Genomic DNA, 56,801 nt, shown 5'->3' with positions numbered 1-56,801 from the left:
CGGCGACAACGATGTGACGCTCGCGACCGGCACGGCACTCGACATATCCCAGACCACATCGCCGATCGTGATCGCAGGTCTCGACGGTGCAGCGGGGACTCGCGTGTCGCTGGGCGGACAATCGCTCACCGTGGGCGGTACGGCGAACAGCACGTTCGACGGGGTGATCGACGGCACGGGCGGCATCACCAAACAGGGCGCAGCGACCGTCACATTGGGCGCACAGAATACGTTCACCGGCTCGACGACCGTGACAGGCGGCACGCTGGCGCTCGGCCCGTCCGGTCAAATCCAACCAGGCGCGGGGCTGACCCTGCGCAATACGGGCACGACGTTCGATGCGTCGGCATCGTCGGGGCCGCTCGTTTTCGCTTCGCTCGACGCCGACGACGGCACCCAACTGGCGCTGGGCAGCGGCGGACTCACAACCGGCGACAGCGGCAATCATGCGATCGGCGCGACGGTGTCCGGTAGCGGGGCACTGATCAAGAACGGTAGCGGCGCAATCGCGTTGAACGGCGTCAACACATTCTCCGGCGGAACGACATTGAACGCGGGCACGTTGGCCGTCGGCAGCAATACCGCCCTCGGCACGGGAGGGCTGAGCGTCGGGGGCGACGGCACGCTCTCGGCGGCGTCGCCGCTCGGTGCGCCGCTGACCGTCGGTAACGGCATCGCCGTCGGCGACGGCACGACGCTCACCGTCACCGGCACGGCGCCGCTCACACTGAGCGGCCCCATCACCGGCGGCGGCTCGCTCGCGCTGAGCAGCCCGAACGGCCTGACCCTCAGCGGCAACAACACCTTTACGGGCGGCACAACGGTGAAGGGTGGCGCTGTGACCGTCACGTCGCCCACTGGCCTCGGCAGTCCTTCCGGGGCAGGACTCACGATCTCGCAAGGTCGGGTGACGACGCAGGGCGTCGAGATCGTGCTGCCCGCTTTGCACGGCACACAACAAGGTAGCCTCGCCATCGACGGCGGCTCGGTGTCGGTCGGGACGGGCGACTTCCCCGGCAGCGTTTCCGGAACGGGCTCGCTGATCAAGACGGGCGGCGGCACGCTGACGTTAGGCACACAGAACTCGCTCACCGGAGCGACGACCGTCATCGGCGGCACGCTCAACCTCGGCGGTCTGCCCAATTCCCCCGTGACCGTTCAGACCGGTGCAACGCTCGCGACACCGGCCCCCGTCAGTTCCGGCGGCAGCGGTGCAGGCGCGCAGACCGGTCCACTGACCGCAGAGAGCGGAAGCCAGATCGTCGTCAGTTCGCCGGGCACGACGTTGGAGGTCGGTGGCGATCTCGCGCTGCAACCCGGTTCGACACTGCAAGTGAACGCCGCGCCCGGCACCCCACCGAGTCAGGTCCATGCCACGGGCAGCGCTTCGCTCGGCAGCAGTCATCTCGTCGTCAATGCCGCCCCGGGCACGCAGCCGGCAGACGCCGTCGATGCCGTCATCGTGTCGGCGGCGGGCGGGATCGCCGGGCAGTTCGCGTCGGCCTCGACCAACCTGCTCTATCTCACGCCTCAGGTCAGCTATACGCCGACATCCGTGCTGCTGACATTCGCGCCCAATGGCACGCCGTTGCCGGCAGGCGCCCTCACACCGAATCAGCGGGCGGCGGCGACGGCCGTCTCAGCGCTCGGCGCGGGCAGCGCGGTCTATCGGGCCGCGCTCGGCCTCACCGCCGCCACTGCGCCTGCGGCGTTCGAGAGTCTCGATGGCAGCTTGCATGCGTCCATCTCGTCCATGTTGCTGGGACAGACACAAGTCGTGCGCGATGCCGTCTCGCAACGTCTGCGCGAAAGTCTGTCGCTCGCCCTGGACTGCGAGACGTCGCCGTCGGGCGAGGACGATCGATCAGGCGGATCGGCGACATCCCGCCACGATGGTGACTGCCGTTCGCGACCTCGTGCCGCGCAGGCGTGGGCATCCGTCTATGGCAACGACGGTCGGATGCACGGCAAGGCGGTCGCCGACGGCGGCTCGGGGGCGTCGACATTGCACCGACGCGGCATGGGTGTGCTGGCCGGTGTCGACGCGCCCTTCGCGCACGCGTGGCGTGCGGGCGCATTCGGTGGCCTGGGCCACAGCACGTTCAACACGGGGCCGAGCGCGTCGGGCAGTAGCAACGACGCGCAGATCGGCGCCTATGTGAACCGGCGCTTCGGACGCCTCGGCGCCACCGTCGGCGGCGCCTATGGCTGGCAGCAAATCAGTTCGCAACGCGCGGTCGCCATCGGCCCCATCGCGCAAACCGCCCGCGCGAAATACGACGCCGCGGTGTGGCAAGTCTTCGGTGAAGCGGCATGGCGTATGGATGCCGGACGCGTGAGCATCGAACCCTTCGCGAATGTCGCTTATGCCCGCGTGCGGACCGACGCTTTCGACGAATCCGGCAGCGTAGCCGCGCTCCATGCGGACGAGCAGACGCAGGGCATCACGTTCTCGACGGCGGGGCTGCGCGGCGAAATCCCGTTCGGCGCCGGGATCGGATTCGCGGCATCGGGCCGCTTGCGTCTGTCGGCGGGCTGGCGTCACGCGTATGGCGCCGATGCGCCCCAGATGCGCCTGGCATTCTCCGGCACGTCCGCAAGCTTCCCGGTGGCAGGGGTTCCGATCGCGCGAGATGCAGCGGTCGTGAGTGCGGGCATCGATGCGTTCGTCGGCAGCGCCGTGACGGTGGGCGTGAGCTACGCCGGGCAGTTCGGCGGCAAGGTGAGCGACAACGCGGTATACGGCAACGTCAACTGGCGGTTCTGACCCAAGGCGGTGTGAGAGGCTCGCCTGCATCGGTGGCCTCCGGTAAGCTTTCGGGTGTCGCGCGATGGCGCGTGCCCTTCCGGAGGTTGTCCCCTCATGCCTTCATCGAAAGCCACTGACGCGGCGCCCACGTCCAGCGCGCTATCCGCTGCCACGGCGGCGTCCGCCGAGCCGGTGCACAAGCGCAGCAAGACACGGCGCGCAATACAGCGCACGAAACGCCTCGACATCCGCCTCAAGCGCGTATACGACGCCCCGGATCCTGCCGACGGGCAGCGCGTGCTCGCCGACCGGCTGTGGCCGCGAGGGCTTGCCAAGGCCAAAGCAAACATCGACTTCTGGGCGAAGGACGTCACGCCGAGTACCGCCCTTCGGCAGTGGTTTCATCAGCATCCCGAGCAGTTCGACGAATTCCGCCAGCGTTTTCTCGATGAGCTTGCGCTCCTGGACGCCGATCGCAATGCAATGCTCGCAGACCTGCGCGAACGTCTCGCCACAGGCCCGGTGACATTGCTCACCGCGGCCCACCGTCTCGAAGACGACGACACGCATACGCATCTGCATGTGCTGCGGGACTTCCTCGAATCGCACTAGTACCGCCTCAGCACGTCGTAGCGCAGCCTTAGTACTGCCACAGCACCGCATCAGCCCGGCATCAGCGCGGCATCGGCGCTGCAAGGATGCGGCACGAATGCCCATAACGTAGGGCCACAGATGAGGCCATCGACGTCCCCTGGCCGAAGGGGAAATCGATTGCGGAGGCGTGAGTCACCGTTCATCCGGCGCGCCAAAGTATCGCGATGCAACACGGCATTCCGCCCAACAAAACGACGTCATACAACACAGTCCCGCTGAGAAGCCGCGTGAATCAAGGCTTCACGCGTCGGTGAGACGCGCGGAATTGAAGTTTGCTATAACGCTCACAAGCCTTGCCAGTTGGTCCGCCTTCCTGCCGTCGGACATGTTTACCCGCATGACGGGCTTCTTTCGCTTACTCCGGTTGCCGCGACGGCAACGTCACGCCTCATGCTCGTTCCGCTCATCGTTGCCTGCGCGTTGTTCATGGAAAACATGGATTCCACCGTGTTGTCCACCTCGTTGCCGCTGATCGCACAGGATCTCGACGAGAGCCCGATCACGCTCAAGCTCGCCCTCACCACGTACCTCATCAGCCTCGCCGTCTTCATTCCGGTCAGCGGCTGGATCGCCGATCGCTTCGGCACGCGCAATGTCTTTCGGACCGCCATCGGCGTGTTCGTGCTCGGCTCGGTCTGCTGCGGCGTCTCGACGAATCTGCCGGAACTGGTCATCGCGCGTTTCGTGCAAGGCGTGGGGGGCGCGATGATGGTGCCGGTCGGCCGTTTAGCCTTGCTCAAGTCCGTGGAGAAGCGCGACATGGTGCGCGCGCTCAACTACCTGACGATCCCCGCATTGGTCGGCCCGGTGCTCGGCCCGCCGTTGGGCGGCTTCATCACCACGTACTGGCATTGGCGCTGGATCTTCTTCATCAACATTCCTATCGGCGTGCTCGGCTTCGTGCTGGCGACGAAATTCATTCCCGACCTCTATGAAGACGAGGTGCCGCCGCTCGACGTCAAAGGCTTTCTGCTTTCGGGCTTCGGGCTCTCGATCCTGATGCTCGGGCTGTCGACCATCGGCCGTCATCTGATTCCGACGCCGCTGGCGCTCGGACTCGTTGCGATCGGCGCAGCGTTGCTCGCGGCCTATCTGCGCCACGCCAAAGGCCTCGCGCATCCGCTGCTGCGGCTCGATCTCTTCCGTATTCCCACGTTCCGTGCGGGCGTCGCAGGGGGCACGCTGTTTCGTATCGGCGTAGGGGCGACACCGTTTCTTCTGCCGCTGATGCTGCAACTCGGCTTCGGTATGACGCCGCTCGAGTCCGGTGCACTGACATTCATTTCCGCAGCCGGTGCGATGTTCATGAAGACGCTCTCGTTGCGCATTCTGACGCGTTGGGGCTTCCGTCGCGTGTTGATGACCAATGCCGTCGTCGCGGCCACGACCATCGGCGGCTATGGTCTGTTCACCGAGCAGACGTCGCATCTGGTGATCCTCGGCACGCTGCTTGTCGGCGGCTGTTTCCGTTCGCTGCAATTCACGAGTCTGAACGCCATTTCGTATGCCGACGTGCCGGCGCATCGCATGAGCCAGGCGACGAGTCTCGCCAGCGTCGCGCAGCAGGTCTCGCTTACGCTCGGCATTACGATCGGTGCCGCGATGTTGCAAACGTCGTCGTGGCTGCACGGACGCGATCACGTGACCAACGTCGACTTCCCGTGGGCCTTCCTGGTCGTGGGGCTGGTTGCCGTGAGTTCGATGATCTCGATCGCCCGCCTGTCTCGCGACGCCGGCAGCGAACTCGCGCAGCGAATCTGATCCCCGACGCAGCGGTACAGTGCGTAACCGTCGGCCCGTTGCGGCATCGTGAGCACGTGCGCCCTTCTCGCCGGCCCCCCCTATCGCGAAGCCCTGACGCTGGCGGGATGGTTGGCCAAGGACACACACCGGCCGCATCGCTCGCACGAAACAAAAACGCCCGGGACATCGCGTCCCGGGCGTGCTTGCCGCGGCATCAGGGCATCAGGGCATCGGTGTGGAGGGCGTGAGGCGCCGGCCACCGTCCCGCCCCAATCCATCCAGCCTCGCTGCCATCACCGGAAAATCACCGTCTTGTGGCCGTTGAGCAGAATGCGGTGCTCGGCGTGGAAACGCACGGCGCGGGCCAGCGCCACACATTCCACGTCGCGACCGATCGCGGTCAGTTGCTCCGGATCCATGGTGTGATCCACCCGCTCGACTTCCTGCTCGATGATGGGACCTTCGTCGAGATCGGACGTCACGTAATGCGCCGTCGCCCCGATCAGCTTCACACCACGGTCGAACGCCTGATAGTACGGCTTCGCGCCCTTGAAGCTCGGCAGGAACGAGTGATGGATATTGATCGCGCGGCCGGCGAGCTTCCTGCACAGATCGCTCGAGAGCACCTGCATGTAACGAGCGAGCACCACGAGATCGATGTTGTTGTCCTCGACGAGTTCGAACACCTTCGCTTCCTGCGCCGCCTTGGATTCCGGCGTCGCATTCATGAGCGGCAGGTGATGGAACGGGATGTTGTAACTCGCCGCCAGTTGATAGAAATCTTTGTGATTCGAGACGATCGCCGGGATTTCGATGTTGAGCTGGCCGGTCTTGTAGCGGAACAACAGATCGTTCAGGCAATGGCCGATCTTCGAGACCATGAGCAAAACGCGCGGCCTGATCGAAGCGTCGACCAGTTCCCATTGCATGTCGAACTGCTCGGCGAGCGGCGCGAAATCACGCTGCAAGGTCTCCAGATCGGTCTGCCCCGGCAATTGCTGGAAATGCACACGCATGAAGAACCCGCCCGTGAAGCGATCGTTGAACTGCGCCGAGTCGAGAATGTTGCCGCCGCGCTCGACCAGGAAACCGGCCACCGTGTGGACGATGCCGGGACGGTCCGGGCAGGACAATTTCAGAATGTAGCTATTTTCGATCGGTGCCATGATTGCTCCTGGGCAAAGGCTTGCAATGTCGTTGCCGTGTTGAAATTCGTGAATTCGATGTGTGGCCGGGGCGCTTGCGCCGCATCCCGGCTCACGTGCAATGCTCGTTCGGGCTCCGCGCGACTTGAGGCGACTTGAGGTGACGTAAGACAACCCAACCCTACGCGGTGAGACGTGCGACGCCGAACGCCACGAGATACCGCTGTCTCTCCCGGGATATCTCGCCTTACTCGTCCGCCGGTTTGAACAGCGCCTCGATCCCCACGCAGTCCTTCGCGCGAATCGCGCCTTCGCGCAACAGGAAGTCGAGACTCGCGAGGCTTGCATCGACGGTCATCTTGCCTCGTGCGATCACGTCGCATACGTTCCCGGCCGAGCACAGCCAGTGCGCGCTCGCCTCGCCATCCTGATTCTTGGGCACGAAACCGCGCGGCAGCGCAAGATCGTAGACGAAAATCTGCTCGGACTGCACGCCCTCCGGAATTTCCGCAAGGATGTGCAGCGTACGGCCCGGACGCGCTTCGGTCGCCAGATACGCCGGAATTCCGGCTTCTTCCCAACATTCCTTGACGAGCGTATCTCCCACGCCGATGCCGTTGCCGATGCCGCCCGCCGCCGCGTTGTCGAGACAACCGGGATCGGTCGCCTTGAGCACGCTGCGTCGCGCGATCCACATCTTCGGCGCTTCGCCGATGAACCGCGCCGGCACGTAACCGTTCACATGCACGGCGAACGTGCGCGTGCCGAAAAAGCGCGAGGCGGCCCGCTCGATCCACGCGAGCGGCGCGTCGTAAAGACGCTGCCGAATGGCATAACGCTCGTTGCGCCAGCCGGTGATGCGTCCCTCGGCAGCCAGCGTCTCGATGACGGGTGCGAGCGCCGCGGTACGGGCCTCGCACGTGTCGTGACGTGGATGAATGCGCACCGCAAGCGAACTGACCTCGAACACGTCGGGCCAGCGGGACAGCGACTCGACGTCGGTACGGCGAACCCACCCGTAACGCTGTGAGCCGATCACGAGCGGCAGATGCGCTCGGTCGTCGAAGCGGCGCGCCGCCGCAATACAAGCAAAAGACATACGTCAGAGACCGGACGCGCACCAGACCCCGGCGCGCGAAAATGAGGCAAAAGCGGCATTTTACAGAAGCGGCGACGAGTTCGCCTGTGGCAGGGGCCCTATCGTCACGCCATGCTGCCGATTGCCCGAACGCGGCTATGTCCTTGTGCTTCCCTGTGCGTCTTTATGCGTCCTTGTGCGTCCTTGTGCGTACCGACTCCCCATCAGGCGTCTCTATGGGTCTCTCTGTGCCCCGCTGCCTCCCCGAGTGCCCACGCGCCGCGCGACGGTAAGCCCACCGCCGCCCGCCGGCGCTATGCCTTCACGCGCTCCCCCTTCGGGTCATACAACGCGCGCAATTGCACCCGTGCGTCGAGCCGTTCCCCGGCAAGATCGATCTGATAACGGCCGGCGTCGACGTAGTCTGCCGTCACCGGCCCATCCGGATTCGTGAGAAACGCCAGACCGACGGGCGCGTCGAGGGTGTGGCCGAACGCCGCCGAGGAGATGAAGCCGACCGGTTGCCCGTCGCGCAACACCGCTTCGCCGCCCCAGAGCATTTTGTCGCCGGCCCCGTCGAGCACCACGCTCACGAGCCGGCGCCTTGCCCCGTTGGCGCGGGCCAGTTCCACGGCCGCGCGTCCCGTGAACGGGATGCCGCTCGCGAGTTTGCATGCGAACGTGAGCCCTGCTTCGACGGGATTCGTGTCGGGCGTCAGTTCGCGCCCCCACGCGCGATACCCTTTCTCGATGCGCAACGAGTCGATGGCGTAATAGCCCGCGTCCTTCAGTCCGAACGCCGCGCCTGCCGCGTGCAGCGTCTCGTAGACGCCTACGGCGAATTCGACCGGCACATACAGCTCCCAGCCGAGTTCGCCCACGTAGGTCAGGCGCGTTGCGCGCACCGTCGCATAGCCGAGATCGATTTCGCGACTCGTGCCGAAAGGGAACGCCTCGTTGGAGAAGTCGGCCTTCGAGACTTGCTGCAACAGCGCACGAGCGTTCGGCCCCATGAGCGCCAGTACGGCGTACTGACCGGTGACGTCCACCACAGTGCAGCGCGGATCGTCGGACATGCCGGCGATGTGTCGCTCGAGATAGTCCATGTCGCGCGTGGTCTGCGCCGATCCTGTCACCAGCAGATACTGATCCGGCGCAAGCCGCGTGAGCGTGAAATCCGATTCGTAGCCGCCCCGTTCGTTGAGCATGCCGGTGTAGACCGTGCGTCCCGGCGGGACCGCGACATCGTTACTGCACAACGTCTGCAATACGCGCTCGGCGTCGCAGCCTTTGACAAGCAGCTTCGAGAACGAACTCATGTCGAACAGCGCCACGGCCTCGCGGCAAGCCCGATGTTCTGCACCGCTCCATGCGTGCCAGTTCTGTTGCCCGAAGCTGTACTCGATCGTCGCCTGCGCGGGCGACGGCGCAAAGAAGTTCGGCCGCTCCCATCCCATCTTGCTGCCGAAACAGGCCCCCTTGGCAAGCAACGTCGCATAGAGCGGCGAGCGGCGGAACGGCCGCGCCGTATCCAGTTCGCGATTCGGCCACGGCATGGCGTAGTGCAGCCCCAACGTCTCCTTCACGCGATCGTGCAGCCATGTGTCGTTACCGTTGAAGCCCGCAAAGCGACGAATGTCGACGGGCCAGAGATCCATGGTCGGCTCGCCGGCGACGATCCACTCCGCGAGCGCCATGCCCGCCCCGCCGGCCGAGGCGATGCCCATCGAGTTGAAGCCGGCCCCGACATAGAAATGGCGCAGCTCGGGCGCTTCGCCGAGGATGAAATTGTTGTCTGGCGTGAACGATTCCGGACCGTTATAGAACTGGCGAATCTGTGCGGTTTCCAGCGCCGGCACGCGCATCAGCGCGTTCTCCATCAGGATCTCGAACTGGTCCCAGTCGTCGGGCAGCAGTTGGAACTCGAAATTCTCGGGAATGCCGTTCATGCCCCATGGTTTGGCGTTCGGCTCGAAGCCGCCCATCACGAGACCGCCGACTTCTTCCTTGAAGTAGATGTAGCCGTCCGGATCGCGCATGACCGGCAAGTCGGTGTGCACGCCCGGGATTCGCTCCGTCACGATGTAGTAATGCTCGGCCGAATGCAGCGGCACGCTCACGCCGCACATGCGGCCCACGGCCTTCGCCCACTGCCCCGCGCAGTTGACGACGATCTCGGCGTCGATACGTCCGCGCTCGCCGTCCTTGTTGCGCCAGGACACGCCGGTCGCCGTCGGAACGCCGTTCGGCGAAGCCGTATGAATCTGCGTGATGCGCGTGTTCTCGGCAATGCGCACGCCACGGCTGCGCGCACCGCGCGCCAGCGCCTGCGTGAGGTCGGTCGGATTCGCCTTGCCGTCCCCCGGCAGCCAGACGGCGCCGACGAGATCGTCCGTGCGCATGACCGGCCAGAGCTCGCCGGCTTCACGCGGCGAAATCACATCGCACTGCACGCCATAAGCCCGCGCCACCGCCGCCGTGCGCTTGAGTTGCGTCATGCGCTCGCGGCTGCGCGCCACCGACAGCGAACCACATGGCTTCCACCCCGTGCCCAGCCCCGTCTCCGCTTCCAGTTCGCTGTAGAGCTTCGTGGAATAACGGATGAGCCTGGTCATGCTTTCTTGCGAACGCAGTTGACCGACCAGGCCTGCCGCATGCCACGTGGTGCCGCACGATAACTGCCCCTGCTCCAGCAGCACGACGTCCGTCCAACCGAGTTTGGCGAGGTGATAAGCCACCGAACAACCAACGATCCCGCCGCCGATGACGACGACGCGGGCATGAGTGGGCAAGGCTGAGGACATGAGGGGCTCCGGGATGAGTCCGCGCCGGCGGCTGAGCGACACATGACGTCGCAGCGCGCCGGTCGGGGGATGTCGTATGCAGTGACGTGAAGATTACGCAAAGTATGCGTCATTTGCAATAATTTGCAAAATAACGACACACAACGCAACATTCATACGGAGGTCTTACGTGTATGTGACACGTGCTCCGGGCGTCCAAGGCGCATCAGGTGCTATCGACGCTCCAGGCGCGTCATACCTCCCACATGCACCACCCACATGCCCGAGCCGCATGCCCGGCTGACAGGCATCGCCCCATTCCATTTCCCCGCTCCCTCGCCCCCTTCTGCCCGCGCTCTCCCTCTCCCCCGCTCCCCCCGGTAGCCGCTCCGATATCAGGCGGCGGCCTGCATCGTCAGTAACGAGACAAGGCGCTCCCCCGCCTCGGCCAGCGCACCGTCGTTGTTGACGACCGTCAGCGCAATGCCGTCGGGCGGCGTCCACGACACGTTGTGCGCGACGCGTTTGTCGAGTGCGTCACCGGTTTCGCGTCCGCGATTGGCCAGACGCATCGCCCTGACCTCCGGATCGACGCGAATTTCCACCAGATGCAGCCGTTCGCCATAGCGCGCGACGACCTGGGCGAGAAACGCGCGCGAGCCATTCACGACGACGTGCGCCCCGGCGCTCAGCCATGCATCGATCTCGATACCGATGCCATAGCGGCAATCGTGGCTGTCCCAGTCGAGTGCGAAGCATCCGAGCGAATGGCGCAGGGCGAACTCCCCGTGCGACAGCGCGATGTGGTTCTCGCCCTGCGACGGCGCCCGCGTGATGTAACGATGCGCGAAGAGCACCGGCGCACCGCCCGGCGAGGCGCCGTCCAGCCGCGCACGCGCATACGCGAGCAACGCGTCCTTGCCCGCGCCGGACGGCCCCATCACGTAGTAAAGACGTGCGTGATTCATGCGGCTTTCCCGAACGCGAAACGGTCGAAGACGTGGAAGGGTTCGCCGGGCGTCGGCTGGACGAAGACGGCGAGACTGTCGACGCGCATCGGTCCGAGCGCCTGCACGCGCGGTCGCCACCAATCGGTGATGACGGTGGCGTCGGCCGCATCGACGCGATCCGACAGCGTCACGTGAAAACGAAATTCCTCGAACACATACGGATAGCCCCATTGGGCGAGGCACTCGCGTTGCCTCGATGTCAGCCACTGCGGGTTTCGTCTGGCGAGTTCGGCCTCGGTGAGCGGCGCGCGCAAGGTGTCGAACGCCACCACACAATCGGCGGCAAGGGCGTTGACGGCGTTTTCGTCGGCGGCGCCGGCTTCCGGGCGCAACGCCACGAAGCCCGCACGCGTGCCCTTCTCCGTGCCGATCACGTCCGTATGCACCACGAGATCGAACGGCGCGTGACGGGCCGCAACGGCCGTCGCGATACCCATTAGATCGCTTAGCGTCGCCTGCGGTGCGAGACGCATCGGCGCTTTGAGCGTAGCGTGCAACCCATAGCGACGCGGATCTGTCGTCAGGTCGTGCAATGCTCGCGACAGCCCGGGCACGCTCGGCGCCTGCCGTTCGACACCGGTCATCGCGTCGCGTCCCAGCCAGCGGCTGCCTTCGTTCCACCAGCAAGCGTCCGACGGCGGTGCGTAATAGATCGCGAAGCGCGCGACGTTCAGGTCGAATGCCCGTCGGTCCACGTCATTGATGCCGTGCATGCCGCTCATTGCGTCTCCCCCTGCACCACGAGTTGCATACGGTCCGCCGGGAAGTAGGCGATGCCGTACTTGATCGGCTTGCCCGCTTCGTCCACATCGGTACTCTCCACGCTGAGCACGGGTTGCTGACGGTTGATCCCAAGGTGGCGCGCGATGTCGGCGTCTGGCATACGTGCGCCGATGCGGCTCTCGCGACGCGTGTAATCGTGCACGCCGAACACGGCGAGCGCAGCGCTGATCGATTCGTGCTGCGAGAAGACGTCGGGGAAATCGGGAAAGCGCGTCGCCGGAAACCAGTTCTCGCTGTAAGCGAGCGGCAGTTCGATACCTTGCGGGTCGAGACTGCGACGCGCCAGTTCCACGCGATAGACGGGCGCCCCCACACGCAGGCCCAGTGCGTGCGCAACGCTGCCCTCGGCCTTGAGCTTGTGCGCCGAAATGATCTGCTGCGCCGTCTTGAGATGGTTCTGCGAGAGGTTTTCGGTGAAACGGGTGCGGCGTCCGATCACATAGCCGATCGCGGCCGGCTGCACGAACGTACCCCGACCGTGTTCGACGTTGACCAGTCCCTGCTCGGCCAGCCCGAGAATCGCGCGACGCACGGTATGCCGGTTCACGCCGAACCTCACGGCGAGATCGGTCTCGCTTGGCAGACGGTCGTCCGGCAAGCCTTCGCCGTATCGGCGCTCACCGATCTCCGTTGCCAGAATCTGCGCAATCTGCCGCCAGACGGCAACACCGCCACCGCGTTCGAGTTGTGCTGTCATCAAATTGACACCCCGCAAAGTTGTAATGAGGTCGCGAGTTCTTCCTCACTGCACGTATTGCGATCATACACACGTCTATACGACTAGACAATTATGCCAATCCTATCTTCCGACACAACACGCGACGAGGACGGCGGCGCCCCGCAGCACAAGGCCGACCGCGCCAAGTGGCTTGCGGTGTTTGCGCGCGCCACGCGCGACGAACTCGACGACGCCATCGCCCGTTGCCCCGACGCGCCGCGATTCCTCTGGCTGCGTGCACCGCAGACCGGCCTCGTGCTGGTGCAGGGCCGCGTAGGCGGTAGCGGCGACCGCTTCAACCTCGGCGAGACGACCGTCACGCGCTGCACGCTGCGGCAGCAGGACGGCGTGGTGGGCACGGGTTATGTGCTCGGCCGCGACGCCGAGCGTGCGGCGCGCGTCGCGCGTCTGGACGCGCTCATGCAGATGCCGCAGCACCGCAACGTGCTCGCCGCCGGTCCGCTCACGGCGATCGCTCGACGTCTGGCGGCCAGCGCAGCACAGAACGACGCCGATGCGGCCGCGAGCCGCGTCGAATTCTTCACCATGGTCCGGGAGGCCTGAATGCCGACGGCAACGATTCCCGACTGGTCGGATCTGCAACCCGGTTTCGACGATCCGGTCCACGACGCCCAGGGCGTCTTCCGTGCCGTGCTCGAGGCCCTCGCGCGCCCCGGTCAGTTGCGCAGTGTGGGGAGACGGCTCGCGCATAGCGATGAAGCCAGCATTGCCGCACGCGCCATTCTCCTCGCGCTGGCGGACGCCACCACGCCGGTGTGGCTGCAAGCGCCGCTCGGCGAAGTCTCGAGTGCGCTGCGCTTTCACACCGGCGCGCCGCTGCTCGGCGGCGACGCCGGTCTGGCGACGGCGCAGTTCGCACTGCTCACCGATCCCGTCAACTGCCCGGCGCTGGAGCGCTTCGCCTTCGGCACGGCCGAATCGCCCGAGAACAGCGCCACGCTGATCGTCGATGTGCCCACGCTTTGCGAAGGCCATGAGGGCGATACGCACGACGGTGCGCTGCGTCTGCGCCTGCGCGGCCCTGGTATCCGGACGCATGCGGAGATCACCGTGGGCGGTCTGTCGGCCGCCTTCTGGCAGGCGCGCGCCGCCCTCGCGCCGCGCTTTCCCGCCGGCCTCGATCTGCTGATCGCCGCAGGCGACTCGGTGCTCGGGTTGCCGCGCACCACGCACGTGGAGGTTTGCTGATGTACGTCGCAGTCAAAGGTGGCGAGCGCGCCATCGAACAATCGTGGGATCTGCTCGCCAAAGCGCGACGCGGCAATCCCGACGTCCCCGCGCTCACCGTCGCACAAATCCGCGAGCAGATGCGCCTCGCCGTTTCGCGCGTGATGAGCGAAGGCGCGTTGTACGACGAAACGCTTGCGGCGCTGGCGATCAAGCAGGCGTCGGGCGACCTCGTCGAAGCGATCTTCCTGCTGCGCGCGTATCGCACGACGCTGCCGCGTCTGGGCACCACGAAACCGCTCGATACGGCCGCCATGCGTCTGTCGCGCCGCATCTCCGCCACGTTCAAGGACGTGCCCGGCGGTCAGGTGCTGGGCGCCACGTACGACTATACGCAGCGCCTGCTCGACTTCGCCCTGCTTGCCGAAGGCGAGACGGCGGACGATTCGCTGCCGGGGGAAACGACCGGCACGCCGGCATCGACGCCAGCCACAACCAACACAACCAACGCAACCAAGGCAACCGAGGCAACCGAGCCGAAGGCAGCAACGCCAGCCGCTACGGTCGGCACCCCGGACATTCCCGACGTGCCGCCCATCGCGGCCACCACGCGCATCACCGACATCATGAAGCGCGACGGTCTGCTCGAAGCGCTGAGCACCGACAGCAGCGATCCCGAGCCGCACGACCTCGTGCACTCACCGCTCTTCACGCCGGCCTCGCGCACGGCACGTCTACAGAACCTCGCACGCGGCGACGAGGGTTTCCTGCTCGCGCTCGGCTACTCGACACAGCGCGGCTACGGTAACGATCACCCGTTCGCAGGCGAGATTCGCCTCGGACAGGTCTCCATCGAGATCGAACCGGAAGAACTCGGCTTCGCCATCGATATCGGCGAGATCGCGGTGACGGAGTGTCAGATGGTCACGCAGTTCGGCGGCAATCAGGCAACCCCGCCGCAATTCACGCAGGGCTACGGACTGGCGTTCGGGCACAACGAACGCAAGGCGATGGCGATGTCGCTCGTCGACCGTGCACTGCGCACGAAGGAATTGGGCGACGAAGCGAACTCGCCCGCTCAGCAGCAGGAATTCGTGCTGTATCACAGCGACAACGTCGAGGCGTCGGGCTTCGTGCAGCACCTGAAGTTGCCGCATTACGTCGACTTTCAGGCCGAGCTGGAACTGGTGCGCCGTCTGCGCGCGGAGCATGCCGCGAAGTACGGCGCGAAGTACGGCACCCTCGCGGAAGAAACGCCGGCCGAGGGACCCCAGCGGAAGGGCGACGCCACGGCGGCTGCCGTCCCGCACACTCAGGAGGCAGCATGAACGACGCCGCCACGTTGCACGACACGCCCGGCGCCGCCGGGTCGACCACGGCGGCAACTGCCGCCACCACCGACGGCTACAACTTCGCGTTCCTCGACGAACACACCAAGCGCATGATTCGCCGCAGCCTGCTCAAGGCCGTGGCGATTCCGGGTTATCAGGTGCCGTTCGGGAGTCGTGAGATGCCGCTGCCTTACGGCTGGGGCACGGGCGGCATTCAGGTCAGCGCCGCCGTGATCGGCGCGCACGATACGCTCAAGGTGATCGACCAGGGCGCGGACGACACGACCAATGCCGTCAATATCCGACGCTTTTTCGCGCGCACGGCCGGTGTCGCCACCACGACGAAGACGTCGGAGGCCACCGTCATCCAGACCCGTCACCGCATTCCCGAAGCCTCGCTGCACGACGGTCAGATCCTCGTGTTTCAGGTGCCGATGCCCGAACCGATGTATCGCCTGGAGCCGCGCATTCACGAGTCGCGCAAGCTGCACGCACTCGGCGAATACGGCCTCATGCGCGTGCGTCTTTATGAAGACATCGTGCGCCACGGCGCGATCGCCACGACGTACGACTACCCGGTGATCGTCAACGGACGCTATCTCATGTCGCCGTCCCCGATTCCGAAATTCGACAACCCCAAGCTGCACATGAACCCGGCGCTGCAACTCTTCGGCGCGGGACGCGAGCGACGTCTGTACGCCATTCCGCCGTACACGTCGGTCGAGAGTCTCGACTTCGACGATCACCCGTTCGAGATCCAGAAGTGGGACGCGCATTGTGCCCTGTGCGGCGCGACCGACAGCTTCCTCGATGAAGTCATCACCGACGACCACGGCACCCGCATGTACGTGTGCTCGGACAGCGATTACTGCGGCGAGCGGGCCTCGGCCAGCATGGCCGAAGTCGCGCATGCCGCGAAAACACCGAGCGCATCGAGTGCAGCGAATGCAGCGAAGGAGAACGCATGAACGCGGTCACTGACACGGCACAGCGTGCCGTTGCGCCAATGAACGAGCCGCTGCTGCGCGTGGCCGGTCTCGGCAAGCATTACGGCGATCGCATCGGTTGCGCCGACGTGACGTTCGACCTGTGGCCGGGCGAAGTGGTGTGTGTCGTGGGCGAATCCGGCTCGGGCAAGTCGACGCTGCTGAACGCGCTCGCGCTGCGCCATGAAATCGACGCGGGCTCGCTGCACTATCGCGGCATCGACGGCACGATGCACGATCTCTGCGCGCTGGACGAAGCGCACAAGCGCCGCCTGCTGCGTACCGAGTGGGGTTTCGTCGAACAGAATCCGCGCGACGGCCTGCGCATGAACGTCTCGGCCGGCGGCAACATCGGCGACCGTCTGATGGCGGTCGGCGCGCGTCATTTCGGCGACATTCGCGAGAAGGCGCGTCACTGGATGGCGCAGGTCGAACTCGATCCGGCACGCGTGGACGAGATGCCCGGCGCGTTTTCCGGCGGGATGCAGCAGCGTCTGCAAATCGCGCGCAATCTGGTGACGGCGCCGCGTCTGGTATTCATGGACGAGCCGACCGCGGGTCTCGATGTGTCGGTGCAGGCACGCCTGCTCGACCTGCTGCGCTCGCTGGTGGAGCGCCTTCATCTTGCCGCCATTATCGTCACGCACGATATCGGCGTGGCGCGACTCATCGCGCACCGCCTGATCGTCATGCAGGCAGGGCGCGTGGTCGAGGCCGGGCTGACCGATCAGGTCCTCGACGACCCCCAACATCCCTATACGCAATTGCTGGTTTCCTCGGTGCTGCCCGTATGAACTCCGGAACTCCACTCACTACGTCTTCGACGTCCATCGGCGGCGCGGCGCTCACGCTCGGCACCCGAGAGGACGACGTCATGCTGCGGGCGCAGGGCTTGCACAAGACCTTCCGTCTGCACGCTCAGGGCGGCGCGGCGATTCCGGCGCTCGAAGGTATCGATCTGACGGTGCGACGCGGGGAATGCGTTGCGCTCGTGGGCCCCTCCGGCTCGGGCAAGAGCACCTTGCTGCGTTGTCTGTACGGCAACTATCTCGCCGGCGAGGGGCGCATCGAGATCCGTCACGATGCTGGCGACGGCGAGCGCTGGATCGACATCACGACGGCCACCGCACGCGAAGTGCTGTCCGTGCGTCGCACGACGCTCGGTTACGTCAGTCAGTTCCTGCGTGTGATCCCGCGTGTGACCACGCTGGACATCGTGGCGGAGCCGCTGCGTCGCCTTGGCCACAGCGAGGCCGATGCGGCCGGACGCGCGCGCGACCTGCTCGCGCGTCTGAACATTCCCGAGCGTCTCTGGGCACTCGCGCCGGCGACGTTCTCGGGCGGCGAGCAACAGCGCATCAACATCGCGCGCGGGCTGATTGCCGCAGCGCCGGTGCTGCTGCTCGACGAGCCGACCGCGTCGCTCGATGCGCAGAACCGCGCCGTGGTCTCGCAATTGATTACCGAAGCCCGCGCGGCGGGTAGCGCCATCGTCGGCATCTTCCATGACGAGGCGACTCGCGACGAAGTGGCGACGCGCACGCTCGCCATGCGCCCCGTGCTTCGTCCCGCTCATTGATTCCCGGAGTTTGTCCATGCTTATCAAGAACGCCCGCATCGTCACACCCGACACTACCTTCACGGGTGTGGTCGAAGTGCGCGAGGGTCTCATCCACGCTGTGGAGGAAGGCACGACGCAGGCCGCCGAGGCCGTCGACTGGGAGGGCGACTATCTGGTGCCGGGTCTGGTCGAGTTGCACACCGACAACCTGGAGAAGCATCTGGCGCCGCGTCCCGGCGTGCACTGGAACACACACGCCGCCTTCGCGATTCACGATGCGCAGGTCGCCGCCGCCGGCATCACCACCGTGTTCGACTCGCTGGTGATCGGCGAGCGCGACGCGTCGGGTCTGCGCAGCCGCAAGGTGCAGGCCGAATGCGGTCAGGCGTTGCTCGACACCATCGCCGCCGGGCTTTTCCGTGCGGATCACTTTCTGCATTTGCGCTGCGAAATCGCCACGCAGGACGCGGCCGACACGTTCGCCGAGATGTGCGATCACCCGTTGCTGCGTCTGGTCTCGGTAATGGATCACACGCCGGGGCAGCGGCAGTGGCACGACCCGGTGTTGCATCGTCAGTATCACGAGCGCAACGGCAAGGTGCCGGACGCGCAGTGGGAAGCGATGCTCGCCGATCTGAAAGCACAGCAGGAGAAGTACGCCATTCCGCATCGCCGCAGCATCGTGGAGATGAGCCGCGCGCGCGGCCTGCCGCTCGCAAGCCACGACGATACGTCGCGCGAACATGTGGAGGAAGCCGAGCGCGACGGTGTGGCGCTGTCGGAGTTTCCGACGACACTGGTGGCGGCACGCGCCGCGCACGAGAAGTCGATCGGCGTGATCATGGGCGCGCCGAATGTCGTGCGCGGCGGTTCGCACTCGGGCAATGTGGCGGCGGCCGAGCTGGCACGTGAAGACGTGCTGGACATTCTGTCGTCGGACTATGTGCCGGCGAGTCTGCTGCAAGCGGCGTTCCAGTTGCATAACGATCATGCCGACTGCGGCTGGACGCTATCGAAAGCCATGCGTACGGTGTCGTGGAACCCGGCGCAGTCGGCGGGCCTGACGGATCGCGGCGGCATCAGACCGGGCCTGCGCGCCGACCTGGTGCGCGTGGCCACCCGCCACGGCATGCCGCCGATTCCACGTGAGACGTATCGGGTCGGGCAGCGGATCGCCTGATTCCCCGCGCCCGGTTGACTGAGAAAGGCCGCCGTTGCGGCCTTTCTCTTTGCGCCGCGTATCCCTGGTGAAGGCGCCGCGACGGGCGATGCCGTCAGCTTGCCGCGCCGAAGCAAGAACAAGAAAAGGCGCCGGAGCGCCCTTTCTTTATCCCCCCCGAGACTCGCACGGGCACCGCGACGATATCGCCAATCGAAGCGTCAAGGTCAAGTCAGATCACCAACTTGCGCACTCGCGCCGAGAAGACGTCGATACACGTCACCACGATCACCATGATCACCATGACCGCGCACGTCTGTGCGTACTGGAAGCTGCGAATCACCTCGTAGAGCACCACGCCGATGCCGCCCGCACCGACCATGCCGACCACCGACGCCGAACGTACGTTCGACTCGAAGCGGTACAGCGTGTAAGAAATCCACAGCGGCATTACCTGCTGCAGCACGCCGTAGAGGATTTCGTCGATGGCGCGGGCGCCCGTGGCCCGCACGCCTTCGACCGGACGCGGATCGATCGCCTCGACCGCTTCGGCGAAGAGCTTCGAGAGCGTGCCAGTCGTATGAACCCACAAGGCCAGCACGCCCGCGAACGGGCCGAGACCGACGGCCACGATGAAGAGCATCGCAAACACCATCTCGTTGATCGCGCGACACGCGTCCATGACACGACGCACCGGCTGGTAGACCCACGCCGGCACCATGTTCGACGCCGAGAGCAAGCCCATCGGGATCGAACACACCACCGCGAGGACCGTGCCCCAGACGGCGATATGAATCGTCACCATCATCTCGTGGAAGTACACCCGCCAATCACGGAAGTCGGGCGGGAAGAAATCGTGCGCGAACTGGCTCATGTTGCCGGAATCGCGAATCAGGTCGAGCGGGCGCATATCGGCGCCGCTCCACGACCACACCAGGACCAGAAAGAAGACGCCCCAACTGATCAGGGAGAGCCACGAACGCTTGGGCGGCTCGCCCGGCAGTCGGCCGTTGGCAGTGATAGATGCGCTGGTGTTCATGTCGAGTACCACGAGTCGTACCGGCACGGCAGCGGCCGGTGGGGAAATCGAACGGCTGAGGAGACGGCGATCCCGGTCTGCCGGAACCGCCATCGCTTGCATCAACGGCGAACGTCGGTCACAGGCTCGACTTCGCCCATGCCGACACGACCGCCTTACTTCGTCTTGTTCAGTTGCTGGTCGAGGGCTGCGAGCTTGCTGTCGATGTCGGCCATTTGCGTCTTCTTCTTGTCCGCGTCGAGCGTCGTGTCCGACTCAAGCTGCACCCTCTGCTTGAAGAGTTCGAGCTGACGGATCGGCAGGAGCTGCGCGTCCGACGACGGGCGGAAGCCACCGTAGTTGTAGATGTTCTTCAGCACTTCCTTTTCGTGTGCGTCCTTGCCGTACGACAGGAAGAAGTCGCGCACCTTCTTCTTCGTGGCGTCGGGCATGTCCTTGCGCCACAGCAACGGATCCGACGGGATCAGCGGCGACTTCCAGATCACGTGGACCTGCTTGGCCTTCTCCGGCTGCGTTTGCTGGATCTTGGCCAGTTCTTCGGTGTTGTTCGTGGCCACGTCGACCTGATTGTTGATCACGGCCATCATGTTCGCGCCGTGGTTCGAGCTGCGTGCCGTCTTGAAGTACGTGCGCGGATCGATGTTGTTCTTCGCGAACACGTAGTAACCCGGCACCAGCGTGCCCGACGTCGAAGTCGGGTCGCCCAGACCGAAATTGATCTTCTTGCCGTTCTTGATCACGTCGTCGAGCGTCTTGTACGGGCTCGATACGTTCGAGATCAACAGCGAGTAGTAGCCTTCCGAGCCGTCGGCGTTGATGATCTTCGCGAAGATTTCGCCGTTCGAGCGGTCGACCGCTTCCATCGCGCCCTTGTTCCCCATCCACGCGAGCTGCACCTTGTTGAAGCGCATGCCTTCGATCACGCCGGCGTAGTCGGTCGCGAAGAACGGCGTCACCTTCAGACCCGTTTGCTTCTCCATATCGTCGATCAACGGCTGCCAGCGTTGACGCAGCGCAGCGCTGGAGTCGGTCGAGATGATGCCGAAATTGATTTCCTGCGCGTGCGCCGCCGCCACCGAGGCGATCATGGCCACGCCGGCCAGCAGGGTTTTCCACAGTTTCATGAGAGCAAGCTCCTGGTCAGATAAGGCCTTTGGCAAAGGCTTAGGTGAAGCGGGTTTAGGCAGATGCGGCTTGAGACGGATCAAGACGGCATGCGACGCAACGGAACCCCACGCAGCGCGGGGCTCAGGTCAGGCTCAGCGACATCGAGGTCAGGAACGGCGCTTCGGCCTCAGCCGGCTTCGCGCTCGCGTCGCCGACGGCGCCTTCCGCCTCGTCCGACGACTCGTTGAGCAACTCGCTCGCCTGCACGCCGTACAAGCGACGCAACACGTCGGGCGTGAGCGCCGAAGACGGGCCGTCGTACACCACACGCCCCTGATGCAGCGCAACGGTGCGCACGCAATAGCGCATGGCCACGTCCACCTGATGCAGCGACACGACGACAGTCAGCTTGTGATCGCGGTTCATGCGCGCGAGCATGTCCATCACCTTGCGCGCCGACTCCGGGTCGAGCGACGCAATCGGTTCGTCCGCGAGAATGATCCTGGCGCCCTGCACGAGCGTGCGGGCCAGCGCCGCGCGCTGCTGCTGGCCACCGGAGAGCGTGCTGGCACGTTGGAACGCCAGATCGCCGATACCGACTTCGGCCAGCGCCGTCAGCGCGGCCTGACGCTCGGCCGGGGTGAAGCGAAACAGCAGGCTGCGCCACAGCGGCACACGGGCGAGCAAACCCGTCAGCACGTTGGTGATGACCGGCAGACGCCCCACGAGGTTGAATTGCTGGAAGACGAACCCGATGTCGCGGCGAATCTGACGCACTTCGCGCACGATGCGGCCATCGCGCTGGATCGGACGACCGAGAATCTCGATGCTGCCCGGCTGAAGATCGGCCGCGACGAAGCCGGCGATGTGCCGCATCAGCGTCGACTTGCCCGAGCCGGAAGCGCCGATCAGGGCGACCATTTCGCCCGGCATGACCTTGAGCGCCACCTCATCCAGTGCACGACGGCCGCTGCCGAAAGTCTTGGTCAGTCGCTCGATTCGAATCGCTTCGTCCACGGTTCACCTGTCAGTCTGAATGCCGGTCGGCCCCGATGCACCACGGTCCGCGACATCCCGCTCGGGGACGTTGTCGCCGCATCGCTCGACTAGCTGTTTTGTGGCAATTTGTGCCAAAAGTGAACGCAGTCTAAAAAGCCTCGATGACAACACAGTGACAATCGACCAGCTTTTTCCCGCATGGCCAAAACCCTTGTCCACTCAATGATTTGGCAACGTTTCCCACGTTACTTCAGGCTTTGTGGCAGCGGTGTGACTATCAGGAGACGTGAGATTCGAGGGCGGCATCGTCTGGACGACGACGGCACTTTGTCTACATTTTTTTCCAAAGCACACGCGTGTGCGCCGATCGAAAAAACGGCGGCAAAAGGCCGTCCCGCAAGGATCCCGGAAAGGTATAGACGATGAGACTTTTACGGCGCGACGCCCACGTCGTGGCGACGTGTGGCGTGCTGTGGCGACCTATGGCGTGGTCGCCGGCGGGGTCGCGACAGGCGCGAGGGCAAAGCGAGGGCGAATGCCGGGCGTCAGGCGATCAGCAACTCGGGGCCACGCGCGCGCAACTGCGCGAGCATGCTCTTGTGCGGCGCGGCGTCGCTGATGAGATAGCGTGCGGCTTCGAAGTGACGAATGCGCACGGGCGTCACGCGACCGAACTTGGTGTGGTCCGCCACCACGGCGGAAACGTTCGCGCTCAGCAGCATGCGTGCGCGCAGCTCGGCCGCCGCACGATTGAAGTCGGTGATGCCGCCGTCTTCCGTCACGCCGCCTACGCCGATGAAGGCGAAGTCGGCGTGGTACTGCGCGATCTGATTGATGGCGTCCCAGCCCTGCACGGCGTCTTCGTTGTCCTGCAACTCGCCGCCAAGCAGCGTCACCCGGTTATCGTGATGACGACCGAGCAGACGCGCGATCTGCCAGTCGTTCGTGTAGATCCGCAGCCGATGCTTCGAGAGCAGCGCCTGCGCCACGGCGCGAGTGGTCGTGCCGTAATCGATGATGACGGAAGCGCCGTCGGGCACCAGTTCCGCCGCACGCACGCCGATGGCGCGCTTGCCCACGGCGTTGACGTTCTCACGCAGCGTCCAGTCGGGTTCGCTGCGGTCGGCGGCCAGCGCGCCGCCGTGCGTCATGAGGAGCAGTCCGCGCGCGGCGAGCGTGTTGAGGTCGCGTCGCACGGTCTCGCGCGAGACCCCCAGTTCCCGCACCAGATCGCTGATCGCGAGCGCCCCGGTCTTGGCGAGTTGTTCGAGCACGTATTGTTGGCGTTGTTCGGCAAGCATGATCGGACAATATCAATGGATCAATTGGACTGCGAATTCAAAAGGGACGCGTCGTCGTTTGCGATGACACGGCGCGCTAGCCCTGCAAGGCAACGCGCAACCCCAGACCGATGAAGATCGCGCCGGCCGCGCGATCGAGCCAGCGCCCCGCGCCGGGACGACGTTTGAGCCACGTCCCCAGCACGCCCGCAAACCAGCCGTAAGCGCCGAACACGACGATGGTCTGCGCCATGAAGACCAGACCGAGCAGCACCATCTGCCAGCCCGGATGGGCAGCGTTCGCGCTCACGAACTGCGGCAGGAAGACGAGGAAGAACAGGGTGACCTTCGGATTGAGCATGTTGGCGAAGACGCTCTGACGGAAGACGGCCATCAGCGGCTGCGGCGTGGCGTCGTTCGCCAGCGTCAGCGCCCCGCGCGCGCGCAATGCCCTGATGCCGATCCAGATGAGATACGCCGCGCCGACAAGCTTGATCGCTTCGAATGCCCACGGCGACGAGCGCAGCACGGCGGCAAGGCCCACCGCCGCAATCGCGGTGTGAAAGCAGCACCCGAAGGTAAAGCCTGCGGCCGCCGCCAGCCCCGCGCGGCGGCCCTGTGCGATACCGCGCGCGATGACCTGCATGTTGTCGGGGCCCGGTACGAGCGTGATCGCGACCGAAGTCAGCAGGAACAGCCAGAGGTTGGGCATCGGAACGTTTGGATCGTAGCGCCGGCAATGGATGCGCAGGCCGGCGGCGGGTTCAGGAGATAGCGTCGTGTGCCGCCGTCACGAAGACCGCGGTTGCGATTGTCAGGACTCAATGACCTTCGAACGAGCACAGCAGGAAGAGCGCCAGCCCCGCGTCGCGAATCAGCCGCGAGCCGCCCAGCTCCGGCAGGTCGACGATGGCCGCGCCTTCGATGACGGTCGCGCCGAGTCGCTCCAGCAGCTTCTTGCCTGCGAGCATCGTGCCGCCGGTGGCGACCAGATCGTCGATCAACAGAACGCGATCGCCGGGACCGCATGCGTCGGCATGAATCTCGACCGTCGCGCTGCCGTATTCCAGTTCGTACTCTTCCGCGACCGTCTGATAAGGCAGTTTGCCTTTCTTGCGAATGGGGATGAATCCGACGTTGAGCTCGTACGCGAGAATCGAGCCGAGGATGAAACCGCGTGCGTCGAGGCCCGCGATGTAGTCGGGACGCTGCGCCATGTAGCGATGCACGAACACATCGATGAGCACCCGCAAGGTACGCGGGTTCTTGAGCAATGGCGTGATGTCGCGAAACTGCACACCGGGCGAAGGCCAGTCCGGCACGGTGCGGATCTGGCTCTTGATGTAGGCGGCAGGGGACTCGTCGATCTCCACGGGGATCCTTGTTGGGGTACTGATAGGGAACACGCCACATTATGCCAAAAAGGCCCGGCGTCCCTCCCAATTCGTGCCCTGCCCGGCCATCCGGACTATCCGGGCCCGCCTTGCCTGTTTCGGCGATCGGCGTCGGTGGACTGTCGTTGTCTCCGGACGTTTCCGACCGTTCCCCTGCGCGGTTGCGCTACTCGCGCCCCAGCAGACGCATCTCCGCCTCGACCAGCTTGTCGGGCAGGCCGCGCAGCACGACGATGTCCTCGGCCATCAGACGCGTCTGCGCGATCGGCTCCACCCCGCGAATGCCGTGCCGGCGGATCGCCGTGACCGTCACGCCCAGCTTGTCCAGGCGAAGTTCGCCAAGCGTGCGGCCCACGGCATCGGCATTGAGGGGAAGCGGCACCGATTGCAGGCGCACCTGCTCGCGCTCGCCGCCCTCATCCTCGTCGTCCAGCCCATGAAAGTAGCCCCGCAACAGACTGTAGCGCTCGTTACGGGCCTGGGCCACACGACGCAACACGCGACGCATCGGCACTCCCATGAGCACCAGCGCGTGCGAGGCGAGCATCAGACTGCCCTCCACGATCTCCGGCACGACTTCGGTCGCCCCCGCCGCGATGAGGTCGTCGATATGGGTGTCGTCAACGGTGCGCACCACCACCGGCAGCGTCGGCTCCAGCGACTGCACCTGCGCGAGCACCTTGAGCGCCGCCGGCGTGCTGTCGTACGTCACCACGATTCCCGCTGCACGGTGAATCCCCGCCGCGACCAGCGCCTCGCGCCGGGCCGCGTCGCCGAACACGACCGTCTCGCCCGAACTGGCGGCTTCCATCACCCGATCCGGATCGAGATCGAGCGCCACATACCCGATACCCTCCTGCTCGAGCATGCGCGCAAGGTTCTGACCGCATCGACCATAGCCGCAGATGATGACGTGCCCCGACGTTTTGATGCTCTGCGTGGCGATCTTCGTCATCTGCAACGACTGCATCATCCATTCGTTGGCGACGAAGCGCAGCGCGATACGGTCGGCATTGATGATGAGGAAAGGCGCACACAGCATCGAGAGCAGCATGCCGGCCAGCACCGCCTGCGAGAGCGACGGGTCGAGCAGATTGCGGTCGATCACCAGATTGAGCAGCACGAAACCGAATTCGCCCGCCTGCGCGAGCCCCAGCCCGGTGCGGATCGCCGTGCCCGGCGGGCTGCCGAACAGACGCGCGAGCCCGGCGATGAGCGTGAACTTGACGAGCAGCGGGCCGACGAAGAAAAGCAGCACGAGCAGCGGATGCTTGAGCACGATGCCCGGGTTGAGCAGCATGCCGGTCGTGATGAAGAACAGGCCCAGCAACACGTCGCGAAACGGCTTGATGTCGTCTTCCACCTGATGGCGAAACGGCGTCTCCGCGATCAGCATGCCCGCGATGAACGCGCCCAGTGCCATCGACAGGCCCAGATGCTCGGTGATGTAGGCCAACCCAAGCGTGAGCAGCAGCAGGTTGAGCATGAAAAGCTCTTGCGAGCGCCGCGCCGCCACGATATGGAACCAGCGGCCGACCAGTTTCTGGCCGAGCCAGAGCAGCAAGGCGAGCGCCCCCGTGATCTTGAGCGCGGCGAGCGACAGCGCCAGCACCAGCGCCTTGGAATTGCCGCCGAGCGCGGAGATCACGATGAGCAGCGGCACCACGGCCAGATCCTGAAACAGCAGCACTCCCATGATGTTGCGGCCGTGCTCCGTCTCCAGTTCGAGCCGCTCGGCCAGCATCTTCGTGACGATGGCCGTCGAGGACATGGCCAGCGCACCGCCCAGCGCCACCGACGCCTGCCAGGAGAACGACCAGAACAGATTGACCAGCGCGCCCAGCCCGACGGCGACGAGCAATGTTCCCAAAACCTGGGAAACGCCCAGCCCGAGGACCACCCGCCGCATGCTCTTGAGCTTCGGCAGGGAAAACTCGATACCGATGGAGAACATCAGGAAGACGACGCCGAACTCCGCCAGGTACTGCACGCGCTGCGAATCGGAGGCGAGCCCCAGCGCATGCGGGCCGATAACGATGCCCACGCTCAGGTAGCCGAGCATCGGCGGCAGATGGAGCATACGAAACAGCACCACCCCGACGCAGGCGGCAAACAACAGAACGAGAGTGAGTTCGAGCGGCGATGCCATCAGCTAGGGTCAGGTTTCCTGAGTGATACATAGTCAGCGGGGTGCATTGTCTGGCATGCGCCCGGCATGTGTCATGCAAAACACATGCCAGATTACGTCCGGGCGTCAGGCCCGGCGCGCAAACCGGGCCGCTTCGGGCGATGTCCCGAAAGGCGCGGGGCCAGACGTGGCGCGGCTGTCCTTCGACGCCACGTCCGTTTTGATATACTCCGCGCATGATAGCGAAAATCAATCCAGGCCGGGCACTAGAGGTCGCCCGGGAGGTGTTGCGCACTGAAGCCGACGCCATCGAACGCGTGTCCGCACACCTCGACGACAGCTTCTTCGAAGCGGTCTCGCTTCTGCTCGCCTGCAAGGGACGGGTGGTCGTCACCGGGATGGGCAAGTCGGGCCATATCGGCCGCAAACTCGCCGCTACCTTCGCCAGCACCGGCACTCCCGCATTCTTCGTTCACCCGGCCGAGGCCAGCCACGGCGATTTGGGCATGATCACGGCCGACGACGTCGTGGTCGCCCTGTCCAACTCCGGCGAAACGGGTGAACTGGTGAGCATCCTGCCGATGATCAAGCGCATCGGCGCGAAGCTCATCGCCATGACCGGCAACGCCGCCTCCAGCCTCGGACGCCTGTCCGACGTGCATCTCGACGCTCACGTCGAGAAAGAGGCGTGCCCGCTCGGTCTCGCCCCCACGGCAAGCACCACGGCAGCCCTCGCCCTCGGCGATGCGCTCGCCGTCACGTTGCTCGACGCACGCGGTTTCGGCGCCGACGACTTCGCGCGATCGCATCCGGGCGGCGCGCTCGGCCGGCGTCTGCTCACGTTCGTGCGCGACGTCATGCGCACCGGCGACGCCATTCCCCGCGTGCGGAGCGACGCGAATCTCTCCGACGCGCTGATCGAGATGACCGCCAAGGGTCTGGGCATGACGGCCATCGTGGATGCCGACGACCGAGTCGTGGGTATTTTTACCGACGGCGATTTGCGTCGTTTGTTCAAACGCACGCTCGATTTCACCTCGCTGAAGCTGGCCGATGTCATGAAGACCGGCCCGCGCACCATCGGACCGGACCATCTCGCCGCCGAAGCCGCCGAATTGATGGAACGCTTCGGCATCATGCAACTGCTCGTGACCGAGAACGACCGCCTCGTCGGTGCGCTCAACGTCCACGACCTGTTCGCCGCCAAGGTCGTGTGAGTTTTCCATCCATGAGTCATCCCAGTACGACCACATTCGACGCAGCCGCCGCCACCGAGCGCGCCGCGCGTCTGCGCGTCATGGTGTTCGATGTCGACGGCGTACTCACCGACGGCGGCCTGCGTTACGGCCCTGCCGGGGAAGTCGTCAAGACGTTCGATTCGCTCGACGGACACGGCCTGAAGCTGCTCGCCGAGGCCGGGATCGTCACCGCCATCATCACCGGCCGCCAGTCCGACATCGTCGCCAGGCGCGCGGCGGATCTGCGCGTCGCGCACGTCTATCAGGGCGTGCAAGACAAACGCGCCGCGTTCGAGGATCTGTGCGCCAAGGTGTCCGTGACGGCCGACGTCTGCGGACATATCGGCGACGACTGGCCCGACCTGCCGGTGCTCACGCGCGTGGCCTTCGCGGCCTGCCCGGCCAATGCACACGCCGAAGTGAAGGCGCGTTGCCACTGGATCGCCGGCACACGCGGAGGCGAAGGCGCCGTGCGCGAGTTGTGCGACTTCATCCTGCGCGCGCAGGGGCGTTACGACGCCCTGCTCGCCGAAGCGCTCGCCTGACGCGTCGAGGGAGCCGATCCACTCATGGCCATTCAACGCGTCTCTCCGTCTTCGCTGCTTGCCATCGTCGTTCTGGCGGGGCTGGCGGCGGGCACGTACTGGCTCGTGCAACGCACGCTGCCGTCGGATGCCGACCGCACGCCGTACGTGAAGCAACACATCCCCGATTACTACGCCGACGATCTGGTGATCTCCATGTTGTCGCCGAACGGCGCGACGCAGTACCGCGTCAACGCCGTTCACATGACACATTTCGAAGACGACCAGACGACGGCCATGACGATGCCCGCCGTGCGCGCCTTCACCCCGAATCAGCCGGAGGTGACGGCCACGAGCAAGCGCGGCACGCTGAACGCCGACATGTCGGTCGTCGATCTGTACGACGACGCCGTCGTCTTGCGTCAGGCGGGACCGAGAGACCCGGAGATGCGCGGGCTCTCGGAGCACTTCCAGGTGCTCATCAACGAAGACATCGTGCGTACCGAAAAGCCGGTCCAGTTGTTCCGCGGCTCGTCCGTGATGTACGGGGATGGCATGATTTTCAATAACATCACGCGCGCCGTACAATTGCTCGGCAATGTCCACGGCACGATCCAGCCGGCGGAACTGGGCGCCAAGCGTCCGCCCTCGTCCGGCGTGTCCGGCGTGTCCGGCCCGTCCGCTGCGCCCACCGCGCCGAGCGCACCACCTCAGACCCAACAGGGCTCCAAGACCCCATGACCGATCGCCTTCACCTGCGACCCGCTTCGTTATCGCTGCGCGCCCTGCGCGCGCTGGCAACCGCCTTCGCCGTTCTCGGTGCGCTGGCCGCGCCGCTCGCCCACGCCGAACGCGCCGACCGTGACAAACCGCTCAACATCGAGTCGGATCACATGAGCTACGACGACCTCAAGCAGGTCAACATCTTCACGGGCAACGTGACGATGACCAAGGGGACGATTCTCCTCAAGGCCGATCGCGTCGAAGTGACTCAGGATCCGGAGGGCTACCAGTACGCCACGGCTTACTACAAGCCGGGCGGCCCGCTCGCCTACATGCGTCAGAAGCGCGACGGCGTGGACGAATACATCGACGGCTGGGGCCAGAAGATCGTCTACAACGGCAAGACCGAAGTCGCCACGCTGACCACGCAGGCAACGCTCAAGCGTCTGGCCGGCGGCACGCGCGTGCTCGACGAGATTCACGGCAGCGTGATCACGTACGACACCTACAATGAGGTCTACACCGCCAACAGCGGCTCGGACCTGGTCAACGCCAACAATCCGAACGGCCGCGTGCGCGCCACGCTCGCCCCCCGCAACGCCACGGGCGCACAGGCAACGCCGCCCGGTGCGAGCCGGCCGGCAGCCGCGCCCAAGGGCGATCTGCCGCCGCTGTCGCCCTCCAAGTCCATCGGGAATCCGCGTGAGTAATACCGCCAACAACACTGCCAGCAGCAACGCCTCGGCCATCAATCAGGGCGCGGGCCTCTCGGGCAAGCCGAGCGCGCTCGTCGTGCGCTCGCTCAAGAAGCAGTACGGCGCACGCACCGTCGTCAAGGACGTTTCGCTCGATGTGAAGAGCGGCGAGGTCGTGGGGCTGCTTGGCCCGAACGGCGCCGGCAAGACAACATCTTTCTACATGATCGTGGGCCTGGTGCCCGCCGACGACGGCGAAATCCAGCTCGACGGCCATCTCATCAGCGAACTGCCGATTCACGAGCGCGCCCGCATGGGCGTCTCGTATCTGCCGCAGGAAGCATCGGTGTTCCGCAAGCTCACGGTCGAGGACAACATTCGCGCCGTGCTCGAATTACAGGTCGATGCAAACGGCAAGCCGCTCAAGCGCGACGAGATCGAACGCCGCATCGAGTCGCTGCTCGACGAGCTTCAGGTGAGCCATCTGCGCGAGAACCCGGCCATGTCGCTCTCGGGCGGCGAGCGTCGTCGTGTGGAAATCGCCCGCGCGCTCGCTACGCAACCGCGCTTCATTTTGCTCGACGAACCGTTCGCGGGCGTCGATCCGATCGCGGTGCTCGAAATTCAGCGGATCGTGCGCTTCCTGAAGGACCGAGGTATCGGTGTCCTGATTACCGACCATAACGTGCGCGAGACGCTCGGCATCTGCGATCACGCCTACATCATCAGCGAAGGCTCGGTGCTCGCCGCCGGTACGCCCGACCAGATCGTTGCCGACGAAAGCGTCCGTCGCGTGTATCTGGGCGAAAATTTCCGGATGTAAAGCAAATTTTTCGCATGTAAACCCTGCCTCCGATAGGAGGCAAGGCCGGTTCCGTTGGCGTGACAAAGCCTCTACAATGAAGGCGAGACACGCTATGAAACCGACTCTTCAACTCCGCACCTCGCAGCACCTGACCCTCACGCCGCAGTTGCAGCAATCGATCCGGTTGTTGCAACTGTCGACGCTCGAACTTCAGCAGGAAGTCGAGCACGCCCTGACTCAGAACCCGATGCTCGAACGCGAGGACGATTGGCTCGCCGGCTCGGTGCGGGTGGGCACCGACGGGTCGCTGCGCAACGAGCGGAGTTCGTCGTCCAGCAGTTCGAACGACAGCCCCGAGCCCGCCAACGGGCACGACGAGGCCCGGGAACTGGACGGCGAGGCCCGTTTCGACGACAACGCACAGGACAACGGCGGCGACTGGAGCCTGAACGACTTCGCCCGCTCCGGCAGCGCCTCCGACGACGACGACAATGCGCGCCCGCAACTGCACGTCGACCATCCCAACCTTCGCGAACACCTGCTGGCCCAGTTGCGCCTGACCAAGGCCGGGCCACGCGACCGTGCGCTGGTCGAATTCCTGATCGAATCGCTCGACGAAGACGGCTATCTCGGCTCCCTGCTCGACGAGATTCAGGCGGAAATGCCGGAGGAACTGGCGCTCGAGACCGAAGAGATCAATGCTGCGCTGGCGCTGCTGCAAAGCTTCGATCCGGCGGGCGTGGGCGCCCGCAGCCCTGCCGAATGCCTGCGTTTGCAGCTCCAGCGTCTGCCTGCCAGCAGCGTGCGTACGCTTTCGCTGCGTATCGTGACCGATCACCTGGAACTGCTCGCCGCGCGCGATTACACCCGCCTGCGCCGCCTGCTGGGGGTGACGGAGGACAGCCTGCGCGCCGCCCATCAGCTGATTCGCTCACTCGACCCGTTTCCGGGCGCAGCCTATGGCTCGCCGCAGGCCGATTACGTCGTGCCGGACGTGCTGGTACGCAAACAGGGCAGCGGCTGGGTGGCCGAGCTCAACCCGGAAGTTATGCCGCGTCTGCGTATCAACGAGATGTACGCGCGCATTCTGCGAAATAACCGGAACGATCCGGGCACCGGCAACCTCCAACAGCAATTGCAAGAGGCTCGCTGGCTCATCAAGAACATTCAGCAGCGCTTCGACACGATCCTGCGCGTGGCGCAGGCCATTGTCGAGCGTCAAAAGAACTTCTTCACGCATGGCGAAATCGGCATGCGACCCTTGGTTTTACGCGAGATTGCTGATACGCTGGGTTTACATGAATCCACGATTTCACGGGTGACAACGAGTAAGTACATGCTCACTCCATTTGGAACATTCGAGCTGAAGTACTTCTTTGGGTCACACGTGGCAACGGAAGCCGGAGGCGCTGCGTCATCGACCGCCATCCGCGCACTCATCAAGCAACTCATAGGAGCAGAAGACCCGCAGAGCCCCCTTTCCGACAGCCGAATCGCGGAACTGCTGGCAGAGCAAGGTTTTGTGGTGGCGCGGCGCACCGTCGCGAAATACCGCGAGGCCATGCGAATCCCCGCAGTGAACTTGCGCAAATCTTTGTAGGACAGTCCTGGTGCGCCATGTTGGCCGCTGGGGCATAACGCCGCAGTGCGACATTGCGTCACGTCAATGGCTCGCGCTCATGCCAGCCAGCGTCAACGATGATGCGGCCTGCACTTCGGCATTTCAGCAAGGAGAGCAGCTATGAATCTTCAGATCAGTGGACATCATCTCGAAGTCACGGCATCACTGAAAGAATATGTCGTCAACAAGCTCGAACGCGTGTTGCGCCATTTCGATCAGGTCATAAGTGTCGAGGTGATCCTTTCTGTCGACAAGTCCAAGGAGAAATCGGGACGCCAGAACGCGAGCGTCACCGTGAATCTCAAGGGCAAGGAAATTTTCGTCGAGAAGTGTGACGAAAATATGTACGCCGCCATCGACAAGCTGATCGACATGCTCGACCGCAAGGTAATGCAGTACAAGGACAAGGTTCAGGATCACGGTCGCGAAGCCATCAAGCACCAGCAACCTCCCGAGGCGGAACCGCTACAGTGATTGCGTTCCGGCGTGGTCGTCGCACTGACTGACACTGACGAAAACCCGCAAGGAACCACCGAAGCGTATATCCGTCTCTCGTAAGTCTGGCATCACCCACCGCGGGGCCGTAGAACGGCCCCTTTTATATGGTTCGGCCCTGTTCGGTTTCTCGCCGCGAGCACGGCGGCGGGTGGTCTATAATGCGAGGTCAATCGGGGGTTGGAGGGCGACTAAGCGTTCGCCCGCATTACAAGATGAACCGTTTATTCAAACTCTTACCTGAGTCCAACATCCGGCTTGGACTATCCGTCACCAGCAAGAAGCGCGTCTTCGAGCAAGTCGGCCTTCTCTTCGAGACAAACGCCCAGCTCCAACGCGCGACGGTCACCGACAACCTGTTCGCCCGCGAGCGTCTGGGTTCGACCGGTCTTGGCGAAGGGGTGGCGATCCCACATGGCCGCATCAAAGGGCTGAAGCACCCGATGGCGGCGTTTATTCGCCTCGAAAACCCCATTCCTTTCGAAGCGCCCGACGGCCAGCCGGTGTCCCTGCTGTTTTTCCTGCTGGTTCCCGAGCAGGCCACCCAGCAACATCTCGAGATCTTGTCCGAAATCGCGCAGTTGCTCTCTGACCGCACGATGCGTGAGACGCTGATCAACGCCCCGAGCGCCAACGAGATTCATACCGCACTCGCGAACTGGCAGCCCTGATCCGGGCGCTGCCCGGCCGCTAACCGCTGCGAACCACCGCGAACACAGACGACATCAATAGCTCTCACACCCAACCGAACGAGGCGACGCGGTGGAACTGACCGGCATCAACGCGCAAAGCATATTCGACGACAACGCTGCGACGCTGCGTCTGTCGTGGCTGACAGGCCATGAGGGGTGGGAGCGTGGCTTCACGCCCGAGAGCGTGGCGACGGCCACCTCCAGCGCCGACCTCGTGGGTCACCTGAACCTCATCCACCCGAACCGGATTCAGGTGCTCGGTGAGGCGGAACTGCGCTACTACCAGCGGCTGACGGACGAAAACCGCAAGCGCCACATGGGCGAAGTCATCGCGCTAGAGCCGCCGTTCCTCGTGGTGGCCGACGGCCTCGAAGCGCCGCCCGATCTGGTACTGCGCTGTACCCGCTCCTCCACACCGCTGTTCACCACGCCGTTGTCGACGGCGTCGGTCATCGATAGCCTGCGCCTGTACATTTCACGGGTTTTCGCCCCGCGTTGCACGATGCACGGCGTTTTCATCGACATTCTGGGCATGGGGGTGCTGCTCACGGGCGACTCCGGGCTCGGCAAGAGTGAACTCGGTCTCGAACTGATCAGTCGGGGACACGGCCTGGTGGCCGACGATGCCGTCGATTTCGTGCGTCTTGGCCCCGATTTCGTGGAAGGCCGCTGCCCGCCGTTGCTGCAAAACCTGCTGGAAGTACGCGGTCTCGGACTGCTCGACATCAAGACGATCTTCGGTGAGACGGCCGTGCGCCGGAAGATGAAGCTCAAGCTGATCGTGCAACTGGTGCGCCGTCCCGACGGCGAATTCCAGCGCCTGCCCCTCGAAGCGCAAACGGTGGATGTGCTGGGCCTGCCCATCAACAAGGTGATTCTGCAAGTGGCGGCCGGGCGCAACCTTGCCGTGCTGGTCGAAGCCGCCGTGCGCAACACGATTTTGCAGTTGCGCGGCATCGATACGCTCAAGGACTTCATGGAGCGCCAGCGTCAGGCCATGCAGGATCCGGACGGCATGCAAGGCAAGCTGCTCTGACCCCCTCGCGGCGGCGTGCCTCGGCAGCCGCCTCTGTGGCAGCTCCCAGGTTTCACGTCGAAACACCGCAAACCCTGCGGGTATACCGCAACGCTTGCGTCTTTCTGTCAACGCCGCGCGATTGCGGCGCGTTTTCTATCATGTTGTAATCGCTACGCGGTCCATCCCCCCGTGCCCGTGCGTGACGACCTTATGGAGAGACAATCATGAAGAAAGCACTCGCTGCATTGCTCCTGGTATCCCCGCTGCTCGCATCGCCCGTGTTCGCCCAGACGGCCGCCGCCCCGGCATCCGCCCCCAAGGCGAGCAATTCGCAACAAGACAAGATGAAGGCTTGCAACGCGCAAGCCTCGGGCAAGAAGGGCGACGACCGCAAGGCGTTCATGAAGCAATGTCTGTCGGCAGGCGGTGCCCCCGCAGCCAAGCAAACCCAGCAGGAAAAGATGAAGACCTGTAACACGCAGGCCGCCGGCAAGAAGGGCGACGATCGCAAGGCGTTCATGAAGCAATGCCTGTCGAGCGCACCGGCCGCCTGAGGTTTCGCGCTTTTGCAGTTGCCCGACGGCGCCCTCGATGGGCGCCGTTTTCGTTGTCATGAGGTTGAAGCCAGATTGCAATGGCGCGATGTCTCGCAAATGCAGGGAAAACGGATGGAACGTTCCCGTTTTTTCCCGCTCGACACCCGTACGACACAATCGCTTACCATGATGGTTGTATTCGGGAAATGTCATGAAGATCGTACTGATTACCGGCGTCTCCGGATCGGGCAAATCGCTCGCTCTGAACGTCCTCGAGGATGCGGGATACTACTGCGTCGACAATCTGCCGTCGCGCTTTTTGCCTGAACTCGCCATCTACCTCGGCACACAGAACTACACGCGCCTCGCGGTCGCCATCGACGCGCGCAGCGGCAGCTCGCTCGCCGAACTGCCGCCGATCATCGGCGGTCTGCGCCGCTTCGGTCACGATGTGCGCGTACTTTTCCTCAATGCCACCACGCAGACGCTGGTGCAGCGCTTCTCGGAGACGCGCCGCCGTCATCCGCTCTCGGTCACGGGAGACGACACGCTGACGGCGACCGGTTCGCTCGTCGAGGCGATCGAGAAAGAACGCGAGATGCTCAGCAGCGTGACCGAACTCGGTCACCAGATCGACACCAGCAACCTGCGCGCCAGTGCGCTACGCCGCTGGATTCGCGAATTCGTGCAGCACGACCAGACCGGCCTAACGCTGATGTTCGAATCGTTCGGGTTCAAGCACGGCGTGCCGCTCGACGCCGATCTCGTGTTCGACGTCCGCTCCCTGCCCAACCCCTATTACGACGTGCAATTGCGCCCGCTCACCGGTCGCGATCAACCGGTGATCGACTTCCTGTCCGCTATCCCGGAAGTCGACGAGATGATCAACGACATCGGCGCGTATTTGCAGAAATGGCTGCCGAGTTACATGCGCGACAACCGCAGCTATCTCACGGTCGCCATCGGTTGCACGGGGGGCCAGCACCGCTCGGTGTTCATCTCCGAGACGCTGGGCGAGCGCTTTCGCAACGAGGCGAGCGTGCTCGTGCGTCATCGCGAGCTAGCTCCCCCCTCCGAGTCGAAGTCCTAAGCGCTGAGCCACAGGCCTCGCCGGCGGGAACGGCGACGCCCGATGGATGACGGACGCCGCAGCACTCAGGTCGGCAAGGACAGTTGAGCGCCGCCCGACGCGTGTAGCGACAGTGCATCGGCGATCTTGCGGATCGGCGACGGCAAACCTGCCGCCGTCACGCCCGCGCCATCCAGCCACGCGCGATCCGCCTCGTCCGACGGCGTCGACGACACCGTCAACGTGACCAGCCACGGACGCAGGTGAAGTTTGAAATGCGTGAAAACGTGTGTGAGGCCATGCAACGGCATGAGCGACTGCACCGTCCCTAGCTTGGCGCCCAGCGTGGCGGCACGCCCCGTGAGACGCTCACGCAGCGAGGCGTCGTCGGCATCGCGGGCGTCCGTCGGCGGCGTGAGTTCCGGCAGACTCCACAAGCCGCCCCAGATCCCGCTGTCGGGGCGTCGCTCGAACAAGACCCGATCCCCCGCACGAATCACCAGTACGTCCACGTAACGCTCCGGTTGCGCTTTCTTCGGTTTGGCGGTCGGCAGCGTGCGCTCGCGTCCGGTCGCGTGGGCCACGCAATCGCTATCGAACGGACATTCCCCGCAGCGCGGCTTGCCGCGTCCACACAGCGTTGCGCCCAGGTCCATCATCCCCTGCGTGTAAGCCGGCAAGTCGGTCGTCGGCAGCAGCGATTCCGCCAACGCCCACATCTCGCGCTCGATCTTCGGTGTGCCCGGGAAACCTTCGATGCCGAACACGCGCGCGAGCACGCGTTTGACGTTGCCGTCGAGAATGGCGGCATGCGCGTCGTACGCAAAGGCCGCAATGGCGGCGGCCGTCGAGCGGCCGATGCCCGGCAATGTAGCGAGGGTCTGCGGGTCGGCGGGGAAGCGTCCGCCATGCTCGGCGACCACCACCTGGGCGCAACGATGCAGATTGCGCGCGCGGGAGTAGTAGCCAAGGCCGCTCCAGAGCGACATGACGTCGTCCTGCGGCGCATTCGCCAGCGCGGCGACGTCGGGGAAGCGCTCGAGAAATCGTCCGTAGTACGGAATCACGGTCGCGACCTGCGTCTGCTGAAGCATGATTTCGGACAGCCAGATGCGATACGCGTCGCGCGTGTTCTGCCAGGGCAGATCATGACGGCCATGCTCGGCCTGCCAGGCGATCAGACGCTCGGCGAAGGTGTCCGCAAGCGTGCCGGCAGAGGTGTCGTGAGAAGCGTCGTTCATAAGGGCTTTGGGGGGCTTTTGTGCTGCACGTAAGCGCAGGCGTTATTTCTGACAATGCGGGCAGAAGAACGTGGATCGCTGACCCTGAACGATCTGCCGGATCGCGGTGCCACATACGCGACACGGCTGACCGGCACGATCGTAGACGAAATACTCCTGCTGGAAATAACCGCTCTGACCGTCGCTGCCGACGAAATCGCGCAGCGTGCTGCCGCCCTTCTCGATGGCTGCCGCCAGCACGACCTTGACGGCCTGCGCGAGTTTTTCGGCCCGCGGACGAGACAGTTTGCCCGCCTGCATGCGCGGCGCAATGCCTGCGCGAAAGAGACTCTCCGACGCGTAGATGTTGCCCACGCCCACGACAATCGTGCCGGCAAGCAACGCCTGCTTGATCGACACAGTGCGCCCGCGTGTGCCCGCGTAAAGCAGCGCACCGTCGAAATCGTCCGTCAACGGTTCGACGCCGAGGCCGGCGAGCAGCGGATGCGCGAGTACGTCGCCCGCCGAGCGGGGATGAAAGAGCACGGCGCCGAAACGACGCGGATCGCGATAACGCAACGCACATCGCTCGAAGACGAGATCGATGTGATCGTGCACCCCCGCCGCGGGCAGCGACAGCGGCTCCGGCATCACGCGCAACGTGCCGGTCATGCCCAGGTGCACGAGCAGCCAGCCGGGCGCATATTCGAGCAGCAGATACTTGCCGCGACGGGTCACGCCGACAAGCGTTTCGCCACGTAAAAGGGAATCGAGCCCGTCGGGTACCGGCCAGCGCAACGCGCCGTTGCGAACGTCGATACGCGCAATACGAGTGCCCGCCACGTGCGGCGCGATACCGCGGCGGGTGACTTCGACTTCTGGGAGTTCAGGCATGCCTGCGAACGTTTGCTGAGGATTTAGACTCTATTGTATCGGGCGCGCTACAATCGCTCGAAACCTGCCGTGGATCCCTATGCCGAACACCCGATTCCAGTCCATTCCCGCCGCTGCCCAGACTGCGGTAACCGTGGCACCTGCGGTTTTGCGCCTGCGCGGCGCCCTGGCCCGCGGGGCGTGGGCCGGAGCCGCGGCGCTCGGCGTGACCTGCGCCAGCGCCATCATGGCATTCCTGCCATCTTCGAACGCCTTCGCGCAGACGGTGCAGAAAGCCCCCGCCGCGCCGGCAAGCGCGCCCGCCAAGGCAAGCGCACCGGGGGCGGCCAGCAGCGCGAGTGCAGACGTCGATAGCGAAGACGTCGCCCCGAATGCGAACGTCCCCCGCGAAAAGCTGCCGAACGTCGCCCTCACCAGCGAAATCGTCTTTGAAGTGCTGGCCGCCGAACTGAGCCTGCAACAGGGCAGCCTCGCCCCAGCCTTCAATACCTATATCGCCCTGGCCAACCGGACGAAGGACCCGCGCATGGCGCGTCGCGCCGTCGAGATCGCGCTCGGTGCGCGTCAGCTCGGCGATGCGCTCGTCGCCGCCAAGCTGTGGCATCAGCTCGACCCGACGTGGCGCCCGGCGTCGCAACTGCTCGCCAGCCTCGAAGTCGGCACCGGTCATCTGGCCGAAGCCGAGCCGCTGCTGGTCGATGAACTGAACAAGGTGCCGGAAGCGCGACGCGGTCAGGCCATCCTCGAATTGCAGCAGATGATCGCCCGCAGTCCGGAGCGCGCCACGGGCATCGACTCGCTCAAGCGCATGCTGGCGAACGACATGCAGCGCCCCGAGGCGCAATTGGCCATCGCCCGTTCGCAACTCGACGCAGGCGACACGGCCGGTGCGCGCGCGTCGCTCGAAAACGCACTCAGGCTCAAGCCCGATTACGAAGCGGCGGCCCTCCTTTACGGGCAGATGGGACCGGCCGAGCGCAGCGGCGCCATCGCGAGTCTGAAATCGTTCCTCGACCGGAACCCGGACGCCAAGGAGGCCCGCTTCGCCTACGCCAAGTTGCTGCTGGCGGACAATCAGCTCGACGCCGCGCAGAAGCAGTTCGAGACCCTCGAAAAGCGCTACCCGCACGAACTCTCGACGCTCATGGCGTTGGCGCTGCTCAACCTGCACGCCAATCACCCGGCGCAGGCGGAGCAGTACTTGCAGAAATACGCGACGGAAGCCGAGCAGCAGAACACCGACGGCGCACAGGCTTACGTCTACCTCGCGCAAATCGCGCAGGATCGCAAGGATTATCCGGCCGCCGACAAGTGGCTCTCGAAGATTCGCGAAGACAGCAACGCCTATCTGCCGGCGCAGATCGGCCGCGCGCAGTTGCTGGCCGATCAGGGCAAGGTCGAGGAAGGCCGCGCGCTGCTGCACGGTATCCAGTCGAGCGATCCGCGCGAGCAACTCGCGCTCAAGCGCGCCGAGTCGGACCTGCTCGTCAAGGCCAAGCGTTACGACGATGCCGAGAAGTTGCTCGCCGTCGAGGTCAAGAATTATCCGGACGACGCAGACCTGCTTTACCAGTACGGCATGGTCGCGGAACTGAACAAGCACTACGACGTGATGGAAAAAGCGATGCGTCGCGTGATGGCGACGCAACCCGAGAACGCCCAGGCCTACAACGCGCTGGGCTACTCGCTGACGGAGCGCAACACGCGTCTGCCGGAAGCGCTCAAGCTGCTGCAAAAGGCGTCGTCGCTTTCGCCGGAAGATCCGTACATCATGGATAGCCTCGGCTGGGTGAAGTATCGCCTCGGCGACAAGCAGCAGGCGCTGGAACTGCTGCGTCGCGCGTACGGTATTCAGGCACAGGCCGAGATCGGCGCGCATCTGGGCGAAGTGCTCTGGGAATCAGGCCAGCAGGACGAAGCGCGCAAGACCTGGCGCGAAGCCCTCAAGCTCGATGCTGACGACGATACGCTGCGCTCGACGATGAAGCGTTACAACGTCGCGCCCTAATGCCCATGACAGTGAAGTCCTTCGGGGTGGCGCGAGCGCCGCAGTCGCTCCAGTCACCGCAATTGCCGCAATTGCCTCGGTGGCATCAGTCGACCGAGGGCGCGCGGACGTCACAACCGTCGCGCAGCATCGGTCTGCGAACATTCGCGCGCACGGCCGCACTCGTGCTGGCGTGTTCGACCGCCGTGCTCGCCACCGGGTGCGCGAGCCTCGCGCCGCCGGCGCCTGCCGAGCCGACGGCGGGCGCGAGCGTCGAACACTACCGCGGCCGCTTCGCGGTGCGATACGAACAGAACGGCGAGCCGCGCAACACTTACGGCAATTTCGACTGGCAACAGAACGGCGACAATGCGACCGTTCAGTTACTCGACCCGCTTGGCCAGACGCAGGCGATCGTGCGCGAAAATCCGCGTAGCGCCTCGCTGGAACTGCCCGGCAAAGCGCCCCTGACCGGCCCTCGTCTCGAAGATGTGATGCGCGATGCACTGGGCTTCGCGCTGCCCGTAGGCGGTATGCGCTACTGGTTGCGCATGCAGAGCGCGCCGGGCTCGCAAGCGAGCATCGAACGCGATCCGCAGACGCAGCGCCCCACCCATCTGAAGCAAGACGGCTGGACGATCGTCTATCAGGCATATTTCGACGGCACGCCGCTGCGCGTCAAACGCGTCGACCTGTCGCGCGATCTCGACGGCTCGCCGCTGGCCGTGCGACTCGTGATCGACCCGTAAGCGGCGCCCTCCCCCCTTCCATTCAAGTCGTTTCCGTTTTCGCAACGCCATGTACGAAATCCTGCGTGACTGCCCGGCCCCGGCCAAACTGAATCTGTTCCTGCACATCGTGGGACGTCGGCCTAACGGCTATCACGAGTTGCAAACCGTCTTCCAGTTGATCGATTGGGCCGACACGCTGCATTTCGAGCGGCGCGACGACGCTCAGATCGTGCATACGAACCCGTTGCCGGGGGTCCCGCCGGAGACCGACCTGACAGTGCGTGCGGCGCGGTTGCTCCAGGCGCATTGCGGGGTGCGCTTCGGCGTGGATATCGGGATCGAGAAGCGTCTGCCGGCCGGCGGCGGGATCGGCGGCGGCAGCTCCGATGCGGCCACGACCCTGCTAGCGCTCAATCGCATGTGGCAACTCGATCTGCCGCGCGAGGAACTCCAGACGCTTGCCCTTGAACTCGGTGCCGACGTGCCGTTTTTCGTCTTCGGGCGCAACGCGTTTGCCGAGGGGCTGGGCGAGGCGTTGCAGGCGGTTGATCTGCCGCAGCGGCACTTTCTGGTGGTCAATCCGCGCACGCACGTGGCGACCAACAAAATATTTACCGATCCCCTGTTGACAAGGGATACGAAGATCGTCACAATGGCGTTCTTTCTTGAGCACGCCAACAAAAACGTGTTCGAAACGGATGAAATCTTCCGTAACGACATGCAGGCGGTTGTCACTCGAGAATACGCGGAAGTCGCTGCTGTGATTGACTGGTTCAGAACCTTCACCACTGCACGTATGACAGGTTCCGGTGCCAGCGTGTTTGCGGTATTCGACACGAAGGCAGAAGCGGAAGCGGCATACAAGCGATTGCCGGAGCGCTGGATCGGTCAAGTGACCACCGGCCTGGCCGAACATCCAATGTTCGCCTTCGCGTAAATGGGTTTTACTTTGTTGCGTTTCCTACGACGCAACGAAGGCATCGGTTAGTGTAGGGGAGTCGCCAAGTTGGTTAAGGCACCGGATTTTGATTCCGGCATACGAGGGTTCGAGTCCTTCCTCCCCTGCCAATTTCTCTGTCGTAAAGTCTCAGCATCCAAACGTCCCGCAGGTAGCCAGATGAGTAGTGATAACCTGATGGTATTCACCGGGAACGCCAATCCCGCCCTGGCCCAAGCGGTCGTCGATACACTCGGTATCCCGCTCGGCAAAGCCATGGCCAGCCGGTTCTCGGATGGTGAGATCCAAGTCGAAATTCAGGAAAACGTGCGCGGCAAGGACGTCTTCGTCCTCCAGTCGACGTGCGCGCCGACCAACGACAATCTGATGGAACTGATGATCATGGTCGACGCGCTCAAGCGCGCATCTGCCGGCCGGATCACCGCTGCCATCCCGTATTTCGGCTATGCCCGTCAGGATCGCCGCCCCCGTTCGGCGCGTGTGGCGATCTCGGCGAAGGTCGTGGCCAACATGCTGCAAATCGCAGGCGTCGAGCGCATTATCACGATGGACCTGCACGCCGACCAGATTCAGGGCTTCTTCGATATTCCGGTCGACAACATCTACGCCTCGCCGCTGCTGCTGCAAGACGTGCGCGCCCAGAATCACGAAAACCTGTTGGTGGTGTCGCCGGACGTCGGCGGTGTGGTTCGTGCCCGTGCCCTCGCCAAGCAACTGCATTGCGATCTGGCCATCATCGACAAGCGTCGTCCGAAGGCCAACGTTGCGGAAGTGATGAACATCATCGGTGAAGTCGAAGGCCGTACCTGCGTCATCATGGACGACATGGTCGACACCGCCGGTACGCTGTGCAAGGCGGCACAAGTGCTGAAGGAACGTGGTGCGAAGAAGGTGTACGCCTACTGTACGCACCCGGTTCTGTCGGGCGGTGCAGCCGCGCGCATCAACGCTTCGGAGCTGGATGAAGTGGTCGTGACCGACACGATTCCGCTGCGCGACGACTCGAAGGGCGGCAAGATTCGCCAACTGAGCTGCGCGAACCTGCTGGCCGAGACGTTCTCGCGCATCCGTCGTGGCGACTCGGTGATGTCGCTGTTCGCGGAATAAGCGTTCGGTAAAGTTTTGCGACGGCGCCTGTGTGGCGCCGTTGTTATGTCGGCGGGGAGCCTATCCCCGCCTTTGTTGTTCCTGAGACCCGCATTTTTCGCGGGATTTTCGGGACAAAATCGCTGCCTGGTCGCGGGCAGTTCAAGGAGTTGTTATGAAAGTCGTCGCATTTGAGCGTAATCTGCAAGGTACGGGTGCGAGCCGCCGCCTGCGCAATGCCGGTAAGACAACGGGCATCGTGTACGGTGGGAACGTCGCTCCGCAACTGATCGAACTCGATCACAACGCACTGTGGCACGCCCTGCGTAAGGAAGCCTTCCACTCGTCGATCCTCGACCTGGAAGTCGCCGGCAAGAACGAACAAGTGCTGCTGCGCGATGTGCAGTACCACCCGTTCAAGCAACTGGTTCTGCACGTGGATTTCCAACGTGTCGATCCGAACAAGCCGATCCACGTCAAGGTGCCGCTGCACTTCCTGGGCGCCGAAAACGCGCCGGCCGTGAAGCTGGCTTCGAACGTGATCAGCCACACGCTGAACGAACTGGACGTTAGCTGCCTGCCGGGCAAGCTGCCGGAATTCCTGGAAGTCGACCTGTCGACGCTGGAAGCCGGCAAGACGGTGCACGCCAAGGACGTCAAGCTGCCCGCCGGCGTGACGCTGACGCTGCACGTCGAGCAGGAAAACCCGGTGGTGGCACAAGCCGTTCAACCGGCTGGCGCGGCTGCTGACGAAGCGGCTGCTTCGGCTGAAGGCGAAACGCCGGCTGCCTAAGCCTGACGCGTTAGCTTTCAGCGGCGACGCTGGACGCAAGACCCGCCGCGACATCCCGTCCGGCGGGTTTTTTTATGGCGGTGCGCATGCCACCATGGCGCGTACCCAGATCCTGATACCGAAATGATCAAGCTGATCGTAGGGCTCGGCAATCCGGGCGCCGAATATACAGCGACGCGTCACAACGCGGGCTTCTGGTTCGTCGACGCACTGGCACAGCAAAGCGGCGCCTCGCTCACCAACCAAAAGAACTTTCACGGCTTCGCCGGGCGTGCGCGCGTTGCCGGACAGGAAGTGTGGTTGCTTGAACCGCAGACCTTCATGAACCGCTCCGGGCAATCGGTCGTCGCGCTCGCACGCTTCTACAAGATCATGCCGGACGAAATTCTCGTCGTGCACGACGAACTCGACCTGCTGCCGGGCACCGTCAGGCTCAAGCGCGGGGGCGGCACAGGCGGTCACAACGGTCTGAAGGACATTGCCGCACATCTGACGACGCCGGAGTTCTGGCGTCTGCGACTGGGCATCGGGCATCCGCGAACCCTGCAACCGGCCGGCAGCCAGCAACAGGTCGCAGACTTCGTGCTCAAGCCGCCGCGCAAGGAAGAACAAGGCGAGATCGACGACGCCATGTCACGATCGCTCGACATCGTCGATCTGGTGGTCAAAGGCGAGATGGAAAAGGCGATGATGCGTTTGCACGCGACGCCGGGGAAATAAGCCTGTCCACCGACGCCCCATCGTGGGCGGGACGCATGCGAATCGAGCGGCGCAACGCCGCTCGAATGCTTTTGGCGGGATCTGGCCAGGGCGAGGCGGCTCAGCCTATCAGTCACTGCGTCATTGAGCACGCAATGGAATTGCTCAGGCCGCCCAAGCTGCCCAAGCTGCCCAGGCGATATCAAGCCGACTTGGCGGCTTGCAGATGGGTGTACTTCTCAAGCAATTGCTGCGGTGTCTCGACGTGCTCCGGATTGATCGGAATGCACTCCACCGGACACACCTGCACGCACTGCGGCTCATCGAAGTGACCGACACACTCCGTACACTTGTTCGGATCGATCTCGTAGATCTCGACCCCCATCGAAATTGCGTCGTTCGGGCACTCAGGCTCGCACACATCGCAATTGATGCATTCGTCGGTAATCATCAGTGCCACTGTCGACTCACTTTCCTCTGGCCGCTCGCAAACTCGCGCGAACCCCGGCGAACGGCAGCCATTATGGTTCGCGGAACGATTCCCCAATTATACGGAAGTTAGCAAGTCCCGATCGGCGACGCGTCCGGCACGCTCGTCTTGCCCGCGCGACATCACGGGCGCATCCGTCGATGCACGGATTCGACCGCAAACGGCTCGCTTTGGTGCACGAAGCGCAGCGCCCTGTGGCCGATGTGGCCGATGTGGCCGCTGCGGCCCGTGCGGCCCGTGTGCCATGAGTAGCCATGGGTATGCCGCGTCGTGTAACCCACCGTCCTATGCCCTCGCCTCTGTGGCAACGCCCCCTTTCCATGATTCCGAGCGACTGGCACGGTTAATGCTTCAGCCATGACACAACTGGTCGTACCAGTACGACCACGTTCGCCTGCGCTCGAGACAAGAACGCAAGCCCCCCTCTCTGTTACGCCCCTTTTCGTTATGGCCTTTGGCCAAGGAGTTTGATCGATGCGTGCATTCCTTCATCAGGCCGGTCGTCGCCGGATGCTGCAAGCGGTTGTCGTTGCGTCGCTGGGAAGTCTGATGGGCATCGCCCACGCGGACGTGCTGCAAACGGTCTCAAAGACCGGCGTCATCCGCATTGCCATTCCCCAGGATTTCCCGCCGTTCGGCTCGATCGGCACCGATCTCAAGGTCCACGGTTACGACATCGACATGGCGGAGCTGATCGGCAAGGAAATCGGCGCCAAGGTCGAACTCGTGCCGGTCATCAGTACGAACCGAATCGCTTATCTGACGACAGGCAAGGTGGATGTCGTGATTTCATCGCTCGGCAAGAATGCGGAGCGCGAGAAGGCCATCGACTTCACGAAGGCTTACGCCCCCTTCCCCAAGAGCGTGTACGGCCCGCAGGACATCGTGATCAAAACGCCTGCCGATCTCGCCAACAAGACCATTGCCGTCACGCGCGGCTCGACCGAGGATCTCGCGCTCACGGCCGTCGCGCCGCAAAGCGCCAACATCAAGCGCTATGAGGACAACAACGCGACGGCCGCTTCCTATCTGGCGGGTCAGGTGCAACTCGTCACGCTGGGGAACATCGTCGCGAACGCCGTGCGCGAGAAGAGCAAGCAGCGCGCCTTCGACCTGAAGTTTCCGGTCGAGGAAACGCCCTGCTACATCGGCGTCGGCAAGGGAGAGACGGCAATGGTCGCCAAGCTGAACGCCATCATCGACAAAGCGAAAGCCGATGGACGTCTGAACGCCATGTCCGTCAAATGGATGCAGGCGCCGCTGCCGGCCGGGTTCTGACGCATTTTTCCCGGCATAATCGGCGAATGAAGATCACTCGCCGGGCTTACGCCAATTCGCGCAAACATCGGCGCAACAAAAAACCCCCGCGAGGCGACAACACGCTGCGGGGGTTTTTCATGGTTTCGCGACGAACGATCCCAGCGTTGGAAACGTTGGAAAAGTTAGAAACGGTAAGACTTCAGAGCGCGTTCGTCGCCGCCATCGTTGCGCTGGGCGCGGCGACCTGCGCCGCCAGCTTCAAATTGTACGAACGGATCAGGCCGGGAATCAGGAATGCATCGACGACGACCCAAATGTAGAGGGCGCCGAGAATGAACACGCCCAGACCGCCGAGGAAAATCGTAGACAGACCCACTATCCACAGAACGAGTTGCGCGACGGCAGTGCCCGTGCGCTTCGCATAAAATCGATGACCGCCGAGGCCGCCGAAGAAGAACCACAAAAGATACGCAATGCCCGACGATTTCTTGCTGGCGTCGTACTGCATCATGCCGATGGTGCTCTGGTCCATACATTTCCCCAATGTAACGATGTGCTGATTCTGGAATTTTTGACTTCTACGCGACGCCCCAAAAATTCAGGTCGACAGCGGTGCACATTCTAACGGAGTTCTAAGCATTCGACGCAGGAATCCTGCCTGGCTCCGGAACACAAAGGCATGGATGGCGCCGACCCGCCGTCTCCGGTAGACCGGCGCATCGGGGCCTTGAGTTCGGGTTCGGGTGTGGCTAGGGTTTGGCCGCCATATCGCCGACCTTCGTGACCAGCCACTTTTCGACGGAGGGGAACACGAATTTGCTGACATCGCCGCCCAGTTGAGCGATTTCGCGCACGATCGTACCCGAGATGAACTGGTATTGATCGGACGGCGTCATGAACATCGTCTCGACGTCGGGCAGCAGATAACGGTTCATGCCCGCCATCTGGAACTCGTATTCGAAGTCGGAAACGGCGCGCAGACCGCGCACGATCACGCGCGCCTGATGTTTGCGCACGAAATCCTTGAGCAAGCCGGAGAACCCTTCGACGCTCACGTTCGGATAGTGCCCGAGCACCTCGCGCGCGATGTCGATCCGCTCTTCCAGCGTGAAGAACGGTTTCTTGTTTCGGCTATCGGCCACCCCGACCACGAGCTTGTCGAAAATGCCCGCCGCGCGGCGGACCAGATCTTCGTGTCCTCGGGTCAACGGGTCGAAAGTCCCCGGATAGATCGCCACTACCATGCCAACGTCTCCTCGCGGCTGGGGACCGATACTGCGTACTTGTTCATTGTGGTCTCTAGGTTTTCGGAATCGATTCAAGCAAATGATAATGCACCGCCCCGGCTTTCGCGCGTCGCAGGCATGTCAGATCCAGCGCGGCGAGCGCGTCGTCTTCCAGCGCGACGTCGGATTCGGCGTAGATCACGCCATTCGACGTCAGCAAACGCGCAGCCGGCCCGAGCAAGTCGTCCAGCCAGCCACTCGCGAACGGCGGATCCAGAAATATCACATCGAAAACCCCGGGCGAGAGCGTGGTTATCAGACGCCTCGCATCTGCCTGCACGATCTCGATCTGGTTCGCCCCGAGCTTCGCCTGGTTGGCACGCAACTGACGAACGGCAGGCGCGGCCGCCTCGATCATCAACACCCGCTCAGCGCCACGCGAAGCCGCCTCGAAACCGAGCGCGCCGCTGCCGGCAAAGGCGTCCAGACACTGCATGCCCGTCAGATCCTGACCGAGCCAGTTGAACAGCGTCTCGCGCACGCGGTCAGGTGTCGGCCGCAGACCGTCGCCGGATGGTACCGGCAGCGGCGTGCGCTTCCACTGGCCACCGATGATACGGACCTGTTGCGGTGCGCCGCGTGCCACGTTACCTGCACCGGACTTCATACCGTTCTCCGCGACACCGTCTGAGCAAGCGCAGTCGGCTCAAGCGCATCGTCGACGGTGGAAAAATGGGAGTACGCGCGTCGAGGCGCGCGCTGAAAATCCAAAATCATGGCAATTCACGCTACATTGTTGAGGCGAAACATACCACATCGCCCGCATCCCATGCCCGACAAGGATTTGCGACTGGCACGACCGTACACGGGCAGCCACGTCGCGGGCCTGCGCCGTGGCGAAGCGCCCCGCCGCGACACGCAATGCAGGCAGTGATGTCCGAGGCAATCGACGACAGCGGGCACGCACGCCCCCCAACAGGAGACCGCCATATCCCTATGACCGACGCCGCCATCGAGGTATCCGAACTGTGCAAGGCCTATGACGGCCGTCCCGTGGTCGATCACCTGTCGCTGCGCGTCGCGCCCGGCGAGTGCTTCGGCCTGCTGGGACCGAACGGCGCAGGCAAAACCACCACATTGCGCATGCTGCTCGGACTGGTCACGCCCGACAGCGGCGCCATCCAACTCGGCGGCATGCCCGTTCCCCGTCTCGCGCCGGAAGCCCGGCGGCGCGTCGGTGTCGTGCCCCAGTTCGACAATCTCGACCCCGACTTTACCGTACGCGAAAATCTGGCCGTCTTCGGACGTTATTTCGGACTCTCCTCCCTCGATATCAAAGAACGCGTACCCGCGCTACTGGCGTTCGCCCGGCTCGAATCGAAAGCGCACGCCCGCGTCGGACAACTCTCGGGCGGCATGAAGCGACGCCTTACCCTGGCGCGCGCCCTCATCAACAACCCGGACCTGCTGGTGCTCGATGAGCCGACCACGGGTCTCGACCCGCAGGCCCGCCATCTGATCTGGGAGCGCCTCAAATCGCTGATGAACGAGGGCAAGACGATTCTGCTGACGACTCACTTCATGGAGGAAGCCGAACGCTTGTGCCACCGGCTCTGTGTGATCGACGCAGGGCGCAAGATCGCCGAGGGCACGCCCCCGGAACTCGTTGCGCGCGAGATCGGTTGCGACGTCGTCGAGGTGTTCGGAGACGTTCCCCAAGCGCTGCTCGCCGACCTCGCCCCGCTCGCCGAGCGCATCGAGACCAGTGGCGAGACGCACTTCTGCTACGTGCGAGACGCCGCCCCGGTCGTGAACGCGTTGCGCGACCAGCCCGGCGTACGCTATCTGCATCGGCGCGCCAATCTGGAAGACGTCTTCCTCAAACTCACCGGACGGGAGATGCGCGATGACTGAACACGACCGACGTGACGACCCGGCGAGCGCCGACGCCGCCGCGATACCGGCAACGCACGCCACCACCGAAGCGCCGCCGCGCCCTGCCGAATCCCACCGCAGCGCGCCGGATGCACCGCGCTACCTTCCCGGTGCCACGCCATGGATGGGCGTGTGGCGACGCAACTTCCTCGTCTGGCGCAAGCTCGCGATGGCATCGATGTTCGGCAATCTGGCCGATCCCATGATTTACCTTTTCGGATTGGGGTTCGGGCTGGGCATGATGGTCGGCGACGTTGACGGCACGTCCTACATCGCGTTTCTTGCGGCGGGCACCGTCGGTTCGAGCGTGATGTTCTCGGCAAGTTTCGAGTCGATGTACTCGGGCTTTTCGCGTATGCACGTTCAGCGCACGTGGGAGGCCCTCATGCATACGCCGCTCACGTTGGGCGACGTCGTACTCGGCGAAGTGGTGTGGGCTGCGAGCAAAGCGGTGCTCTCGGGCGTCGCGATCCTGCTCGTGGCGAGCGTGCTCGGCTACGCCCGCATCGAGAGCCTGGCGGTCGTGTTGCCGGCCGTGCTGCTCGCTGGTCTGGCATTCGCCAGTCTGGCGATGGTGATGACGGCGCTCGCGCCGAGCTACGACTTCTTCATGTTCTACCAGACGCTCGTGATGACGCCGATGCTGCTGCTCTCGGGCGTGTTCTTTCCCCTGTCGCAACTGCCGGCGGCCGCACGCCACATCACCGAGTGGTTGCCGCTGGCGCACGCGGTGGCGCTGATTCGTCCCGCCATGCTGGGACGCGCCATCGACCAGCCATGGCTGCACGTCGGTGCACTCGCCCTCTACGCCGTCATCGGCTTTGCGGTGGCGCTCGTGTTACTGCGTCGGCGGATTCTTCGATAGCGCGAATGCCGACGCTCACGCGAAAAAACGGCACCGAGATTTTTTTTCGGTACCGTTTTTTTACGTCATCGCTGTCGATACGCGATCATTTGGCGGTCTTTTTCACCACGGGCGTGGCGCTCGGCGCCGCAGCGCCTGCGCTCGCCGCACCGAACACATCGCTCGGCCCCACCACGACCGTCGCGAGACGCTCCGGCTGAACATGACGCGCGAAGGCGTCTTTCACCTGCGCGGCGGTCACGGCTTCGACCTTGCTCGTCCACGTGTCCAGATAGTCCAGCGGCAAATGATAGAAGCCGATGGCGGCCACGTTCGCCAGCAGTTTGCGGTTGCTGTCCAGACGCAGCGGGAACCCATTGGTCAGGTTGTCCTTCGCCGCCTGCATCTCCTCATCGGTCGGCCCGTCCTGAACGAACTTGGCAAGCGTCTCACGCACGACCTTGAGCGCTTCCGGCGCCTGCTCGCGACGCGTCTGCAAATTGATCTCGAACGGCCCTTCCTGCAACTGCGGCACGAAGCCACTCGACACACCGTACGTCAGACCCCGCTTTTCCCGGACCTCGGCCGTCAAACGCGACACGAAACCGCCACCGCCCAGCACGTAATTGCCCACCAGCAGCGGGAAGTAGTCAGGATCGCTGCGCGCCATCGACGCTTGTCCCGTTGCGATGTGGGCCTGCTCGGCCGGATGCGGCAAATCGATCTGCACGGCGCTGCGCAGCGCCGCGACCGGCGGCAATGTCGGCGGCGTGACCCCAGCCGGCATGGCGTCGGTCAGTTGCGCGACAAGCTTCTCCGCCTGGGCACGATCGATATCGCCGACGATGGAGACGACCGCCCGTCGGGGGCTATACATATCGCGATAGAAGCGCAGCAGATCGTCGCGCTTTACGGCGTTCACGCTGGCGACGGTCGGCGTCACACCGTACGGATGGCTGCCGTAGATCGCACTGCGAAAAGCCTTCTCGGCGATGGCCTCCGGCTTCGTATCCGACTCGGCAATCGCCGACGACAGACGCGCCGTCTCACGCTTGAGCACGGCTTCGGGGAACGTGGGATGTTGCAGAAACTGCGCCAGGGTACTCACTGCGGCATCGCGCTCCGCCGCCGACGACAGCGTGCGCATGGTGATGGTCGCGGCGTCGCGTCCGGCGCTCGTCGCTTCCATCGCCCCCACATCGGCGAACCGGTCGGCAATCTGCGCTTCGCTCAGCGCGGGACGCCCGCCCGCAGCGGCGGCGCCGGCGTCGAGCAACCCGGCCGTCAGCAACGCCAGCCCCGACTTGCCAGGCGGGTCGTAACGACTGCCGGCGTCGAAATCGATGTTCAGATCGATCATCGGAATGGAGCGGCTCTCCACGAGCATCACCTTCGCGCCCGACGGGGCAATCCAGCTCTGGATCGGCAGTGCAGCGTTCGCCGTCAGCGGCACAACGCTCAGCAGCGCACCCGCCGCGACGCAGGCAACAGAGGTGAAGGCGGCCATCAATCCCGTTCGCGCGGGCATGGAGAACGCACGCAACCGTGCGGAAATTTTCATCATCGTGTGGCCCTCTCAGCGCATGTTCTTCAAGTCTTCCGCCCCTTGGGCGCGGCGCTTGCGTGTCGCCTCGTCGATCGGTTGCGGCACCAGTGTCGCCACCGTCAACGATTCGTCGCCGAAGTATTTGCCGGCCACCGCCTGCACTTGCGCGGGCGTTACTGCCTTCACCTTCTCCAGCATGCGGTCGATCTGCCGCCACGAAATTCCCGACATCTCGCTCAGACCGATTTCCATCGCCTGTCCGAACACCGAGTCGCGCTTGTAGATCTGCGACGCAACCACCTGCGCCTTCACCCGCTTGAGCTCGGCTTCCGTCACCCCGTGGGCGGCGATGTCGGCCACCTGGGCTCGCAGGGCTTTCTCCATCTGCTCAGGCGTTTTGCCTTGCGCAGGCGTAGCGTCCATGATGAAAAACTGCGGGCCGCGGCCAACGCCGTCATAGCTCGCCCCAACGTCGTTCGCGATACGCTGCTCGCGCACGAGGCGGCTCGTCAGACGCGCATTGCCGTACCCGTCGAGCACAGCGCTGAGCACTTGCAACGCGTAGACGTCGTCGTCTTTCTCGACGTCGTTCAGACGCGGTGCGCGCCACGCGAGCATTACGTTCGGATTTTCAGCCGGCGCCGTCACGAACACGCGGCGCACCCCCATCTGCGCCGGTTCGTTCTGCGGGCGACGATCGGGCAGCGTATGCGACTTGATCGGGCCGTAATACTTTTCGGCAAGCGCCTTGACCTGAACGGGGTCCACATCTCCGCTCACGACGACCACGGCGTTGTTGGGCGCATACCAGCGCTCGTACCAATCACGGGTGTCCTGCACGGTCATATGCTGAAGATCGTCCATCCAGCCGACGATCGGGCGACGATACGGGTTGGCGACGAGCGCCGTGGCCATGAGTTGCTCATAGAGCAGTGCGCGCGGCTGATCGTCCGTACGGAGACGGCGCTCCTCCATCACCACCTGAATCTCTTTGGCGAATTCGTCGGCGGACAGCGTCAGATTGGCCATGCGGTCGGCTTCGAGACGCATCATCTCCGGCAGACGCGACTTCTCCGTCTGCTCGAAGTACCCGGTGTAGTCCTTGCTGGTGAACGCGTTTTCCCGGCCGCCGAGCGCGGCGACCTGACGCGAGAACTGGCCCGGCCCAACGGTGCTGGTGCCCTTGAACATCATGTGTTCCAGCGCATGAGCAACGCCGGTGGTGCCGTTGAACTCGTCGAGCGACCCGGCGCGATACCAGACCACGTGAGCGACCGTCGGTGCCCGGTGATCTTCGCGCACAATCAGCCGAAGGCCGTTCGATAGCGTGAATTCCGAAGTGTTGTCCGTCGTCTTGCTGCCGCCGTTACCCACGGTGTCGGCGGCGTAGCCCAGGCTCATCACACCCGCCAGAGCCAGTCCGGCTAAGGCGTGTCGCCAGCGCATGGTTCCCGTCATGGATCCCCTTTCGCCCGTCATGGACGTCGATTCGCGTCTGATAAAATACGTCGCATTTCCCGCGTCGGAAACAACGACCCGCCCATTGTAGGGCGTTTTGTGCGGCGCGAATGGCCGGACAATTCTTAGCTGCACGCCGATAGCGCGCCCCCACGTCGAGTTCTTCACCCCATGTTCAGTTTCTTCAAGCGCTTCAAGTCGGGCGGTAACAAGGCCGCCGAGACGAGCCCCGCACCGACCGAATCGCAAGCCGCCTCCAACGCCTCCGACGCCTCCGACGCCGCAGCGCCGGCCCCGTCGCCCGAAGCGCCGCAAACCCGGCAAGCGCCCGCACTCTCGCAACCGCCCCAGCAAAGCGTTGCCGCGCCCGTTCAGTCGGTTCAATCACCGCACGCTGCGCCGGCTGCACCGGCTATCCCTGCTCCCCCGGCCGTCCCCGTTGCTGCCACGGCCGTTCAGCCCGCGACGCCGACGCCCGCTGCCGCCCCCGTGACAGCGCCCGTGGAAAATACGGCGCAGTCCGAGCGGGTTCAGGGAAATATCCCAACGCCCGTTGTGCCGACCGACGCCGCACCGGTGACTGCACCGCAAATAGAACCGCAGATCGCACCGAAGATCGCACCGGCGCCGGTCGAACCGGTCGAGATTGCCGACACTCTGCATGCGTCCGAACCTGCCGAGCCGCTCTCATCGCCGCCGACGCCGGTGGTCGTCAAGGACGCTCAGGGTGAGGCCATCGGCGAAATCGTCGCAGCTCCGGCACCGGCACCGGCAGCCAAGCGCTCTTGGCTTACCCGTCTGAAGGCCGGCCTGTCGAAGACGAGTGCAGGCCTCACGGGCATCTTCGTCGGCGTGAAGGTCGATGAGAATCTGTTCGAAGAACTCGAAGGCGCGCTGTTGATGAGCGATGCCGGCGTGGAAGCCACCACGTATCTGCTCGACGCCCTGCGCAAGAAGGTCAAGACCGAGCGTCTGACGGAAGGCGAGCAGGTCAAGCGCGCGCTGCACGACCTGCTGGTCGACTTGCTGCGCCCGCTGGAGCAAAGCCTCGTGCTCGGACGCGAAGCGCCGATGGTCGTGATGATCGCGGGCGTGAACGGCGCGGGCAAGACCACCAGCATCGGCAAACTCGCCAAGCACTTCCAGCACTACGGCCAGTCCGTGCTGCTCGCTGCCGGCGATACCTTCCGCGCCGCCGCCCGTGAGCAACTGGCGATCTGGGGCGAGCGCAACAACGTCGCCGTCGTCGCACAGGAAAGCGGCGATCCGGCCGCTGTCGTGTTCGACGCCGTGAGCGCCGCACGCGCGCGCAAGATCGACATCGTGATGGCGGACACCGCAGGCCGTCTGCCCACGCAGTTGCATCTGATGGAGGAGCTCAAGAAGATCAAGCGCGTGCTGGGCAAGGCCGCCGAAGGCGCACCGCACGAAGTGCTGCTCGTGATCGACGCGAACACCGGCCAGAACGCCCTCGCACAGGTCAAGGCGTTCGACGACGCGCTGACCCTCACCGGCCTGATCGTGACGAAGCTCGACGGTACCGCCAAGGGCGGCATTCTGGCCGCGATCGCGCGCCAACGCCCCGTGCCGGTGTACTTCATCGGCGTAGGCGAAAAGGTCGAAGACTTGCAGCCGTTCTCGGCACGCGAATTCGCCGACGCCTTGCTCGGATAAGCATCGCGCCGGCCCTTCGGGCGGGTCGATTCCCGACGTCGCGCTCGTCCGGACGCGTTGCCGATACCGAGAGGTCTTGAGCGCCGCGGTCATCGGCGCAACTGCGCAACTGCGCAGCGATGCACCGGCGCATCCACGCCGGCAAGTTCCCCGACCGGGCCCTCTCATCACCTGCCCAAAAGCCAACGGCCCGCCCATTGACGAGGCGGGCCGTGCGTTTTCATCCCTCGACTGTCTTTACATCTGCTGCGCCACGAGTCCCGCGCACAACCCCCACATCATCAGGCCGACGAAACCGTCGAGGATCTGCCACGCGCGCGCTCGCGAGAAAAGCGGCGCCAGCAGACGTGCACCGTACCCCAACGCCGTAAACCACAACACCGACGCGATCATCGCCCCACCGGCAAACCACGCATTGCCGGGCGACGGTTCACGCGCGCCGATGCCACCGAGCAGGATCACCGTGTCCAGATAGACGTGCGGATTGAGCAACGAGAGCATCAGCACGAGCACGACCGCACGCTGCCAGGTCATCGCCTGCGTGGCGGCCTTGCTACCGTCGGCCTGCAACGCGCCCGTCCCACGGAACGCCGCCCGCCAGGCACGCCAGCCATAAAGAAACAGAAACGCCGCGCCGCCCCACGTCACGATAGTGATGAAGCTCGGATACGCCGCGATCAGGCCGCCCATGCCGGCCACGCCCGCTGCAATCAGCACCATGTCGCAAATCGCACAGACCGTTACGACCACGCCCACGTGACGCTTCAAGATGCCCTGCCGTAATACGAACGCATTCTGCGCACCAATTGCCATGATGAGGCTGGCGCCGAGCGCCATGCCCCGCCAGAAAGCCGGATCGATCATCAGTTCGCCGACTCTGCATCGGGTTGGGCTTCGGGGGCGGCGCGTTGGAACGCTTCGAGCGTGCGGCAGTGTGCGTCGATGGCAGCGATGCGCGCAAACGGCGTCATGTCCACCTTGAAGCGGTTGGCGTTGTAGACCTGCGGGATCAGGCAGCAATCGGCCATCGTCGGCGTATCGCCGAAAACGAACTTGCCCGGCGAAGTCTGCGCTTGCAGACGCGCTTCGAGCGCCTTGAAGCCCTCGACGATCCAGTGCACGTACCAGGCGTTCTTCTGGGCTTCGGTCACGCCCATGTCGTGCTTGAGGAAACGCAGCACGCGCAGGTTGTCGATCGGGTGGATGTCTGCCGCGATGTCCAGCGCCAGCGCACGCACCTGTGCACGCGCCACCGGATCGGTGGGCAACAACGCGGGCGTCGGGTGCACCTCCTCCAGATATTCGATGATGGCGAGCGACTGGTGAATGTTGACATCGCCGTCGACGAACGTCGGCACCAGCGCGTTGACGTTGAGCGCGCGGTAGGCCGGCTTGAGCTGCTCTCCGCCGTCGCGCACCAGATGCACCGGGGCGATGTCGTAATCGAGCCCCTTCAGGTTCAGAGCGATACGCACCCGATACGCGGCGGAACTGCGAAAGTAGCTGTACAGCGTGGACATGACAGACCTCAAAAGCGGAAATGGGGAGAAACAGGCGAGACACCGGGAGACGCGCAGGCCGTAGCCGCCATTCAGGCGATCCCGGTGATCCCGACGATCCCGGTGATTCAGGTGATGCCGTCAGTCACCGGCAGCCCCGACGCGGTGCGGCGCATCCGAACACGAGATGGTACTGCAAGCGCTGGCCCCGATGACACTTGATTGCGTATGATGGATGCATCCTCGCAAT

54 protein-coding genes and 1 tRNA gene (1 of these 55 cut by a window edge) are annotated in these 56,801 nt (G+C 64.3%); 32 read left to right on the top strand and 23 right to left on the bottom strand.

From position 1 onward, the window contains the following. The 3 genes from PAN31108_RS19795 to PAN31108_RS19785 all read left to right on the top strand — a co-directional run. Window positions 1-2,767 carry the end of an autotransporter-associated beta strand repeat-containing protein gene (locus PAN31108_RS19795; protein WP_150670483.1) on the top strand. It extends 7,163 nt beyond the left edge of the window, so the window shows 2,767 of its 9,930 coding nt (coding positions 7,164-9,930); its start codon lies beyond the left edge, outside the window; the stop codon is at window positions 2,765-2,767. Window positions 2,768-2,863: 96 nt separating this feature from the next. Further along, complete coding sequence (locus PAN31108_RS19790; RefSeq protein ID WP_150670482.1) at window positions 2,864-3,361, top strand: DUF488 domain-containing protein; 498 nt, start codon at window positions 2,864-2,866, stop codon at window positions 3,359-3,361. 432 nt (window positions 3,362-3,793) lie between these two features. Continuing rightward, window positions 3,794-5,164, top strand: coding sequence for a DHA2 family efflux MFS transporter permease subunit (locus tag PAN31108_RS19785; RefSeq protein WP_150670481.1), 1,371 nt, complete (start codon window positions 3,794-3,796; stop codon window positions 5,162-5,164). A gap of 275 nt (window positions 5,165-5,439) precedes the next feature. Here PAN31108_RS19785 and purU read toward each other — a convergent pair whose 3' ends face one another. The 6 genes from purU to phnF all read right to left on the bottom strand — a co-directional run bounded on the left by purU (window position 5,440) and on the right by phnF (window position 12,642). Then, on the bottom strand, window positions 5,440-6,312 hold the full coding sequence (gene purU / locus PAN31108_RS19780; RefSeq protein ID WP_150670480.1) for a formyltetrahydrofolate deformylase: 873 nt from the start codon (window positions 6,310-6,312) through the stop codon (window positions 5,440-5,442). A gap of 226 nt (window positions 6,313-6,538) precedes the next feature. Further along, entirely contained in the window at window positions 6,539-7,390 is an 852-nt protein-coding gene (locus tag PAN31108_RS19775) for an NUDIX hydrolase (protein WP_150670479.1), read from the bottom strand. 293 nt (window positions 7,391-7,683) lie between these two features. After that, window positions 7,684-10,173, bottom strand: coding sequence for a GcvT family protein (locus PAN31108_RS19770; protein ID WP_150670478.1), 2,490 nt, complete (start codon window positions 10,171-10,173; stop codon window positions 7,684-7,686). A gap of 374 nt (window positions 10,174-10,547) precedes the next feature. After that, window positions 10,548-11,120 carry a phosphonate metabolism protein/1,5-bisphosphokinase (PRPP-forming) PhnN gene (phnN, locus tag PAN31108_RS19765; protein WP_150670477.1) on the bottom strand — a complete coding sequence of 191 codons (573 nt, stop codon included), beginning with the start codon at window positions 11,118-11,120 and terminating at the stop codon, window positions 10,548-10,550. Next, entirely contained in the window at window positions 11,117-11,884 is a 768-nt protein-coding gene (locus PAN31108_RS19760; protein ID WP_150670476.1) for a DUF1045 domain-containing protein, read from the bottom strand. Before PAN31108_RS19760 ends, phnN begins: the two co-directional genes overlap by 4 nt. Next, complete coding sequence (gene phnF / locus PAN31108_RS19755; protein WP_150670475.1) at window positions 11,881-12,642, bottom strand: phosphonate metabolism transcriptional regulator PhnF; 762 nt, start codon at window positions 12,640-12,642, stop codon at window positions 11,881-11,883. Before phnF ends, PAN31108_RS19760 begins: the two co-directional genes overlap by 4 nt. A gap of 93 nt (window positions 12,643-12,735) precedes the next feature. Here phnF and phnG point away from each other — a divergent pair, with 93 nt between their 5' ends. The 7 genes from phnG (at window position 12,736) to PAN31108_RS19720 (ending at window position 18,909) form a co-directional block, all read left to right on the top strand. After that, window positions 12,736-13,227, top strand: coding sequence for a phosphonate C-P lyase system protein PhnG (gene phnG, locus PAN31108_RS19750; RefSeq protein WP_150670474.1), 492 nt, complete (start codon window positions 12,736-12,738; stop codon window positions 13,225-13,227). Further along, window positions 13,228-13,872: a phosphonate C-P lyase system protein PhnH gene (gene phnH, locus PAN31108_RS19745; RefSeq protein ID WP_150670473.1), complete on the top strand. Its 645-nt coding sequence runs from the start codon at window positions 13,228-13,230 to the stop codon at window positions 13,870-13,872. Next, window positions 13,872-15,179, top strand: coding sequence for a carbon-phosphorus lyase complex subunit (locus PAN31108_RS19740; protein ID WP_150670472.1), 1,308 nt, complete (start codon window positions 13,872-13,874; stop codon window positions 15,177-15,179). The genes phnH and PAN31108_RS19740 overlap by 1 nt, the downstream gene beginning before the upstream one ends. Next, on the top strand, window positions 15,176-16,150 hold the full coding sequence (locus PAN31108_RS19735) for an alpha-D-ribose 1-methylphosphonate 5-phosphate C-P-lyase PhnJ (protein ID WP_150670471.1): 975 nt from the start codon (window positions 15,176-15,178) through the stop codon (window positions 16,148-16,150). Before PAN31108_RS19740 ends, PAN31108_RS19735 begins: the two co-directional genes overlap by 4 nt. A 38-nt stretch (window positions 16,151-16,188) precedes the next feature. After that, window positions 16,189-16,962 carry a phosphonate C-P lyase system protein PhnK gene (phnK, locus tag PAN31108_RS19730; protein WP_150670509.1) on the top strand — a complete coding sequence of 258 codons (774 nt, stop codon included), beginning with the start codon at window positions 16,189-16,191 and terminating at the stop codon, window positions 16,960-16,962. 80 nt (window positions 16,963-17,042) lie between these two features. Beyond that, window positions 17,043-17,747 (top strand): phosphonate C-P lyase system protein PhnL, encoded by a 705-nt coding sequence (gene phnL / locus PAN31108_RS19725; protein ID WP_174995062.1) that lies wholly within the window; start codon window positions 17,043-17,045, stop codon window positions 17,745-17,747. Between the two features lie 16 nt (window positions 17,748-17,763). Beyond that, the gene (locus PAN31108_RS19720; protein ID WP_150670469.1) at window positions 17,764-18,909 is read left to right on the top strand and encodes an alpha-D-ribose 1-methylphosphonate 5-triphosphate diphosphatase; all 1,146 of its coding nucleotides are present in this window, start codon (window positions 17,764-17,766) and stop codon (window positions 18,907-18,909) included. A gap of 211 nt (window positions 18,910-19,120) precedes the next feature. Here PAN31108_RS19720 and phnE read toward each other — a convergent pair whose 3' ends face one another. The 7 genes from phnE to PAN31108_RS19685 all read right to left on the bottom strand — a co-directional run bounded on the left by phnE (window position 19,121) and on the right by PAN31108_RS19685 (window position 26,856). Further along, on the bottom strand, window positions 19,121-19,927 hold the full coding sequence (phnE, locus tag PAN31108_RS19715; protein WP_150670508.1) for a phosphonate ABC transporter, permease protein PhnE: 807 nt from the start codon (window positions 19,925-19,927) through the stop codon (window positions 19,121-19,123). Between the two features lie 155 nt (window positions 19,928-20,082). Beyond that, window positions 20,083-21,051: a phosphonate ABC transporter substrate-binding protein gene (gene phnD / locus PAN31108_RS19710; RefSeq protein WP_150670468.1), complete on the bottom strand. Its 969-nt coding sequence runs from the start codon at window positions 21,049-21,051 to the stop codon at window positions 20,083-20,085. Between the two features lie 124 nt (window positions 21,052-21,175). After that, on the bottom strand, window positions 21,176-22,051 hold the full coding sequence (gene phnC / locus PAN31108_RS19705; protein WP_150670467.1) for a phosphonate ABC transporter ATP-binding protein: 876 nt from the start codon (window positions 22,049-22,051) through the stop codon (window positions 21,176-21,178). A gap of 527 nt (window positions 22,052-22,578) precedes the next feature. Then, window positions 22,579-23,334 carry a DeoR/GlpR family DNA-binding transcription regulator gene (locus PAN31108_RS19700; protein ID WP_150670466.1) on the bottom strand — a complete coding sequence of 252 codons (756 nt, stop codon included), beginning with the start codon at window positions 23,332-23,334 and terminating at the stop codon, window positions 22,579-22,581. A 76-nt stretch (window positions 23,335-23,410) separates the two neighbouring features. Then, entirely contained in the window at window positions 23,411-24,025 is a 615-nt protein-coding gene (locus PAN31108_RS19695) for a LysE family translocator (protein ID WP_150670465.1), read from the bottom strand. 109 nt (window positions 24,026-24,134) lie between these two features. Continuing rightward, window positions 24,135-24,686 (bottom strand): adenine phosphoribosyltransferase, encoded by a 552-nt coding sequence (locus PAN31108_RS19690; RefSeq protein WP_150670464.1) that lies wholly within the window; start codon window positions 24,684-24,686, stop codon window positions 24,135-24,137. Between the two features lie 187 nt (window positions 24,687-24,873). Next, window positions 24,874-26,856 carry a monovalent cation:proton antiporter family protein gene (locus PAN31108_RS19685; RefSeq protein WP_150670463.1) on the bottom strand — a complete coding sequence of 661 codons (1,983 nt, stop codon included), beginning with the start codon at window positions 26,854-26,856 and terminating at the stop codon, window positions 24,874-24,876. Between the two features lie 215 nt (window positions 26,857-27,071). Here PAN31108_RS19685 and PAN31108_RS19680 point away from each other — a divergent pair, with 215 nt between their 5' ends. The 11 genes from PAN31108_RS19680 to rapZ all read left to right on the top strand — a co-directional run bounded on the left by PAN31108_RS19680 (window position 27,072) and on the right by rapZ (window position 36,272). Further along, complete coding sequence (locus PAN31108_RS19680) at window positions 27,072-28,052, top strand: KpsF/GutQ family sugar-phosphate isomerase (RefSeq protein WP_150670462.1); 981 nt, start codon at window positions 27,072-27,074, stop codon at window positions 28,050-28,052. Window positions 28,053-28,063: 11 nt separating this feature from the next. Next, window positions 28,064-28,618: a KdsC family phosphatase gene (locus PAN31108_RS19675; RefSeq protein WP_150670461.1), complete on the top strand. Its 555-nt coding sequence runs from the start codon at window positions 28,064-28,066 to the stop codon at window positions 28,616-28,618. Between the two features lie 24 nt (window positions 28,619-28,642). Continuing rightward, window positions 28,643-29,338, top strand: coding sequence for an LPS export ABC transporter periplasmic protein LptC (gene lptC, locus PAN31108_RS19670; protein WP_150670460.1), 696 nt, complete (start codon window positions 28,643-28,645; stop codon window positions 29,336-29,338). Then, complete coding sequence (gene lptA, locus PAN31108_RS19665) at window positions 29,335-30,030, top strand: lipopolysaccharide transport periplasmic protein LptA (protein ID WP_150670459.1); 696 nt, start codon at window positions 29,335-29,337, stop codon at window positions 30,028-30,030. The genes lptC and lptA overlap by 4 nt, the downstream gene beginning before the upstream one ends. Before the next feature lie 37 nt (window positions 30,031-30,067). Further along, window positions 30,068-30,838, top strand: a complete 771-nt coding sequence (gene lptB / locus PAN31108_RS19660; protein ID WP_150670507.1) for an LPS export ABC transporter ATP-binding protein — start codon at window positions 30,068-30,070, stop codon at window positions 30,836-30,838. Between the two features lie 94 nt (window positions 30,839-30,932). Then, window positions 30,933-32,420 carry an RNA polymerase factor sigma-54 gene (locus tag PAN31108_RS19655; RefSeq protein WP_150670506.1) on the top strand — a complete coding sequence of 496 codons (1,488 nt, stop codon included), beginning with the start codon at window positions 30,933-30,935 and terminating at the stop codon, window positions 32,418-32,420. Between the two features lie 141 nt (window positions 32,421-32,561). After that, entirely contained in the window at window positions 32,562-32,915 is a 354-nt protein-coding gene (hpf, locus tag PAN31108_RS19650; RefSeq protein WP_150670458.1) for a ribosome hibernation-promoting factor, HPF/YfiA family, read from the top strand. Window positions 32,916-33,151: 236 nt separating this feature from the next. Continuing rightward, entirely contained in the window at window positions 33,152-33,607 is a 456-nt protein-coding gene (ptsN, locus tag PAN31108_RS19645; protein WP_150670457.1) for a PTS IIA-like nitrogen regulatory protein PtsN, read from the top strand. Between the two features lie 91 nt (window positions 33,608-33,698). Next, window positions 33,699-34,664 carry an HPr(Ser) kinase/phosphatase gene (hprK, locus tag PAN31108_RS19640; protein WP_039395509.1) on the top strand — a complete coding sequence of 322 codons (966 nt, stop codon included), beginning with the start codon at window positions 33,699-33,701 and terminating at the stop codon, window positions 34,662-34,664. 206 nt (window positions 34,665-34,870) lie between these two features. Beyond that, window positions 34,871-35,200: a PsiF family protein gene (locus PAN31108_RS19635; protein WP_150670456.1), complete on the top strand. Its 330-nt coding sequence runs from the start codon at window positions 34,871-34,873 to the stop codon at window positions 35,198-35,200. Window positions 35,201-35,393: 193 nt separating this feature from the next. Beyond that, a complete protein-coding gene (gene rapZ, locus PAN31108_RS19630; RefSeq protein WP_150670455.1) occupies window positions 35,394-36,272 on the top strand; it encodes an RNase adapter RapZ in 879 nt (292 codons plus the stop codon). A gap of 65 nt (window positions 36,273-36,337) precedes the next feature. Here rapZ and mutY read toward each other — a convergent pair whose 3' ends face one another. Together mutY and mutM are read right to left on the bottom strand one after the other, a co-directional pair. Continuing rightward, window positions 36,338-37,492: an A/G-specific adenine glycosylase gene (gene mutY / locus PAN31108_RS19625; protein ID WP_150670454.1), complete on the bottom strand. Its 1,155-nt coding sequence runs from the start codon at window positions 37,490-37,492 to the stop codon at window positions 36,338-36,340. A 42-nt stretch (window positions 37,493-37,534) separates the two neighbouring features. Further along, window positions 37,535-38,365: a bifunctional DNA-formamidopyrimidine glycosylase/DNA-(apurinic or apyrimidinic site) lyase gene (mutM, locus tag PAN31108_RS19620; protein ID WP_150670453.1), complete on the bottom strand. Its 831-nt coding sequence runs from the start codon at window positions 38,363-38,365 to the stop codon at window positions 37,535-37,537. Between the two features lie 79 nt (window positions 38,366-38,444). On the opposite strand from mutM, the gene PAN31108_RS19615 reads away from it, so the two are divergent. The 7 genes from PAN31108_RS19615 to pth all read left to right on the top strand — a co-directional run bounded on the left by PAN31108_RS19615 (window position 38,445) and on the right by pth (window position 44,640). Further along, window positions 38,445-40,373, top strand: coding sequence for a tetratricopeptide repeat protein (locus tag PAN31108_RS19615; protein WP_150670452.1), 1,929 nt, complete (start codon window positions 38,445-38,447; stop codon window positions 40,371-40,373). Between the two features lie 5 nt (window positions 40,374-40,378). Further along, window positions 40,379-41,101 (top strand): outer membrane lipoprotein LolB, encoded by a 723-nt coding sequence (locus PAN31108_RS19610; RefSeq protein ID WP_150670451.1) that lies wholly within the window; start codon window positions 40,379-40,381, stop codon window positions 41,099-41,101. Between the two features lie 49 nt (window positions 41,102-41,150). Beyond that, window positions 41,151-42,020, top strand: a complete 870-nt coding sequence (ispE, locus tag PAN31108_RS19605) for a 4-(cytidine 5'-diphospho)-2-C-methyl-D-erythritol kinase (RefSeq protein WP_150670450.1) — start codon at window positions 41,151-41,153, stop codon at window positions 42,018-42,020. Window positions 42,021-42,074: 54 nt separating this feature from the next. Beyond that, a tRNA-Gln gene (locus PAN31108_RS19600) sits at window positions 42,075-42,151 on the top strand. Window positions 42,152-42,200: 49 nt separating this feature from the next. Continuing rightward, entirely contained in the window at window positions 42,201-43,148 is a 948-nt protein-coding gene (locus PAN31108_RS19595; protein ID WP_039395490.1) for a ribose-phosphate pyrophosphokinase, read from the top strand. A 154-nt stretch (window positions 43,149-43,302) separates the two neighbouring features. Further along, window positions 43,303-43,920 (top strand): 50S ribosomal protein L25/general stress protein Ctc, encoded by a 618-nt coding sequence (locus PAN31108_RS19590; RefSeq protein ID WP_069340337.1) that lies wholly within the window; start codon window positions 43,303-43,305, stop codon window positions 43,918-43,920. Between the two features lie 123 nt (window positions 43,921-44,043). Next, complete coding sequence (gene pth / locus PAN31108_RS19585) at window positions 44,044-44,640, top strand: aminoacyl-tRNA hydrolase (RefSeq protein ID WP_150670449.1); 597 nt, start codon at window positions 44,044-44,046, stop codon at window positions 44,638-44,640. Window positions 44,641-44,821: 181 nt separating this feature from the next. Here pth and PAN31108_RS19580 read toward each other — a convergent pair whose 3' ends face one another. After that, complete coding sequence (locus tag PAN31108_RS19580; protein WP_150670448.1) at window positions 44,822-45,079, bottom strand: YfhL family 4Fe-4S dicluster ferredoxin; 258 nt, start codon at window positions 45,077-45,079, stop codon at window positions 44,822-44,824. Window positions 45,080-45,583: 504 nt separating this feature from the next. Between PAN31108_RS19580 and PAN31108_RS19575 the strand changes: the two genes are divergently transcribed. Then, complete coding sequence (locus PAN31108_RS19575) at window positions 45,584-46,387, top strand: transporter substrate-binding domain-containing protein (protein WP_150670447.1); 804 nt, start codon at window positions 45,584-45,586, stop codon at window positions 46,385-46,387. Between the two features lie 181 nt (window positions 46,388-46,568). On the opposite strand, the gene PAN31108_RS19570 is transcribed toward PAN31108_RS19575, so the two are convergent. The 3 genes from PAN31108_RS19570 to rsmD form a co-directional block, all read right to left on the bottom strand. Next, window positions 46,569-46,901 (bottom strand): TM2 domain-containing protein, encoded by a 333-nt coding sequence (locus tag PAN31108_RS19570; protein ID WP_150670446.1) that lies wholly within the window; start codon window positions 46,899-46,901, stop codon window positions 46,569-46,571. A gap of 217 nt (window positions 46,902-47,118) precedes the next feature. Continuing rightward, window positions 47,119-47,613 (bottom strand): pantetheine-phosphate adenylyltransferase, encoded by a 495-nt coding sequence (coaD, locus tag PAN31108_RS19565; protein WP_069340341.1) that lies wholly within the window; start codon window positions 47,611-47,613, stop codon window positions 47,119-47,121. A 55-nt stretch (window positions 47,614-47,668) separates the two neighbouring features. Continuing rightward, a complete protein-coding gene (gene rsmD, locus PAN31108_RS19560) occupies window positions 47,669-48,262 on the bottom strand; it encodes a 16S rRNA (guanine(966)-N(2))-methyltransferase RsmD (protein ID WP_150670445.1) in 594 nt (197 codons plus the stop codon). 329 nt (window positions 48,263-48,591) lie between these two features. Here rsmD and nodI point away from each other — a divergent pair, with 329 nt between their 5' ends. Together nodI and PAN31108_RS19550 are read left to right on the top strand one after the other, a co-directional pair. Then, on the top strand, window positions 48,592-49,509 hold the full coding sequence (gene nodI, locus PAN31108_RS19555; RefSeq protein WP_150670444.1) for a nodulation factor ABC transporter ATP-binding protein NodI: 918 nt from the start codon (window positions 48,592-48,594) through the stop codon (window positions 49,507-49,509). Then, window positions 49,502-50,395: an ABC transporter permease gene (locus PAN31108_RS19550; protein ID WP_150670443.1), complete on the top strand. Its 894-nt coding sequence runs from the start codon at window positions 49,502-49,504 to the stop codon at window positions 50,393-50,395. Before nodI ends, PAN31108_RS19550 begins: the two co-directional genes overlap by 8 nt. A gap of 85 nt (window positions 50,396-50,480) precedes the next feature. Here PAN31108_RS19550 and PAN31108_RS19545 read toward each other — a convergent pair whose 3' ends face one another. Both PAN31108_RS19545 and PAN31108_RS19540 read right to left on the bottom strand, forming a co-directional pair. Continuing rightward, window positions 50,481-51,881 (bottom strand): M16 family metallopeptidase, encoded by a 1,401-nt coding sequence (locus tag PAN31108_RS19545; protein ID WP_370819699.1) that lies wholly within the window; start codon window positions 51,879-51,881, stop codon window positions 50,481-50,483. Window positions 51,882-51,950: 69 nt separating this feature from the next. Next, window positions 51,951-53,378, bottom strand: a complete 1,428-nt coding sequence (locus PAN31108_RS19540) for a M16 family metallopeptidase (RefSeq protein WP_150670441.1) — start codon at window positions 53,376-53,378, stop codon at window positions 51,951-51,953. A gap of 171 nt (window positions 53,379-53,549) precedes the next feature. On the opposite strand from PAN31108_RS19540, the gene ftsY reads away from it, so the two are divergent. After that, window positions 53,550-55,052: a signal recognition particle-docking protein FtsY gene (gene ftsY / locus PAN31108_RS19535; RefSeq protein ID WP_150670440.1), complete on the top strand. Its 1,503-nt coding sequence runs from the start codon at window positions 53,550-53,552 to the stop codon at window positions 55,050-55,052. Between the two features lie 237 nt (window positions 55,053-55,289). On the opposite strand, the gene PAN31108_RS19530 is transcribed toward ftsY, so the two are convergent. Both PAN31108_RS19530 and maiA read right to left on the bottom strand, forming a co-directional pair. Next, a complete protein-coding gene (locus PAN31108_RS19530; protein ID WP_150670439.1) occupies window positions 55,290-55,916 on the bottom strand; it encodes a LysE/ArgO family amino acid transporter in 627 nt (208 codons plus the stop codon). Then, entirely contained in the window at window positions 55,916-56,572 is a 657-nt protein-coding gene (gene maiA / locus PAN31108_RS19525) for a maleylacetoacetate isomerase (RefSeq protein ID WP_150670438.1), read from the bottom strand. The genes PAN31108_RS19530 and maiA overlap by 1 nt, the downstream gene beginning before the upstream one ends. Between the last annotated feature and the right edge of the window lie 229 nt (window positions 56,573-56,801).

The sequence above is a fragment of the Pandoraea anhela genome (assembly GCF_902459655.1).
Taxonomy (GTDB): Bacteria; Pseudomonadota; Gammaproteobacteria; order Burkholderiales; family Burkholderiaceae; genus Pandoraea; species Pandoraea anhela.
The sequence above is the reverse complement of the archived record's forward strand: the minus strand, read 5'-3'. Positions and strand labels throughout refer to the sequence as shown.

Coding starts and splice junctions, on each gene's coding strand:
- ispE (WP_150670450.1), top strand. CDS start 41,151: ATGTACGAAATCCTGCGTGACTGCCCGGCCCCGGCCAAACTGAATCTG.
- pth (WP_150670449.1), top strand. CDS start 44,044: ATGATCAAGCTGATCGTAGGGCTCGGCAATCCGGGCGCCGAATATACA.
- PAN31108_RS19760 (WP_150670476.1), bottom strand. CDS start 11,884: ATGAGCGGCATGCACGGCATCAATGACGTGGACCGACGGGCATTCGAC.
- PAN31108_RS19680 (WP_150670462.1), top strand. CDS start 27,072: ATGATAGCGAAAATCAATCCAGGCCGGGCACTAGAGGTCGCCCGGGAG.
- PAN31108_RS19655 (WP_150670506.1), top strand. CDS start 30,933: ATGAAACCGACTCTTCAACTCCGCACCTCGCAGCACCTGACCCTCACG.
- PAN31108_RS19530 (WP_150670439.1), bottom strand. CDS start 55,916: ATGATCGATCCGGCTTTCTGGCGGGGCATGGCGCTCGGCGCCAGCCTC.
- PAN31108_RS19615 (WP_150670452.1), top strand. CDS start 38,445: ATGCCGAACACCCGATTCCAGTCCATTCCCGCCGCTGCCCAGACTGCG.
- PAN31108_RS19610 (WP_150670451.1), top strand. CDS start 40,379: ATGACAGTGAAGTCCTTCGGGGTGGCGCGAGCGCCGCAGTCGCTCCAG.
- coaD (WP_069340341.1), bottom strand. CDS start 47,613: ATGGTAGTGGCGATCTATCCGGGGACTTTCGACCCGTTGACCCGAGGA.
- PAN31108_RS19675 (WP_150670461.1), top strand. CDS start 28,064: ATGAGTCATCCCAGTACGACCACATTCGACGCAGCCGCCGCCACCGAG.
- phnH (WP_150670473.1), top strand. CDS start 13,228: ATGCCGACGGCAACGATTCCCGACTGGTCGGATCTGCAACCCGGTTTC.
- rsmD (WP_150670445.1), bottom strand. CDS start 48,262: ATGAAGTCCGGTGCAGGTAACGTGGCACGCGGCGCACCGCAACAGGTC.
- nodI (WP_150670444.1), top strand. CDS start 48,592: ATGACCGACGCCGCCATCGAGGTATCCGAACTGTGCAAGGCCTATGAC.
- PAN31108_RS19685 (WP_150670463.1), bottom strand. CDS start 26,856: ATGGCATCGCCGCTCGAACTCACTCTCGTTCTGTTGTTTGCCGCCTGC.
- PAN31108_RS19770 (WP_150670478.1), bottom strand. CDS start 10,173: ATGTCCTCAGCCTTGCCCACTCATGCCCGCGTCGTCGTCATCGGCGGC.
- PAN31108_RS19575 (WP_150670447.1), top strand. CDS start 45,584: ATGCGTGCATTCCTTCATCAGGCCGGTCGTCGCCGGATGCTGCAAGCG.
- ftsY (WP_150670440.1), top strand. CDS start 53,550: ATGTTCAGTTTCTTCAAGCGCTTCAAGTCGGGCGGTAACAAGGCCGCC.
- phnL (WP_174995062.1), top strand. CDS start 17,043: ATGCTGCGGGCGCAGGGCTTGCACAAGACCTTCCGTCTGCACGCTCAG.
- PAN31108_RS19785 (WP_150670481.1), top strand. CDS start 3,794: ATGCTCGTTCCGCTCATCGTTGCCTGCGCGTTGTTCATGGAAAACATG.
- phnD (WP_150670468.1), bottom strand. CDS start 21,051: ATGAAACTGTGGAAAACCCTGCTGGCCGGCGTGGCCATGATCGCCTCG.
- PAN31108_RS19540 (WP_150670441.1), bottom strand. CDS start 53,378: ATGACGGGAACCATGCGCTGGCGACACGCCTTAGCCGGACTGGCTCTG.
- ptsN (WP_150670457.1), top strand. CDS start 33,152: ATGAACCGTTTATTCAAACTCTTACCTGAGTCCAACATCCGGCTTGGA.
- PAN31108_RS19740 (WP_150670472.1), top strand. CDS start 13,872: ATGTACGTCGCAGTCAAAGGTGGCGAGCGCGCCATCGAACAATCGTGG.
- phnK (WP_150670509.1), top strand. CDS start 16,189: ATGAACGAGCCGCTGCTGCGCGTGGCCGGTCTCGGCAAGCATTACGGC.
- PAN31108_RS19590 (WP_069340337.1), top strand. CDS start 43,303: ATGAAAGTCGTCGCATTTGAGCGTAATCTGCAAGGTACGGGTGCGAGC.
- hpf (WP_150670458.1), top strand. CDS start 32,562: ATGAATCTTCAGATCAGTGGACATCATCTCGAAGTCACGGCATCACTG.
- PAN31108_RS19550 (WP_150670443.1), top strand. CDS start 49,502: ATGACTGAACACGACCGACGTGACGACCCGGCGAGCGCCGACGCCGCC.
- rapZ (WP_150670455.1), top strand. CDS start 35,394: ATGAAGATCGTACTGATTACCGGCGTCTCCGGATCGGGCAAATCGCTC.
- PAN31108_RS19635 (WP_150670456.1), top strand. CDS start 34,871: ATGAAGAAAGCACTCGCTGCATTGCTCCTGGTATCCCCGCTGCTCGCA.
- PAN31108_RS19775 (WP_150670479.1), bottom strand. CDS start 7,390: ATGTCTTTTGCTTGTATTGCGGCGGCGCGCCGCTTCGACGACCGAGCG.
- phnG (WP_150670474.1), top strand. CDS start 12,736: ATGCCAATCCTATCTTCCGACACAACACGCGACGAGGACGGCGGCGCC.
- lptA (WP_150670459.1), top strand. CDS start 29,335: ATGACCGATCGCCTTCACCTGCGACCCGCTTCGTTATCGCTGCGCGCC.
- mutY (WP_150670454.1), bottom strand. CDS start 37,492: ATGAACGACGCTTCTCACGACACCTCTGCCGGCACGCTTGCGGACACC.
- PAN31108_RS19720 (WP_150670469.1), top strand. CDS start 17,764: ATGCTTATCAAGAACGCCCGCATCGTCACACCCGACACTACCTTCACG.
- maiA (WP_150670438.1), bottom strand. CDS start 56,572: ATGTCCACGCTGTACAGCTACTTTCGCAGTTCCGCCGCGTATCGGGTG.
- PAN31108_RS19695 (WP_150670465.1), bottom strand. CDS start 24,025: ATGCCCAACCTCTGGCTGTTCCTGCTGACTTCGGTCGCGATCACGCTC.
- phnF (WP_150670475.1), bottom strand. CDS start 12,642: ATGACAGCACAACTCGAACGCGGTGGCGGTGTTGCCGTCTGGCGGCAG.
- mutM (WP_150670453.1), bottom strand. CDS start 38,365: ATGCCTGAACTCCCAGAAGTCGAAGTCACCCGCCGCGGTATCGCGCCG.
- phnN (WP_150670477.1), bottom strand. CDS start 11,120: ATGAATCACGCACGTCTTTACTACGTGATGGGGCCGTCCGGCGCGGGC.
- PAN31108_RS19790 (WP_150670482.1), top strand. CDS start 2,864: ATGCCTTCATCGAAAGCCACTGACGCGGCGCCCACGTCCAGCGCGCTA.
- purU (WP_150670480.1), bottom strand. CDS start 6,312: ATGGCACCGATCGAAAATAGCTACATTCTGAAATTGTCCTGCCCGGAC.
- PAN31108_RS19735 (WP_150670471.1), top strand. CDS start 15,176: ATGAACGACGCCGCCACGTTGCACGACACGCCCGGCGCCGCCGGGTCG.
- lptC (WP_150670460.1), top strand. CDS start 28,643: ATGGCCATTCAACGCGTCTCTCCGTCTTCGCTGCTTGCCATCGTCGTT.
- PAN31108_RS19570 (WP_150670446.1), bottom strand. CDS start 46,901: ATGGACCAGAGCACCATCGGCATGATGCAGTACGACGCCAGCAAGAAA.
- PAN31108_RS19700 (WP_150670466.1), bottom strand. CDS start 23,334: ATGCTTGCCGAACAACGCCAACAATACGTGCTCGAACAACTCGCCAAG.
- PAN31108_RS19595 (WP_039395490.1), top strand. CDS start 42,201: ATGAGTAGTGATAACCTGATGGTATTCACCGGGAACGCCAATCCCGCC.
- phnE (WP_150670508.1), bottom strand. CDS start 19,927: ATGAACACCAGCGCATCTATCACTGCCAACGGCCGACTGCCGGGCGAG.
- PAN31108_RS19545 (WP_370819699.1), bottom strand. CDS start 51,881: ATGGCCGCCTTCACCTCTGTTGCCTGCGTCGCGGCGGGTGCGCTGCTG.